We start from the raw sequence: 50,047 nt of genomic DNA on the forward strand, positions 1-50,047 counted from the left end.
TGACTCCCTGAAAGGGCTCCCGTGCGGGAGCCCTTTTTTCGTGGCGCGGGTTTGTCACAATCGGCCGGGACATTTGCAGACCCGACCGCGCCATGACGCCCACTTCCACCGCCCCGCCCCAGGACGTTTTCCAGATCGGCGCCACGTCGTTCTCGTTCTCCGCAGACTCCAGGGTGGTATTCGAAGACGGCGGCATGCGCTTCGATTTCAAGGCCGAACACGCGCCCGAGCAGGGCAACCCTGCACCGCATCTGTGGTCCAGCGGCCTGTTCCATTTCGACGACCGCGCGGGGGAACCGCACCGGGTGTTCTCCTACCCGCACACCGACCCGGACTCCCCATTCCATCTCTACGTCCAGGGCGTGGCGTACGGTCTGCGCTTTTTCGGCCAGGTCGACCTGGCCCCTGACCGAATCGCCCTGCATGGCGTGCTGCGCCAGGAGCACCATGACGACAGCCAGGGCACGCCCCTGCACCTGGTGCGCCACTTTCCCCGTGGCCAGGTGCGCCCCAAGCCCCGCGACTTCCACAGCCTGCAAGCAGCACAGGCCGTGCCCGCCGACACGGTGCGCCACCTGAGCTTGCGCCAGCAATGGCGGCCGGACACCCCCAGGACGGACCGGTTCCCCGAAGAAGTGCTGGCGTTCACCGCCATCGAGTCGCTGATCCTGGACTATGCCTCCACGGGCCATGCCCGCTTCACGGAACTGCCCGAAGAGATCGGCACGCTGCAGCAACTGACCCGGCTGGACCTGTCAAACACCAGCGTGCAGCACCTGCCCGATGCCATAGGCCAGCTCGGGCAACTGCGCCACCTGGCCATGTCCCACGGAATGCTCACCAGCGTTTCCGAGCAGATCGCCCAGCTGCCCCACCTCGAACGGCTGGACCTGTCCTACAACCGCCTCACCTCGCTGCCCGAGGCCATAGGCCACATGCCGTCGCTCAAGGCATTGAACCTGAGCGGCAATGCCTTCACCTCCCTGCCCGCCTCGATCGATCGCATCGAGAACCTGCAGGTGGACGTGCGCTACCTGCCGCTGTTCCGCGACATGCGCTACCGCCCTGAGATCGACGTGGCCACGAGCGCCGAGCCATTTCTGGCGAGCAGCAGCCCCGCGCATGCCGCCCTGCTGCATGCCGGCCTGGCCCGGCACGGATTGCTGGCCCACGAGCCTGCCCTGCTGCGCCACGCCCGCCAGGCCCTGCGCTGGCGCACCACCCAGCCCGATGCGCCGCCGGTGCGCGGCGGCACCCGCTTTGGCGGCGCGCCGGACCTGCCGCCCGGCCTGCCCTACCCCACCACCGACGGCAAGCCCTGGCACTTCTATGCGCAGCTGGACCTGGACGCCATCGCCGGTCTGCAAAGCTGGCTGCCGCGCACCGGGCGGCTGTACTTCTTTGCCCAGAGCCAGGACCCGTCCGACGGCGTGCGCGTGCTGCACGACACCTCGCCGCGCAGTTCCCTCGTGCCCCACATCTGGGGGACAGAGGTCGATTCGGTGGACGACATCGACGTGTCCCGGGCCTACAGGGGCTACCGGGCCGTGGTGGACGCCACCGTGTCCCTGCCCATCCTCTACAACGCCCATGGGCGCTACACGGGGGACGACGCAGGGCTCATGGATATCCACGGGGACGACGCGCTGAGCGAGGTCTACAACACCCTGGCCGAGGAGCTGTCGTTCAGCCCGGACAACCAGCACGGCGTGCACCTGCAGAACGCCTTTGTCTTCACCCAGCACGACAGCCCCGAGGAGCAATCCGTGGCGCTGCAGCGCGGCAACCCCGGCGAGTGGGTGAACCTGCTGCGCCTGGGCTCCGACCGGCACCCGGGCTTCGAGTTCTGGGACGCCGGCACCCTGACCTTCACCATCCACCGCAAGGACCTGGCCCTCTGCGATTTCTCGCGCGTGCTGGGTTTTATCGAGAGTTCCTGATCGACCGAGAGAGCGTTGCGGTCCGCTCAGGTCGTGGTCTGCACGTGCAGGCGGCTGGACTTGCAGCGGTGCAAGGCGTTGTAGTACTCCAGGCGCCGGCCATTGGCGCCATAGGCGATCGACTCGATGCGCAGCAGCGGCTCGGGGTGTTCCAGCTGCAGCAGCGTGCAGGTCTCGGCGTCGGGCAGCACGGCATCGATCCAGCGCTCGGCGCGCACCAGGCGCACACCGTACTGGCGGCGCAGCACGTCGTACAGCGAGCGGTCATCGAGGCGCATGCGGTGCAGGCCGGGCGCCAGGTCGGCGGGAACCACGGTTTCCACCAGCAGGCGCAACTCGCCGTCCACGCTGCGCAGCCGCTTGAGCGCCACCACCTGGGTATCGTCGGTGAGGCCCAGTGCGCTGATCTCCTGCGGCGTGGGGTCGCGCAGCTGCTGCGACAGGATCTGGGTGCGCACCGAGCGGCCCTTGCGCTCCATTTCGTCGGAGAAGCCGAGCACGGTGGAGACGAAGTCCTCGTCGCGCTCGCGCGCCGCGACAAACGCGCCGCGGCCCTTGATCTTGTAGATCAGGTTGTTGCGCACCAGGTCGGCCAGCGCCTCGCGCACCACGATGCGCGAGATGCCGAACTGCTCGCCGAGCTCGGCCTCGGAGGGCAGCTTGGCGCCGATGGCCAGTTCGCCCTGCAGTATCTGCAGGCGCAGGGCATCGCGGAACTGCGCCCACAGGGGCGATTCGGAGTTGCGGTCGAGCAGGGGCTGGAGTTCGGTCGGTGAATTCACGTCAGGACGGGCTCAGGGCCGGATGGATGGTCAATGATGCATGGAAAGCCGGCGCCGCATCGGAATCGGGGACTGCGGGGGCCAGGCGCACGCCATGGCGCTCGCGCAGTGCGGTGGTGCAATTGTGCAGTTCCTGCCGTTCGCGCTCCGCATTCCAGCCCAGCGCCTGTGCGGCGATGCCCGCCATTTCGGCCAGCGCCGCATCCGTGACGAGGCCGCGGATGGCCAGCAGCGTGCGCCGGATCACCAGGTCGTCGAGGTGGATCACGCCGGTTTCGGTGCACAGCCAGGCCACCTCAGCCGCCGAGTAGTCGGGTGCATGCTGCAGCGGCACGTCGCCTGCCACTTTGAAATGCTGGGCCATGCGCAAGGCCTGGGAGCCGTAGCGGCGCAGCAGTGCCTGGGCGCGGACACGGCCCAGGCCGGAATCCTGGGCGATGCGGTCGATGAAACGCTCGGTCGCCTGCCCGCCCTGCGGCATGTCGGTGCCGCCGCCAATGGGCAGTTGCCGGGTCGAGGCCGTGCGCCCGCGCCCCAGCAGGCGCAGCACCTCGTCGGTGGCCTCCTCGGCCAGCGCGCGGAAGGTGGTCCACTTGCCGCCCACCAGGCCCACGACCGGGATATCGCGCGATGGCGAGGGAGGGTCGATCACCACCGAATGGTCGCGCGAGATCTGTCCCGGCTTGTCGGCGTCCGAGCGCGCCAGCGGCCGCACGCCCACATAGGTGTAGACCACGTCGCGGCGGCCGAAGGCCAGGTTGGGGAACACCTCGCCCAGCACCTCGAGCAGGTAGTCCACTTCGGCCGGTTCGGTGGCGATCTGGTCGGGGTCGTCCACCGGGATGTCGGTGGAGCCCACCAGCACCCGGTCCAGGAAGGGGTAGACGATGCACACGCGCCCGTCCAACGCCTCGAAATAGGCCATGCGCCCGCCCAGTGCGTCGCGCAGCAGGGGGTGGTCGAGCACCAGGTGCGAGCCCTTGGTGCCCATCACGCGCGGCCCCGCGCCGCCCAGCAGTTCAGTGCTGCGGTCCAGCCAGGCGCCGCTGGCATTGACCACCGTGTCGGCCGTCACCTGCACCACCTCGCCCGTGACTTCGTCGCGCAGCGTGAGGGTCTTGCCCGCGCAGCCCATCACGCGGCAGTGGTTGCTGGCCGCCGAGCGCGGCTGGTCGCGGCAGGCGTCGCGCACCAGCTCCAGCACCAGCCATTCGGGGTGGCTGATCCAGGCGTCGAAGAAGGTCGCCGTCCAGCGCACGGCCGCGCGAAACAGCAGGCGGTCGGCCGGCTGCACACGGCTGATGCGGTGGTTGGGCATCACGCGCTGGCGCCGGCCCAAGAGGTCGTACAGGCGCAGCCCCGTGGCCACGGCCAGCAGGCCGCGCGTGCGCTGGGGCGGGGTGCGGCCCAGGAACTTGAGCGCGCTGCTCATGAGCCCGCCGAAGAAGCTCGACAGCGGCACCACGGTCTTGAGCGGCTGCACCAGGTGCGGCGCGTTGCGCAAGAGCAGGTTGCGCTCGCGCGTGGCCTCGGCCACCAGCGAGAAGCTGCCGCTTTCCAGGTAGCGCAGGCCGCCGTGGATCATGCGCGAAGGCGCGCTGCTGGCTCCGGCGCTGAAGTCGCCTTTGTCGACGATGAGGCAGTCCACGCCCTGCAGCGAGAGGTCGCGGAACACGCCCACGCCGTTGATGCCGGCGCCCACGATCACGGTGGAGAAATGGCGACCCGCCACGGCGGCCGGGCGCACGAATGGCAGGGGGGTGGAGGCGCTCATGGCAAGGCCTCCACGCGCTGCGGCGGGACGGGGGCCGCCGTCGCCGCGGGGGGCTGTGGCGCTCGCTCGGGCGCGTGGCCGGCCAGATGGCCGAAGACAGGGGACATGGTGGCGATCAGTTCGTTGAAGGAGGCGTTGAAATCCGCGTGGGCACGCGCCTGGCTGGCATCGGGCTCGACCGTGTCGCAGTTCGCATGCAAGGGATGGGGGTCGATGCCCTGGGACCGGGCGGCATAGATCGCCGCGCCACGGGCACCGGTTTCGTCGTCTGCACAGCGCTCCACCGGGTGCCCCAGCAGGCCCGCCAGCAGGCGCACCAGGCGGGTATCGCTGGCGCCGCCGCCCAGCACGGTGGAAGCCGAGACCGGCAAGCCCCCAGCCGCCAGCCGCGCCGTGTGGCGTGCATGCAGGGCCGCCACCGCATCGACCACGGCACGCGCCATGTCGCCGCGAGTGTGGTGGCTCTTGAGGCCCACGAAGCCCGCCGTGACGCCACCTCCGCCGTTCACGAAGGGCAGGAAGCGCAATCCGCCGGCCCCCAGGGGCACGGACATCGCCAGGTCGACCACCGCACGCGCATCGGGCAAGCCCAGCACGCCGGCCAGCCAGGCGATGTTGGCCATCGACGAGGGGCTGTTCTCCATGTACAGGCGCCGGTCGCGGGGACCGAAGTTCACGGTGGAGGCCACGTCGGGCAGAGGTTCGAGCACCGGCCCGATCACGGCATTCACGCACCAGGTGCCCAGCACCGACACCGCACGGCCCCGCTCTTCGGCTCGCACGGCCGTCATCGCGGCCAGCAGGTCGATGGCGCCCATGGCCACGGGAATGCCCACGGGCAGGCCATGCGCGGATGCCGCCGATGGCTGCAACGTGCCGATCACCTCGCCACTGCGCACCAGTGGCCCGAAAGCCTGCGGCCCCAGACCGGCGATGCCCGGGGCGGAAAAGGCCAGCGGCGACCAGTCGCCGCTGGCCACGGACAGCAGGCCTGCCGTGCTGGCGTCGCTGGCGTCGGTGGCGATCTGGCCGGTGAGCAGAAAGCCCACATAGTCCTTGGCGAACATCAGGCGCTGCAGCGCGCCGCTGCGCACGGCATCGCTGCCCAGCAGCTCGGCGGCGATCACGGTGGGCTGGCCGGGCCAGGGCTGGCAGCCGACGTCTGCCAGCAGCTGCGGCCCGTGGCTGGCGGCCAGGGACTGGGCGCGTGCGCCGGCGCGCTGGTCGGTCGAGGCCACGGCGCGCCCGCCTGCGAGTTCACAGCGCGCATCCAGCGCGTACAGGCCTGCGCCATGCCCCGTGCAGCCGATGGCGCGCACGTCGGCCACGCGGCGGCCCAGTTGGTGGGCCACATCGCGCAGCACGGCGGACAGGGCCGAACGGAGCATGGGCTCGCCCACTTCGCAGCCACCGCCTGGCAGGCGGTCGTGCTGCAGGGGCATGCGGGACAGGGCGACGGTGCGGCCGCTCGCGGCCTCCAGGGCCAGGGCTTTGAGGCTGCTCGACCCGAGGTCGATGCCGATCAGTAGTTGGGTCTTCATGTCATAACAGCTTCCGCCGAACCAGCGGGTATATCCAGTAGTGTTTCCCCTAACTATCTGGAGATTCGATCCACGCTTACATTCTACCTGTCATAACAACTGTCGTGACACCAAGCACCCCATCGCAGCCCTGGAGAAAGCAGCATCCCATGCTGCACCGTTCAACAAGAGGAGACAAAAAATGAGGCGTAATTTCCTGAAGTCCGCAGCCGCCGCCGGTATCGGCCTGGCCGGCACCAGCGCATTCGCGCAGCAGCCGGCAGCGGCCCCCGCCGCAGCGGGCGGCCTGCGCGGCAACCCCAGCGACGTCTACGTGATGAACGTGATGGTCTCGGGCGTGGAGTACTGGTTCCCGGTCTACGAAATGATGAAGCAGCTGGGCCGCACCCTGGGCGTGCGCACCCGCTATACCGGCACGCCGGAATACGACGTGAACAAGCAGCTGGCGTCGTTCGAGCAGGAGCTGGCCCGCAAGCCCGCCGGCATCCTGCTGCACCCCATGAACCCCGACCCGTTCATCGAACCCATCAACCGCGCCGCGGCGATGGGGATTCCGGTGGTCACCTTCGCAGCCGACTCGCCCAACTCCAAGCGCACGTCCTTCATCACTTCGGACAACGAGCGTGAAGGCGCGCAGGCGGCCGACGCGATCGCGGCATCCCTGAACGGCAAGGGCGAGTTCGCCGTGCTGGAAAACCCCGGCCAGGACAACCACGACCGCCGCATCGCCGCCTTCATCAACCGCATGAAGACCAAGCACCCCGGCATGAAGCTGGTGGGCCGCGCCGCGAGCAACCAGGACCCGAACAAGGCCTACCAGGCCGTGCAGAGCCTGGCGCAGGCCAACCCCAACCTGGGCGCTCTGTTCATGCCCGAGGCCAACTCGGCCCTGGGTGCGGCACAGGCCAAGGTGGAGACCAAGAAGAACATCAAGGTGATGTGCTGCGACGTGAACGCCAAGATCCTGGACATGATCAAGTCCGGCGACGTGTTCGGCGCCATCAACCCCAACCAGGGCATGCAGGGCTACATGGGCATGATGATGCTGTTCCTGGCCAAGAACCCCGGCCTCATCGACCCGATGAACGACGCCAAGCGCAACGGCACCAACCCCATGGCCGTGCCCTTCCTGGACAACGGCCTGGCCGTGGTCAGCAAGGCCAACGCCGACGACTTCTACTGGGACAAGTACCTCGCCCGCCGCGGCACCAAGGGCATCAGCGAGTGAGCACCACCACCATGGGCGCTCCCCTGCTCGCGCTGCGTGGCATCTGCAAGCGCTTCGGCGCTTCGCATGCGCTCTCGGGCGTGGACTTCTCGCTGCAGGCGGGCGAGATCCACGCCCTGTGCGGCGAGAACGGCGCGGGCAAGTCCACGCTGATGAACATCATCGATGGCATCCACCAGCCGGACGCGGGCGAGATCCTGCTCGACGGCCGCGTGGTGACCATCGATGGTCCGGCCCAGGCCATGCGCCTGGGTATCGGCCTGGTGCACCAGGAGATCGCCCTGTGCGCCGACGCCACCGTGGCCGAGAACATCTTCATGCCCGAGATCAATGCCGGCGGGCAGGCCTGGATGGACTACGCCGGCCTCAACGCACGTGCCACCCAGGTGCTCAGGCGCCTGGGCCAGGACATCGACCCCGCCGCCTGCGCGGGGGACCTGCCCATCTCCAGCCAGCAGCTGATCGAGATCGCCAAGGCGCTCACGCTCGACTGCAAGGTGCTGATCCTCGACGAGCCGACCGCCGCCCTCACCGACAACGAGTCGGCCGCCCTCTTCCGGGTGCTGCACGACCTCAAGGACCAGGGCATAGCCATCATCTACATTAGCCACCGCATGGCCGAGATCTTTGCGCACTGCACGCGCGTGACCGTGCTGCGCGATGGCCGCAACGTGCATTCGGGGCCGCTGGCCGAGCTCGATGCCGACGGCCTGGTGCGCCGCATGGTCGGGCGCGACCTGGGCAACTACTACCCGCCCAAGCAGCAGGACGCAGACCGCGGCGAGCATGTGCTCGAAGTGGGCGACCTGGCCGACGGCGAGCGCGTGCATGGCGTCTCGTTCACCGTGCAGCGCGGCGAGATCCTGGGCGTCGCCGGGCTCATGGGCGCCGGGCGCAGCGAGCTGGCGCAGACGCTGTGCGGCCTGCGCCCCGCCACCGGCGGCAGCGTGCGCCTCAACGGCAAGCAGCTCGCCATCCGCAAATACAGCGACGCGCTGCGCGACGGCATTGCCTACCTCAGCGAGGACCGCAAGGCTGCAGGCGTCTACCTGGACCTGCCGATCGCGCAGAACATCGCCTCCATGGCGCTGGCGCGCGTGAGCTCGCGCTTCGGCCTGCTGCAGCGTGCGGCCGAGCACCGGCTGGCGCAGGAGCTGGGCGCGCGGCTGAAGCTCAAGTCCGACGGCGTGCAGATCGAGGTGGCCAGCCTTTCGGGCGGCAACCAGCAGAAGGTGGCGATTGCCAAGCTGCTGGCGACCAACCCCGCGGTGCTGCTGATGGACGAGCCCACGCGCGGCGTGGACGTGGGTGCCAAGTCGGAGATCCACCACATCCTGCGCGACCTGGCCTGCCAGGGCGTGGGCGTGGTGGTGATCTCCTCGGAGCTGCCCGAGATCATCGGGCTGTGCGACCGGGCCCTGGTGATCCGCGATGGCCGCGTCGCGGGCGAGGTGCAAGGCAAGGACATGACGGAAGAGGCCCTGCTGCGGCTGGCTTCGGGACTGGAACGACAACAAGAGGAGATGGCATGAATCACCCCGCACAACTGGATGCCGGCAGCGTGGCCGGCCTGCAGCCCCTGCGCGAGAAACCCCAGGGAGGGCCCGGCAAGCCGGGCGGAACCAGGCTGACCAGCATGCGCGAGATGGGCCTTCTGGTCATCATCCTGGTGCTGTGCATCGGCATGAGCTTCGCCTCGCCCTACTTCCTGACCTGGGACAACATCCGCGCCATGCTGCTCTCGTTTTCCATCGAGGGCATCGTGGTCGTGGGCATGACCATCCTGCTCATCGTGGGCGGCATCGACCTGTCGGTGGGTTCGGTGGTGTGCTTTGCGATGGTGGTCACGGGCAAGCTGTTCCTGATGGGGTTCGACCCCTGGACGGCCGGGCTCATCGCGATCGCTGCCAGCGCCCTCATCGGGGCCATGATCGGCGGCTGCGTGGTGCGCATCGGGCTCAACCACTTCATCGCCTCGCTGGCCTTCATGGTCATCGTGCGCGGCCTGTGCCTGGCGCTCACCCAGGGCACGCCGCAGTCGCTGTTCTCGCTGCCGGCCTCGTTCAAGTTCATCGGTCAGGGCACGTTGTTCGGCATTCCGGCGGTGATCCTGATCTTCCTTTTCATTGTGGTGGTCAGCGACTTCGTGCTGCGCCGCGCCAGCCTGCTGCGCCGCGTGTTCTACACCGGCAGCAACGAGAAGGCGGCGCTGTACTCGGGCATCCGCGTGGGCCACGTGAAGTTCTGGGTCACGGTGCTGTGCGCGGCCTCGGCCGGCCTGGCCGGGGTGATCTACACCGCGCGTTTCGGCGCAGCCACGCCGACCTTCGGCGTGGGCATGGAGCTCAACGTGATTGCCGCAGCCGTGATCGGCGGCGCCAGCCTCAAGGGCGGCTCGGGCACGGTGCTCGGTGCCGTGCTGGGCCTGGCCCTGCTCTCGGTGGTGACCAGCTCGCTGATCCTGCTGGACGTGTCGCCGTACTGGCAGGACGTGATCAAGGGCCTGATCCTGCTGGCCGCCGTGACCATCGACCACCTCATGAACACCCGAAAGACCAAGCGATGAATGCCGTGATGATGAACGCAGCGATGAAGACCACCACCCTGGGCCCTTCGGGCATCCAGTGCTCGGCCATCGGCCTCGGTACCTGGGCCATGGGCGGCTGGATGTGGGGCGGCCAGGACAGTGCCGCCGCCACCGAAGCCATTGCCGCCTCGCTCGATGCCGGGGTGACGCTGATCGACACCGCACCAGCCTATGGCCTGGGCGCCTCCGAGCAGCTCGTCGGCGCGGCGCTCAAGGGCCGCCGCCACGAGGCCGTGATCGCCACCAAGTGCGGCCTGGTCTGGCATACGCAGCAGGGCACGCACTTCTTCGACGAGGATGGCCACCCCGTGCACCGGCACCTGGGCCGCGCATCGATCTTCCACGAGGCCGAGGAGAGCCTGAAACGCCTGCAGACCGACTACATCGACCTGTACATCACCCATTGGCAGGACAGCACCACGACGGTCGAAGAGACCATGGACGCCCTGCTCGATCTCAAGAAGCAGGGCAAGATCCGCGCCATCGGCGTGAGCAACGTGGATGCACCGACCCTGGCCGAGTACCTGCGCCATGGCCCCGTGGATGCCGCGCAGGAGCGCTACAGCCTGATCGACCGCGAGATCGAGCAGACCCTGCTGCCGCTGTGCGGCCGCAACAACGTCGCCATCTTGGGCTATTCCTCGCTGGCACTGGGCCTGCTGGCCGGCCCCATCGATCCGGCGCGCCAGTTCACGGGCGATGACCAGCGCGCCAGCAATCCGCGCTTCAGCGCGGCCAACCGCGCCCGGCTCAAGGCCTTCTTCGACGAGCTGGGGCCCCTGCGCCGGCAATTCGGCTGTTCCTTCGGCCAGTTGATGATTGCCTGGACGCTGGCCAGCGGCAGCGTGTCGGTGGCGCTGTGCGGTGCGCGCACGCGGGCGCAGGCCACCGAGAACGCGACCGCCGGCGCGCTGGAACTGCCCGAGGAGGCCGTGCAGCGCATCGACGACGCCGCAAGCGCCCACCTGAAGGCCCTGGCCTGACCCGTATCCATCCCCCAACCCAAGGACTTCTTCGTATGTCGAAAGACAAGACCGCACGCCTGAACCGCCTGCTCACCAACGGCCGCTGCCTGGACATCGCGCTCGACCATGGCGTGTGCAACGAGCCCAGCTTCCTCAACGGCCTGGAAGACATGCCCCAGGTGATGGACAAGCTCGTGGCCGCCGCGCCCGATGCCATCCAGCTCAACTACGGCCAGGCCGACCTGCTGCAGGACCGCCCGGGCCGCAACAAGCCGGCGCTGGTGATGCGCATCGACATGGGCAACCCCTACAACGCCACCGCCCACCGCGTGATGTGGGCCCTGCTGCAGAACGAGCACGACCCGGTGCTGCCGGCCGTGCAGCGCGATGCAGCCTGCGTGGTGGTCAACCTGTTCATGCTGCCCAATGAACCCGACCTGTTCCGCCAGTGCGTGCAGAACATCGCGCGCGTGCGCGCCGACTGCGACCGCTACGGCATGCCGCTGATGATCGAGCCACTGGTGATGCGCCCGCACAGCGACCAGGGCGGCTACATGGTCGATGGCGACGCCGAGAAGATCGTCACCCTGGTGCGCCTGGCGCGCGAGATGGGTGCCGATATCGTCAAGGCCGACCCGACCACCGACCCCGCCGAATTCCACCGCGTGGTGCAGGCCGCGCGCTGCCCGGTGCTGGTGCGCGGCGGCGGCCGCGAAGACCTGCAGCAGGTGTTCGCACGCTCGCGCGTGCTGCTGGACCAGGGGGCCGTGGGCATGGTCTACGGCCGCAACGTGTACCAGCACGCCAAGCCCTCGGCCGTGGTCGATGCGCTGATGGCCATGATCCACCGCGGCGCCAGCGCGGCAGCCGCCTGGGACATCTACAGCACGGGAACACACGCATCCTGACGCAGCGAAAACACCGCGCGCGCAAGGCCGCGCACTGAAGAGCACAGAAAAAAGAAAAGAAGAGAGGGAGCCCAGGAGAAAGAGCCCTGCGGCCGGTGGCGGTGATGCCACCGGCCGGCGTGCCTGCGCGCGCCTTCGAAAGGCTGTCGGAAAGATCGAGGAAGAAGGTTCACCAAGAACCACACACACAGGAGACGACGATGAAAATCCGGTATTACCTGATGGCACTGCTGTTGCCGTTCGCCACCTTGCTCACGCATGCGGCGATCACGGGGGTCAACCCCATGACCACCCTTACCACCATGGCGGCTGCGGTCACGCAGGCCGCCGAGGTTCCGCTGCCGCTGCAGGGGCCGGGCCTGGGCAATCTCACCTACACCTCGGCCGAGCTGTTCAAGCCGGTCTCCATGATCACACGCGCCTCGGGCGACGTGCCGGCCACCTACCCCGGCCGCAAGGACTATGGGCTCAACGTGGGCATCATGCTCAACGGCTATTTTCTGACCTCCTTCGCGCCCGACAGCGGCCTGGGCCCCGGCGGCTTTCTGCTGTACGACGTGTCCAACCCGCGCGCCATCGTGCTCGCCAAGAAGATCTACGAGCCCGAGGGCCGCACCAAGGAGTTCCGCGAGGCCCATGCCTTCGGCACCGCGAAGATCGGCGGCAAGCAGTACGTGGTGGTGCCCAGCATCAAGGGCATCGAGTTCTGGGACTTCAGCGACATCAACAACATCCAGCAGGTCAAGAAACTGGCACTGCCCACCGTCAACGGCGGCGACTACACCAACGTGGCCTGGCAGCTGTGGTGGCAGGCGCCCTACGTGTACGTGGCCTCGGCCAACGACGGCGTCTACATCGTGGATGCCAGCGACCCGGCCAACGCCGTGATCGCCAACCGCGGCGCGGGCAAGCCCAACCCCGTGCCCACCGGCGAGCTCGGTGGCTTTCGCGTCGGGCCCATCTTCACCATGGGCAACCACATGGTGCTGACCTCGATGGACAACACCGATGGTTTTGCGAGCCTCGATATCTCCGACCCGCTCAACCCCAAGGTGCTGGACACCGTGGGCTCCAACCCCAACTACTACGCCACCTGCTTCGACGGCAAGAATCTGCACGCCTCGGCCCGCGGTGGCGGCGCCAGGATGTACAGCTACGACCTGTCCGACCGCACGCAGTTCGTGGTGGAGGACAACCGCCTCGTCATCGACGAGCAGCTGTACTGCGGCATGCAGGACCACTACGTGTTCCAGGGCGCGCAGTTCAAGGTGCACAAGGTGGACGTGAGCAACCCGCTCAACCACGTCGAAGTGGGCCAGGGCAGCCTGTTCGCCACCAACGACCCCGAGTACTCGCACTCCGACCATGGCCAGGTGGCGCCCATGGGCAACCTGCTGTTCATCGGCAACGACCACGGCTCGGGCAGCGGCTTCATCGTGCACCAGACGGCGCGCGACACCACGCCGCCCGCGGTCAAGCAGACCTCGCCCACCAACGGCGCCAAGCAGCAGGCGCTGACCTCGCGAATCGGCGTGGGCCTGACGGACAGCATCCTGCCCGAGAGCGTGCACGCCGGCACCTTCATCGTGCGCCCGGTCAACGGCAACGCCCTGGCCGGCACCTACAGCGTGCAACTGGGCATCATCAACTTCCACCCCACGCAGCCCCTGGCGGCCGGCACCAGCTATGAGATCGTGCTCACGGCTGGCGGGGTGAAAGACTATGCGGGCAACGGCATCGCGGCCGAGTACAAGGCCGTGTTCCACACCGGCAACGCCACCGACATCAGCCTCATGAACCACTGGCCGCTGTCGAGCACCCTGACCGACGAGATCGGTGCCAACAACGGCACGGCCTCGGCGGCCGACCAGTTCAGCAGCATCGGCCTGAACTTCGCGCAGCGCACGGGCGGCGTGCCGCTCAAGAACGAAGGCGTGGCCACCGCCCTGGGCGGCACAGCCTCGCTGGCCTTCTACATGAAGACCACGCAGAACGGTTCGGCCAACGCCTGGACGGCGCCCGGGCTCTTCGGGCGCGACCAGTCGGGCGGCGCCGATGACGTGTTCTGGGGCTGGATCGACAACACCGGCCGGCTCAACCTCTCGGTGGGCAACGTGGCGGGCAACAACCCCGGCACCCGCTCCACCGCGGCCGTGAACGATGGCAACTGGCACCATGTGGTGATGACGCGCGACGCGGCCTCGGGCGCGCAGACGCTGTACATCGACGGCGCCAAGACCAGCTCCACCGGGCTCACGGGCACCAAGGGCCTGTCCAACAAGTTCGCGCTGCTCGGGCAGATCCAGGGCAACGCCGACTTCTTCCGCGGCAGCCTGGCCGACGTGCGGGTCTACGGGCGCGTGCTCAGCGATGCCGATGTCACGCAGCTGCGCTCGCAGGCCATCATCGGCGATGCCGGTGTGAGCGGCGGTCCACAGTTGGTGAACGGGCAACTGAGTTTCGACCCGACCCGGCTGGGCGGTGGCACGGGCGTCACCTACCGCTGGAACTTCGGCAACGGCACGCAGACCGCCTTCTCGTCCCAGGCCAACACCACCTACAGCTACAACCGCCCCGGCCACTACACGGTGACCCTGACGGTGCGCAACGCGGCGGGCCAGGACACCTTCTACACCTACAACGTGACCGTGATCTTCCCGACCACGGCCACGGCGCCCACGCACTCGAGCAACATCGTCGGCGATGCCAACAGCGTCTATGCGGTGAACCCCGACAGCGGCACGGTGGCGGCCATCGATGCGCTGGCCCTGACCAAGCGCTGGGAGACGCGCGTGGGCGACGAACCCAAGACCCTGGCGCGTGCACCGGACGGCCGCATCTGGGTCACCGTGCAGGGCGAGGACAAGCTCGTGGCGCTGAACCCGGCCGATGGCAGCATCGCGGCCACGGTGAACCTGCCCTACGGCAGCGGCCCCTATGGCGTGACCTTCACACCCAATGGCAGCAAGGGCCTGCTGACGCTGGAGAGCAAATCCACGCTGGTCGCCTTCGACCCGGCCAACGGCAACACCACGGGCACCCTGGCGCTGGAGGGCGACCTGCGCGGCATCGCGGTGGCGGCCGATTCGCAGACGGTCTACGTCACGCGCTTCAAGTCGAAGATGACGGGCGGGCAATTGCACAAGGTGGGCCTGAGCACCATGGGCCTGCTGTCCACCATCGCCCTGCCGGTGGACACGACCACGATCGACACCGAGAACAGTTCGCGCGGCGTGGCCAACTACCTGAGCCAGGTGGTGATCTCGCCCGATGGCTCGCGCGCCGTGCTGCCCGGCAAGAAGGACAACATCGTGCGCGGGCGCTTCCGCGACGGTGGCGACCTGCTGCACGACCAGACGGTGCGCTCCATCCTCTCGCAGGTCGACCTGGCGCAGGCCACGCACCTGCTGCCCGAGCAGATCGACTTCGACGACCGGGCGCCAGCACGCGCCGCCCTCTTCTCCCCTGCGGGCGACTACCTGTTCGTAGCACAGATGGAAGGCAACAACATCGCCATCGTCGATGCCTACACCCGCGCCGTGCGCGGAGAGATCAACGCCAGCAGCGCGCCCCACGGCCTGTACCTGGACACTGCGCGCAAGCGGCTGTTCGTGAACAATTTCCTCGCGCGTTCGGTCACCGTGCACGACGTGGCCGACGTGCTGGCCTCGCGCAGCGCGGCGGCGGTGTTCCTGCAGAACGTGGCCACGGTGGCGCAGGAGCCCCTGGCGGCAGCGGCGCTGCGCGGCAAGCTGGTGTTCTACAACGCGGCCGACCGGCGCATGAGCAAGGACAACTACATGTCCTGCGCGAGCTGCCACGCAGACGGCGGTGACGACGGCATGGTCTGGGACTTCACCCAGCGCGGCGAGGGCCTGCGCCGCACCATCAGCCTGCAGGGCCGGCGCGGCACTGGCCACGGCAAGCTGCACTGGAGCGCCAACTTCGACGAGGTGCAGGACTTCGAGAACGACATGCGCAGCGCCTTCGGCGGCACGGGCTTCCTGAGCGACGCGGACTTTGCTGCCACCAGCGACCCGCTGGGCACGCCCAAGGCGGGCCGCAACACGCAGCTCGACGACCTGGCGGCCTACCTGGCCTCGCTCAACAAGTACATGCGCAGCCCGGTGCGCGCGGCCGATGGCAGCCTCACGGTGGAGGCAGCGCGTGGGCAGACCCTGTTCGCCAACGCCAACTGCGCCAGCTGCCATGCGGGCGGCACCTTCCAGGACGGCCTCAGGCACGATGTGGGCAGCATCCAGGCCTCCTCGGGCAAGGGCGCCAACCAGCCGCTGGCCGGGGTGGGCTTCGACACGCCCACGCTGATTGGCAGCTGGGCCGCCAGGTCCTACCTGCACAACGGCCAGAAGGCCAGCGTGCTCGACGTGATCGCCGGCGGCCACGGCAACGTGGCCGGCCTGCCCGCGGCCGACCGGCAGGCGCTGGCCGACTACGTGCGCTCGCTGGACACCGCGTCGGAGTTCACCACGCGCCTGCGCTCCAGCCAGAGCACGCTGTGCGTCAACATCCGCGGGGCTTCGGCCGCCAGCGGCGCGGTTGCCATCCAATGGCCCTGCGGCACGGCGAACAACGAGACCTTCACGGTGCGCAACCTGGCGGGCGGCTATGTGCAGCTGGTGGCCAAGCACAGCAACCTGTGCCTGGCGCAGGACAGCGCAGCCACCAGCGGCGCGGGGGTCGTGCAACTGGCCTGCACGGTGGGCAACACGGCGCAGTGGACGCTGTCGGGATCGACCGTGCGCAACCGCGCATCGGGCGCCTGCCTGGACGTGCCCAACAACTCCACGGCGCAGGACACTCCCCTGCTCACCTGGACCTGCAACGGCGGCAACAACCAAAACTGGAACCAGCTGCCCTGAGCCCCCGGGCCGGTATTTCTTGAGCCCGCGGCTGCCATGCAGCCGCGGGCTTTTTTCATGCCGGCGTGCTCGCGCAACTGTTTTCAAAACTGGAACAGTCAGTTCGCGACTGGATGGTTTTTCCGTGGACACCCAAGGCGTACAGTTCATCCATCGATGAGCCGAACCCGCAATGCGACTCACCGAACCCGGTTCAGGAATGGTTTCTGTGCCGGTTTTTCGAGACGCTTTTTGATCCCAAGGATGCCATCATGAACACCACCGCACGTTTTCTCTCCATCGCCGCTGTTGCCGCTTTCGCATCGTTCGGCGCCCAGGCCGACGAGGCCGACGGCTCGCAATTCGCCCTGAAGTTCGAGACCAACCGCACCCGCGCCGAAGTGATCGCCGAAGCCGCTGTGGAAGCCCGCACGCACAGCATGGAGCCCGCCGGCTCCCGCGTGCTGAGCTACCAATCGACGGCCGACCGTGCCACCGTGCGCGCCCAGGCTGCCGAGGCCCTGCGCACCGGCCAGATCTCGTCGGGCGAAGCCGGCTACCTGTAATCCGTACCGCCCCGCAGCAAGCCCCCTACCCCATTTGATCGGAGAATCACCATGAACAAGACCGCACGTTTCCTGTCCATCGCCGCCGTCGCCGCTTTCGCTTCCTTCGGTGCCCACGCTGACGAAGCCGACAGCTCGCAGTTCGCCCTGAAGTTCGACACGAACCGCACCCGCGCCGAAGTGGCTGCCGAAGCCGCCGTGGAGGCCCGCACGCACAGCATGGAACCTGCCGGCTCCCGCGTGGTGACCTACCAGTCGAAGGCCGACCGCGCCGCCGTGCGCGCCGCTGCCGCCGAAGCCGTGCGCACCGGCCAGATCCCTTCGGGCGAGATCGGCGCTCTTTAATCCGCACCAGTGCAAGGCTGCAGACCGCAGCTGCAGCCCGCATGCAAAAAAGGCCGGTACCCCTCGCGGGGCCCCGGCCTTTTTGGTGTGGCCCAGGGGGCCACGGCATGTGCCCTGCCTTATTGCAGCACGGTCACGCCGGTCTTGGCCTGCAGGGCCTCGAACGTCACGCCAGGGGCCAGCTCGATGAGCTTGAGGCCTTCGGGCGTCACGTCCAGCACGGCCAGGTCGGTGATGATGCGGTCGACCACGCCCACGCCCGTCAGGGGCAGCGTGCACTGGGGCAGGATCTTGAGGTCCTCGGTGCCGTCCTTCTTCTTCGCCACATGCTCCATGAGCACGATCACGCGCTTGACGCCAGCCACCAGGTCCATGGCGCCGCCCATGCCCTTGACCATCTTGCCCGGGATCATCCAGTTGGCCAGGTCGCCCTTTTCGCTGACCTGCATGGCGCCCAGGATGGACAGGTTGATCTTGCCGCCGCGGATCATGGCGAAGGATTGGTCGCTGCCGAAGATCGACGAGCCCTTGATAGTGGTCACGGTCTGCTTGCCGGCGTTGATCAGGTCGGCGTCCACCGCGTCTTCGGTCGGGAAGGGGCCGATGCCCAGCATGCCGTTCTCGGACTGCAGCCACACTTCCTTGTCACCCGTGAAATTGGCCACCAGCGTAGGGATGCCGATGCCCAGGTTCACGTAGAAACCGTCTTCGAGTTCTTGCGCCGCACGGGCGGCCATCTGGTCTTGGGTCCACGGCATGGTCAGGCTCCTGCTTTCTCGGTGATGGTGCGTTTTTCGATGCGTTTCTCGGGGTGGGCGTTGTGCACGATGCGGTGCACGTAGATGCCGGGCAGGTGGACCTGGTCGGGCTCGATGGCGCCGGTCTCCACGATTTCTTCCACTTCGACGACACAGACCTTGCCGGCCGTGGCGGCCGCAGGGTTGAAGTTGCGCGCCGTAAGGCGGAACTGCAGGTTGCCGGACTTGTCGGCACGCCAGGCCTTGACCAGCGAGACGTCGGGCACCAGCGAGCGCTCCATCACATAGGTCTCGCCGTCGAACTCACGCAGTTCCTTGCCCTCGGCCACGATGGTACCCACGCCGGTCTTGGTGAAGAAGGCCGGGATGCCCGCGCCACCGGCACGCAGCTTCTCGGCCAGCGTGCCCTGGGGCGTGAATTCGAGCTCCAGCTCGCCCGCCAGGTACTGGCGCTCGAACTCCTTGTTCTCGCCCACGTAGGAGGAGATCATCTTCTTGATCTGGCGCGTCTCGAGCAGCTTGCCCAGGCCGAAGCCGTCGACGCCCGCATTGTTGGAGATCACGGTGAGGTTCTTCGCACCGGAGTCACGCAGCGCGTCGATCAATGCCTCGGGAATGCCACACAGACCGAAACCGCCGACGGCCAGCAACTGGCCATCTGCAACCACGCCTTCCAGCGCCTTGGCTGCGGAGGGAAAAATCTTGTTCACCACGATCTCCTTGCGAATGTTGGATGCGCTACGATACTACGTATCCGAATAAGTAGTACCCCGTAAAGACTTGCACTATGGACGTAGATTACCGGCTGGCGTTTGACATGGCCCCCGTGGGCCTGGTGCTGTCGCGCAACCGCGCCATGGTGGACTGCAACCGGCAGGTCTGCGAGATGTTCGGCGCCTCGCGCGAGCTACTGATCGGGCAGTCATTCCAGATCCTGTACCCCAGCGCAGACGAGTACGAGCGCCTGGGCGCGCACATGGAGCCCATCCTCAACGCCAAGGGCCACTACGCCGACAACCGCATCATGAAGCGCGCCAATGGCGAAGTATTCTGGTGCCATGTGTCAGGACGTGCATTGAACCGCGAAGACCCCCATGCCTCGGGCATCTGGAGCTTCGAGGACCTGAGCTCGCAGCGCCCCGTGAAGGCCGAACTGACCGGGCGCGAGCGCGAGGTGGCCGCGCGCCTGCTCGAGGGCCTGACCTCCAAGGAAATCGGGCGCACGCTCGACATCAGCCACCGCACGGTGGAGATCTACCGCGCGCGGCTCATGCGCAAGTACAACGCGTCGACAGCCGCCGACCTGGTGCACAAGCTGCTCGCAGGGTAGCCTTACTTCTTCGGCCCGTCGACCACCTCGGCGGCCGTGCGAAAGGCGTCCACCGCGGCAGGCAGGCCGCAGTAGATGCTGGCGTGCAGCAGCACTTCCTGGATCTCGGCCGCCGTGGCGCCGTTGTTGAGCGCGCCGCGCACATGGCCCTTGAGCTCATGCTGCTTGCCCAGAGCGGTGAGGAAGGCCACGGTGATCAGGCTGCGGGTCTTCAGGTCCAGCCCCGGGCGCTGCCAGACGTCGCCCCAGGCATTGCGGGTGATGAACTCCTGGATCGGCTGGGTGAACTGCGTGGCATTGCCGAAGGCATTGGCCACGAAATCCTCGCCCATGACCTGCTTGCGCGTGGCCAGGCCCTTGTCGAAGTCCTTGTTGGATGGGGGTTGCGTCATGCGGGCTCTCCGGTTGGTTTGAGGCCGCGATGGTAGCCGTAGGGTTGCACACAGGAAAAAATGCGCCCCCCTGCAGGGGGCGCATTCAAACCGCTCAGGCCTTGGCTGCCGCCAGATCAAAGCGGTCCAGGTTCATGACCTTGGTCCAGGCCTTCACGAAGTCCTGCACGAACACGGCCTGGGCGTCGCTGCTGCCGTAGACCTCGGCCAGCGCACGCAGTTGCGAGTTGGAGCCGAACACCAGGTCGGCCACGGTGCCCTTCCACTTCGCGGCGCCCGTAGCACGGTCCACCCCTTCCAGCACGCCGGCATCCGAGGCCGACTTCTGCCACCGAGTGCGCATGTCCAGCAGGTTCACGAAGAAGTCGTTCGTGAGGGCCCCGGGCGTCTTGGTGAAGACACCATGGCCGCCCTGCCCTGCGTTGGCGCCCAGGGCACGCAGGCCGCCCACCAGCACCGTCATCTCGGGGCCGGTCAACGTGAGCTGGTTGGCGCGGTCGATCAGCAGCTCGGCCACGGCGCCTTCGAGGCCGGGGCGCACGTAGTTGCGAAAGCCATCGGCCAGCGGCTCCATGACCTCGAACGAAGGCACGTCGGTCTGCTCCTGCGAAGCGTCCATGCGGCCCGGAGTGAAGGGCACGCTCACTTCCTGGCCGGCGCTGCGGGCGGCCGACTCGATGGCCGCCGCACCACCGAGCACGATGAGGTCGGCGATGGAGACCTTTTTGCCGCCCGCCTGCGTTGCATTGAAGTCCTGCTGGATCGCTTCAAGCTTGCCCAGCACCTTGGCCAGTTGCGCAGGCTGGTTCACCTCCCAGTCCTTCTGCGGCGCCAGGCGGATACGGGCACCGTTAGCGCCGCCGCGCTTGTCGCCACCGCGGTAGGTGGAAGCCGAGGCCCAGGCGGTGGACACCAGCTCGGGCACCGTGAGACCCGACGCCAGGATCTTCGCCTTGAGCACCGTCACGTCCTGGTCGTCCACCAGCGCATGGTCCACTTCGGGAATCGGGTCCTGCCAGATCAGCACTTCGGCCGGTACCTCAGGGCCCAGGTAGCGCACGCGGGGGCCCATGTCACGGTGCGTGAGCTTGAACCAGGCGCGGGCAAACGCATCGGCGAACTGCTCGGGGTGTGCGAGGAAGCGGCGCGAGATGGCCTCGTAGGCCGGGTCCTGGCGCAGCGACAGGTCGGTGGTGAGCATGGTGGGCACGCGCTTCTTCGAAGCATCGTGCGCATCGGGGATGGTCGCCTCGGCGCCCTTGGCGGTCCATTGGTGGGCGCCGGCCGGGCTCTTGGTGAGTTCCCACTCGAAGCCGAACAGGTTCTCGAAGAAGTTGTTGCTCCACTTCGTGGGCGTGGTGGTCCAGGTGACTTCCAGGCCGCTGGTAATGGCATCGCCGCCAAAGCCGCTACCGTGCTTGCTGATCCAGCCGAAGCCCTGGTCCTCGATGCCGCCGCCTTCGGGCTCCAGGCCCACCAGGGCCGCGTCGCCTGCGCCGTGGGTCTTGCCGAAGGTGTGGCCGCCGGCGATCAGCGCCACGGTCTCTTCGTCGTCCATGGCCATGCGGGCAAAGGTGTCGCGGATGTCGCGCGCCGCGGCGATGGGGTCGGGGTTGCCGTTGGGGCCCTCGGGGTTCACGTAGATCAGGCCCATCTGCACGGCGGCCAGGGGCTTGGCCAGGTCGCGCTCGCCGCTGTAGCGCTTGTCGCCGCCCAGCCAGGTGGTCTCTGCGCCCCAGTAGACGTTTTCATCGGGTTCCCACACGTCGGGGCGGCCGCCGCCGAAGCCGAAGGTCTTGAAGCCCATGGATTCGAGCGCCACGTTGCCGGTGAGGATCATCAGGTCGGCCCAGGAAATCTTGCGGCCGTATTTCTGCTTGATGGGCCAGAGCAGGCGCCGCGCCTTGTCCAGGTTGGCATTGTCGGGCCAGCTGTTGAGCGGAGCAAAGCGCTGCTGCCCGGCCCCCGCGCCACCGCGTCCGTCCGCCAGACGGTAGGTGCCGGCGCTGTGCCAGGCCATGCGGATGAACAACGGGCCGTAGTGGCCGAAGTCGGCCGGCCACCAGTCCTGCGAGTCGGTCATCAGCGCGTGCAGGTCGGCCTTCACGGCCGCGAGGTCCAGGCTCTTGAATTCCTCGGCGTAGTTGAAGCCGTCGCCCATGGGGTCGACAAGCGGAGAGCTCTGGTTGAGCGGGCGCAGGTTGAGCTGGTTGGGCCACCAGTCGGCGTTGCCACGGCCCTTGGGGGCGGCTGCCTTGGTGTGGTCGAACGGGCATTTGGCTTCTGTCGTCATGGGGTCTCTCCTTGTGTAAGCGGTTCAAGCACTTGGCGAGGCCCATCTTAGGAAGCAATCCACGGCGCATCAATTGAATCGATTGAATTCCCTCAATAGTCAATATTTATCGAAATTGCAAAGCCATTGTCACTCAGGGTGTTAGCGGGACGCGGCCAGTCCCCGCGCCAGCGGCAGGCCAGGCGCATCCAGGTGCGCCCGCAGGATCTGGCCATGGGTTGAGTCGGTCACGAACACCGTCCGTCCACCCTCCCCGCCGAACGCCAGGTTGGTGGTGGAGGCGCCGGCCGGACCGCGCAGCACCAGTTCCGGCTCGGCGCGGTGGTTGAGCACCCAGACATAGCCCAGGCCCGGGTTGGCCACCAGCAGCCGGCCGTTGGCGTCCACGGCCAGTCCGTCCGGCCCACTCGGGCCGTAGGAGGTGAAGAACTGCCCCACCTTGGCCACGCTGCCATCGGGCAGCAGCGGCACGCGCCAGACGCAGTTGCCGCGCGTCACGGCCAGGTAGAGCACGCGCCCGTCGGGCGACAGGGCCACGCCGTTGGGGCTGGGCACGTTGGCCAGCAGCAGGTCGAGCTGGCCGTTGGGGCGCAGGCGGTACAGGCGCCCGCTCGAGTCGTGCAGGCCGCTCTGGCCCTGGTCGGTGAAGTACAGGTTGCCCTCGGCATCGAACACCAGGTCGTTCACGCCCTTGAAGCGCTCGCTATTGCGGCGCTCCAGGTACGGGGACACCTTGCCGCTCGCCACATCCAGCCGCACAAAGCCGTTCTTGTAGTCGGCGATCAGCAGCGTGCCGGCGTCGAGGAACTTCATGCCATTGGGCTCGCCGTCGTACTCGGCCACCAGGGTCCAGTTGCCCGCTGGATCGATGCGCAGGATGCGGCCCCAGGGGATGTCGGTCACATACAGGTTGCCGGCACCGTCGAACACCGGGCCTTCGAGGAAGGAGTCGGTGATGGCGCCCGCGCGGTTGGCATCGGCCCAGGCGCTGCGCTCGCGCCGGCGCAGTGCCTCGGGCATGGCGGTGAAGGGTTCAAGGTCACGTACTTGCGGGGCTTGCAGCAGAAACATGGGGTGATGGCTTTCGTTGGTTCTGGTCTTCACGCCGGAAGAAATCCGTACAGCCGCGCAGGGTTGTCCACCAGGATGCGGTCCATCAGGGCATCCGTGCCGGCCCAGGCCTGCAGCAGGTCCACCAGGTCGGCGTCGTTCACGGTGCCGGGCGGCTCGGTGGTGTGCGGCCAGTCGCTGCCCCAGACCAGGCGCTCGGGAGCGGCCTGCACCAGCGCACGGCCCAGGGGCAGCGTATCGGCGTAGCCCGGGCCCTGCACCGTGGAGCGCATGTAGGCGCCGGAGAGCTTGACCCAGGCGTTGCCCTGATCGAGCAGGCGGCGCAGCGTGCCCCAGGCCTTGGTCGACAGGCCTTGTGCCGGGTCGATTTGGCCCATGTGGTCGATCACCAGCGGCACGGGCGAGGCCTGCAGCACGGGTTCGAGCGCCACGATCTGCTCCGGTTGCGCGAACACCTGGATGTGCCAGCCACCGCAGTCCGCATGGCACGCCAGCTTGTGCGCCAGCGTGGAAAGCATCTCCGCGGTGGTCGTGCCCCAGGACTGGGGCGAGACGAAGTTCACACGCAACCCGCGCACGCGCCGTGCGGCCAGGCGAGCCAGTTCGGCGCCATCCACCGCTGCATCCACCACCGCCACGCCGCACGCGCTGTCGCCCAGCTGGTCCAGCGCATCGAGGGTGCAGGCGTTGTCGGTGCCGTAGGTCGATGGCGTGACCACGACCGTTCGCGCGGTGCCCAGGCGCTGCTGCAGTTGCCGGTAGGCGGCCACGGGCGCCTCGGGCGGTGTGCGCGGCCAGTGCGGCGACGGCGCAAAGCGCGCGTCGAAGACGTGCATGTGGCTGTCGCACGCCAGGGCGGACAGCGCGCGCAACGGGCGATTCAGGCCCACCGAGTGCGGCACGGGTTCCGGAAGGGGTGGCAGGCCCACGGGCTATCAATCGAGCTTGATATGGCCCTTGCGCACCACCTCGCCCCACTTGGCGTCTTCCTTCTTCAGGAAGGCGGCAAACTCGGCGGGCGTGGAGCCCACCGGCTGGGCGCCGATGTCGGCCAGGCGCTGCTTGACCTCGTCTTCCTGCATCACGTCCTGCACGGCCTGGCGCAGCCTGGCGGCAATGGGCTCGGGCGTGCCCGCGGGCAGGAACATGCCGTTCCACTCGTAGGCCTCGTAGCCGGGGACCACCGTCTCGGCCACCGTGGGCACTTCGGGCAGGCGCTTGGAGCGCTCGGGCGCCGACACGGCCAGGGCACGCAGCTTGCCGCCCGACACATGGGGATAGGTGGCGGCCACGGTGCCGAACATGAAGTCCACCTGGCCCGCCATCACATCGGTGATGGCCGGGCCACCGCTCTTGTAGGGCACATGCACCATGTCCAGGCCGAGCTGCTGGCGCATCAGCTCCGCAGCCAGGCGCTGCACCGTGCCGCTGCCGCCCGAGGCGAAGTTGAGCTTGCCCGGCGTGGCCTTGGCGCGGGCGACCAGGTCGTTGATGTTCTTGATCGGCGAGTCCGCCTTCACGATCAGCACGTTGGGTGCCAGCAGCACCAGCGACAGCGGCTGCAGCGCGTTGGCGGCATACGGCATCTTGGGGAACAGGTGCGGGTTGATGGAGTAAGGCGTGGCTTCGTACAGCAGGGTGTAGCCATCCGCATTGGCCTTGGCCACGTAGCTAGCGCCGATGGTGCCGCTGGCACCGGCCTTGTTGTCCACGATCACGCTGGCGCCCAGCCTGGCGCCCAGGCGCGTGGCCAGCACGCGCGCCACGGCGTCGGCTGCGCCGCCTGGCGCATAGGGCACGACGATGGTGATCGGGCGGTCGGGGTAGGCGGCGTGGGCCAGGCCGGCGGCCAGGGCGCAGGCGGCGATCAGGGGTTTGAAAAAACGCAACATGTCATGTCTCCAATCCATCATCAATTCATTCAGCCTTCAGGTCCAGATCCTTGGCGATCTGGGTGTAGGTGGCGACTTCTCGCTCGACCTGCGTGGCAAAGGCCTTGCCGCAGGTGGAATCCGCATCCAGCCCCAGGCCGCGCAGCTTCTCGGCCGCTGCGGCGCTTTTCGCAAACTCCGTCGCCACGCGCTCCAGCGTCCGGGCCACGGCGTCGGGTACGCCGGCCGGCGCCAGCACGCCATACCAGGCATCGGCCGAGTAGTTGCCGCCACCGGCTTCGGCAAAGGTGGCCACCTCGGGCAGCAGTGGCGAGCGCCTGGACGATGCCACGGCCAGGGCCGTGAGCTTGCCGCTGCGGACCTGCGACAGCACCGAGCCCAGCGTGGCAAACGAGCTTTCGAGCTGGCCACCCATCAGGTCCGTCACCACCGGCGCGGCCCCCTTGTAGGGCACATGGTTGAGCTGCAGGCCGTTGGCCCTGGCGAACACCTCGGTGGCGAAATGGCCCGAGCTGCCCACGCCCGCTGTGCCGGCCGTGGTGCGGCCCGGCTCCTTGCGTGCACGGGCCAGGTAGTCGGCCAGCGACTTCACGGGCAGGCCCGGCCCCACCACCAGCACCGTGGGGCTGGTGGCCACCGTGCACAGCGGCCTGAACGACTTCACCGCGTCGAACTTCACCCGGTTGCTGTACAGCCCCGGGATCATCGTGTGGTTGGTGGCACCGAACAGCAGTGTGTAGCCGTCGGCCGGTGCGCTGGCCACGGCCTGTGCGGCCAGGATGGTGTTGGCGCCGGGCTTGTTGTCGACGACGAAGGGCTGGCCCAGCGCCTGGCTGGCGTGGTCGGCAAAGGCGCGCGCCACCACGTCGGTGGGGCCGCCGGCGGCAAAGCCCACCACCAGCTTCACGGGCTTGTTCGGATAGCCGGCGGCCTGGGCGAAGCAGGTGGCGGATGCCAAGGTCAAGGTGGCCAGCAACGCCGTTCTTGCGAGCGCTGGAAATCGTTCTTGCCTGTTCATTGTTGGTGTCTCCTTTGTTCGATTCTCTGGAAGGCCCCCACGCGTGGGGCAAGGCGCGCGCCCTGCCCCGCCCGTTCCCTTACGCTGCCGCGGCCGTGCTGCGCGCCAGCACTGCGAGCAGGTTTTTGGCCGCACCGACGCCCATGTTCACGTAGGCATCGCTGGTCACGCCGCCGATGTGCGGGGAGAGGATGACATTCGCCTCGCCCTGGAAGGGGTGGCCGGCCACCATGGGCTCCACGGCGAAGCTGTCCAGCCCCGCCGCCATTACCTGGCCGTTGCGCACGGCAGCGAGCAAGGCCGGCTCGTCGATCAGGCCGCCGCGCGCGGTGTTCACGACCACCACGCCGCGCCTGCACTGCGCCAGGGTGGCGGCATTGAGCATGCCGCGGTTCTCCTCGGTCAGTGGGCAGTGCAGCGAGATCGCGTCGGACTCGCGCCAGATGGTCGCCAGGTCCACGCTCTCGATGTACGCCGGCAGGCTCTTCGCGAAGGGGTCGAAGCCGAGCACGCGCATGCCCAGCGCATCGGCCATCTTCGCAAAGCGCAGGCCGATGGCGCCCAGGCCGACCACGCCCACGGTGCGGCCGTAGAGTTCCAGGCTCTTGTGCGTGGCCTTGTCCCAGTGGCCGGCGTGCATGCGCGCGTCGAGTGCCACGACCGACTTGGCGCAGGCCAGCAGCAGGGCCAGGGCCTGCTCGGCCACGGCCGCGGCATTGGCGCCCACGGCGGCCACCACCTCGATGCCGCGCGCCTTGGCAGCCACCTTGTCGATGGTGTCGGTGCCGCTGCCATGCTTGGAGATGACCTTGAGCGAGGGCGCCGCGTCCATCACGGCCGCGCCGACCTTGCCATAGCGCACGATGATGGCCACGGGGTCATGGGTGCGGCACAGGGCCACCAGGTCGTCCTCGGTGAGGGTCTTGCCGGCGTAGACGATCTCGAAATCCTGAAGCAGGGCCAGGGCCTGGGCCGCCAGGTCGGCGCCCGTCACGATGAGGGCCGGGCGGCTCACAGCGATTCCCCTTCCTTGAGCACGCCGGCGGCGCGCAGGGCCCCGGGCAGCCACTTGGATGCCGTGTCGCCGCGGGCGATGGCCTCGATGCGGGCGGCCTCGTCGGCCACCTTCTTGTCGGCCAGGGCCATCATCGCTGGGGCCTTGGCGCGCTCGATCACCACCACGCCATCGGCATCGCCGACGACCAGGTCACCGGGGTTCACCATGGTGCCGCCGGCCGAGATGGGGTGGTTGATGCGGCCGGGCACGTACTTCGTTGGCCCGGCGGGGTTGAAACCCGCGCTGAAGACCGGGAAGCCCAGTTCCAGCAGTTCGAGCTTGTCGCGGATCGCACCGTCGACGATCACGCCCGCCAGGCCCAGCTTCTTGCAGGCGCTGAGCATCAGCGTGCCCATCAGGGCCGCCGTCTGGTCGCCCTTGCCATCGATCACCAGCACGTCGCCGGGCTTGGCCAGCGCGATGGCGGCGTGGATCATGAGGTTGTCGCCAGGGCGCACTTCGACGGTGAAGGCCGGGCCTGCGACCTGCATGTCCTGGTGGACCGGGGCCACACGGGCGTGCATGGTGCCGCGGCGACCCGCCACGTCGGCGAGGATGGCGGCCTGGAAGGTGGCGGCTTTCTGGACGACCTCGGCGCTGACGCGTTCGATGTCACGGATGATTTCGGGAAGCTGGCTCATGGTGCGGTCCTTGTTGGGTTTTGGTATGTGAAGAAAGAGAAGTGCGGCGGCTTACTCGGCGGTGATGTTTCCGTCCTTGATGACCTTGGCCCACTTGGCGGAGTCGGCCTTCTGCAAATCGCCGAGCTGACGCGGCGTGCCGCCCACCAGGGTCACGCCGAGCTTGTCGGCCAGGGCAAGGACGGCGGGGTCCTTCAAGGCCTTGCCGATCTCGTCGTTCAGACGCTGCACGACAGGTGCAGGTGTCTTGGCGGGCGCGAACACGGCCTGCCACTGCTCGACCACGAAGTCCCTGAGCCCGGCCTCGCCCATGGTGGGCACGGCGGGCAGGGCCTTGAGGCGCTGGGCCGAAGTGACCGCCAGTGCGCGCAGCTTGCCGGACTGCACGTGGGGCAGCGCGGCGGCGGCCGGCGCGAACATGAACTGCACCTGCTCGGCCAGCGTGTCCTGCAGCGCCGGGGTGTCGCCCTTGTAGGGCACGTGGATGAAGCGCACGCCGCTTTGCTGCTGCAGCAGCTCGCCCTGCATTTGCAAAATGGTGCCGTTGCCGCCCGAGGCGAAGGCCAGCTTGCCCGGCTGGGCGCGGGCCGCGGCCAGCAGGTCGGCCACCGACTGGAAGGGTTGCTTGGCACCCACCACCAGGATGTGCGGAATGGTGCCGATGGTGATCACCGGCTCGAAGCCCGCGATGGGGTCGTAGGGCAGCTTGCCCATGAGGTGCGGCGCGATCGCTTGCGGGCCGATGGAGGTGCCCAGCAGGGTGTAGCCATCGGGTGCGGCCTTGGCCACGAAGGCGGCGCCGATGGTGCCGGTGGCGCCGGCCTTGTTGTCGACGATGACGTTGGTGCCCAGGGAGGACGCCACGCGCAGCGCCAGGTTGCGGCCCAGCACGTCGGTGCTGCCGCCCGGTGGGTAGGGCACGACCCAGGTGATGAGCTTGCCGGCGGGCCAGTCGCCCTGCGCAAAGGCCGGGCCGCCGGCCAGCGACGCAGCCAGGGAGCCGAGCACGCTGCGGCGCGTCAAGGAAAGAGGGGGCGACAGGGTCATGGCATGGGCTCCTGGTATCAATGGAAGGAATCGGGAAATTCGGTCTGCGCGAAGCCGTAGAGGGCACGCGGGTTGTCCACCAGCACGCCGTGCAGGGTGGCTGCGCCCTGCCCTGCACCATCGATCCACTGCGCCAGGCGGTCGAGCTGGCGCGCGTCATCGGGCAGGGGCTGCACGCCGGCCGTGGCGGTGGCATGGGGCCAGTCGCTGCCCCAGAGCACGCGGTCGGGCGCACTGCGCAGGTAGCTGTGCGCCAAGGCATCGAGGGCCGGGTCTTCCACCGTGTGCAGCGGGCTCACGATGTAGCCGCCGGACAGCTTGACCCAGGCCTTGCCCGCCGCCAGCAGCTCCAGCAGCAGCGCATGGGCGGCATGCGCGCCGGCCTGTGCGGGTGCGATGCGCCCGAAGTGGTCGAACACCAGGTCCACCGGCAGGCGGCGCAGCACGGGCGCCAGCGAGGCCAGCAGGTCGGGTGCCATCAGCAGCTGCAGGTGCCAGCCCAGCGGCGCGATGCGCGCGGCCAGCGGCTCCAGCAGCTCGGCCGTGCCCGACACGCCGAGCGAGAGGTTCAGTCGCACGCCGCGCACGCCCAGGGCATGCAGGCGCTGCAGTTCGCCATCGCTTTCGCTGCCGTCGATCACCGCGACACCCCGTGCCTGTTCACCCAGCGCGGCCAGCCCTTCGAGCATGCAGCGGTTGTCGCTGCCATAGGTCGACGGCGTGACCAGCACGGTGCGCGTGGTGCCGATGCGCCGCTGCAGTTGCCCATAGTCGCCGGCCGAGGCATCGGGCGGCAGCAGGCGGGCACCGGGGGCCGGGGCAAAGCGGCTGTCGTACACATGCACATGGCAGTCGCAGGCACCGGCGGGCACGGCCACCGCAGGCCTTTCGGTGCCCACCGAGAAAGCTACGGGCGTGGCAAGGCAATCGCGGGTCATGGCGATGGTCCGGTGGGCGTGGGCTCAGCAGAAGGTCGGCAGGCTCAGTCAGTCGAGGCTTGCGCCCGAGTCCTTGACGATCTTTCCCCAGCGCGGCACTTCAGTGCGCAGCAGCTGGGTGAACTGCTCGGGCGTGCCGCCCATCACGTCGCCGCCTTCGCTGCGCAGCCTCTCGGCCACTTCGGCGTGCTGCAGCGCCTGGTTGATGGCCTTGTTGAGCTGGGCCACGATGGGCGCAGGCGTGCCGGCCGGCGCGAGGATGCCGAACCAGGTCACGGCCTCAAAGCCCTTGTAGCCCGATTCCGCCAGGGTGGGCACGTCGGGCAACTGGGACGAGCGTTTTGCCGAGGTGATGGCCAGCACCTTGAGCTTGCCATTGCGCACCTGGCCCAGCAGCGTGGGCACGGAAGACATGTACAGGTCGATCTGCCCGCCCACCAGGTCGGTCATGGCCTGGGCCGCGCCCTTGTAGGGGATGTGGCGCAGCTGGATGCCGGCAGCGTTCTCGGCCAGCTCGCCGGCCAGGTGGGCCACCGTGCCGTTGCCCGAGTAGCCCAGGGTGAGCGCATCGGGCTTGCCCTTGGCAGCAGCCACCACGTCGGGAAAGGTCTTGTAGGGCGAGTTGACGGGCGCGGCCATCACGATGGGCGAGGACGACACCAGTGCCACGGGCACCAGGTCCTTGAGCGGGTCGTAGGGCAGCTTGGGGTAGAGCGTGGGGTTGATGGCCAGGTTGCTGGTCTGGCCCATGACCAGGGTGTAGCCGTCGGGTGCGGACTTGGCCGCGGCGTCCACGCCCAGGTTGCCGCCCGCGCCGGGGCGGTTGTCGACGATCACGTTCCACTTGTTCTGGTCCGTGAGCTTTTGCGCCACGGTGCGCGCGATCATGTCCGTGCCGCCGCCGGGCGGGAACGGCACGATGAGGCGGATCGGCTTGCTGGGGTAGGCGGCTTGCGCCCATGCCGCGCCACCGGGCACGGCGGCGGCAGCCAGGCCCAGGAAGGCGGCGCACAGGGAACGCGAAAGCGAAGGGAAGGCTGGCATGGTTTTGTCTCCGTTGTGGTGGTTCGTCACGCCGGCCTGCAGGGCCCGGCGCCGTGGGTGCGACTTTACGCAGACGTTTCAACCCATACAATGCAGTTGCACACCATGAAACGAATTGCACCATGAGCAACCTTCCTCCCAAGCCCCCTCTTCCGGCCGCGCCACCGGCACCCGGCACCGCCGGCGATGCCAGCGGTGGCGTTATTGCCGTCACGCGCGCGCTGCAGGTGCTGGAGGCGTTTGCGCTGGGCGAATCGAGCCTGTCGCTGGCCGAACTGAGCCGGCGCTGCGGCCTGCACAAGACCACGGTGCTGCGCCTGGCGCGCACGCTGGCGCAGTCGGGCTTCATGGTCCAGCGCGAGGATGGCGACTGGCGCCTGGGCCCGGCTGCAGGCTGGCTGGGCGCGCGTTACCAGGCGGGCTTCGACGTGCAGAACGTGCTGGAACCTGCGCTGCGCGAGCTGACCCATGCCACGGGCGAGAGCGCCGCCTTCTACGTGCGCGAAGGCCAGGTGCGTACCTGCCTGGTGCGTGTGGAGGGACCCCAGGCGCTGCGCCACCATGCGCGCATGGGCGAGGGCCTGCCGCTGGACAAGGGCTCGCCGGGCCGCGTGATCCTGGCCTTCTCGGGCGAGCCGGGCAAGGCCTACGAGGAGATCCGCCAGAAGGGCTACCACTGGTCCATCGGCGAGCGCGAACAGGGCGTGGCCACGGTGTCGGCACCGGTGTTCGGCATGCACTGGCGGCTCATGGGCTCGGTGTGCATCTCGGGCCCCGCCTCGCGCCTGCCCGCCGAAAAGCTCGAAGCACTCGCGCAGACCGTGATGGCCGCCGCCACGCAGCTGTCGTATGCGCTGGCGGGCAACACGGCGGCGCCCTCGCACAGCCCGGTACGCGCCACGCACTGGCATCCCTGATACTGGCGCATCCATAACAACACCAGGAGACCGACTTTGAACCGCTACCCGTTCCCCTCACTCGAAAGCCTGCCCGAGGACATCCGCGCTCGCATCCTCGAAGTGCAGGAGAAGGCCGGCTTCGTGCCCAATGTGTTCCTGGCCTTCGCGCGGCGCCCGACCGAGTGGCGCGCCTTTTTCGCCTACCACGATGCGCTGATGCTCAAGGAGGAAGGCAGCCTGACCAAGGGCGAGCGCGAGATGATCGTCACCACCACCAGCGCGGCCAACCAATGCCTGTACTGCGTGGTGGCGCATGGCGCCATCCTGCGCATCTACGAGAAGAAGCCGCTGGTGGCCGACCAGGTGGCGGTGAACTACCGCAAGGCCGAGATCAGCCCGCGCCAGCGCGCCATGCTCGACTTCGCCATGAAGGTCTGCGAGCGCTCGCACGAGATCGAGGATGCCGACTTCGCTGTGCTGCACGCGCATGGCTTCGACGACGAGGACATCTGGGACATCGCGGCCATCACCGCCTTCTTCGGGCTGAGCAACCGCATGGCCAGCTTTGCCGGCATGCAGCCCAACCCCGAGTTCTACCTGATGGGCCGCGTGCCCAAGGCCCAACCGCCCGCCTGAGGCGCCCCATGCAGCCATCCTGCCTCCTGGCTGCCGGGCTGTACGCAGCCAGCGTCTTCGCGGCCTGCGGCGCCCACGCCGCCGCCAGCGGCTTTGCACCGGGCAGCGGCACGCTGGACGTATATCCCCTGCCGGTGCAGGTGCCGGCCGGCGCACTCTCGCCCCTGTCGAGCACCCTGCCGCCCCTGCTGCTGCGCAAGGGTGCCGTCGAGCCCGTGTACTACCTGGCGGCGGGCCTGGGCGTGCCGCGCTACGGCATTGCCGACCTGCCCGGTGCCGGTGCCTGGCGCGTGGTGCCCGATGCCAACTGCGCCAGCCTGGTGCCGGTGGCGCTCGACGAAGTCAAGCAGCCTTTCGTGCAGGTCGTCACGGTGCAGCAGAACCCCCTGCCCATGGCCTGTGCCGCCGCCTTCGAAGGCAGCTGCACCAGCCGTGACCAGCGCCTGCGCATCGGCACCGCCTTCCAGGGCACGCGGCGCACGGCACGCACCGGTGGCGGCTTCTTCGGCACCGAAGGAAAGATCACCACCACCTTCCACACCGGTGTGCGCACGCTGACCATCGAGCACCTGCCCTCGGGCCGCCAGTGGCGCATGGACGAGGCGCTGCAGGACTCCGCCGCCTACAGCGCACCGCAGACGGCCATCCGCTACCTGCCGGAGTGGCAGCGGGTGCTGCTGCTCGGTGTCAGCACTGGAACCGAGGGCGCGCAGGGCCGCTGCATCGCGCTGCCGCCAAGCTGATTCAGGCCATGTCGCCCTGCGGCTGGGTGGCGGCGAGCAGCGCCGTCGCGGCCTCCACGGACATCGGGCGGGCATACAGGTAGCCCTGCAATTCGTCGCAGCCGTGGTCCTTGAGGAAGTCGCGCTGCTCGGCGGTTTCCACGCCTTCGGCGATCACGCGCAGCTTCAGGCTCTTGGCCATGGCGATGACGGCCGAGGCGATGGCCTCGGCCTCCTCGTTGCCGTGCTTGCCCAGGTCGAGGATGAAGGAGCGGTCGATCTTGAGCTTGCTCACCGGGAAACGGCGCAGATAGCTCAGGCTGGAGTAACCCGTGCCGAAGTCGTCGATGGCGATCTGGATGCCCTTGCCCACCAGCTGGTGCAGGGTCTCCACGGCGGCATCCGTATTGGCCATCAACGTGCCCTCGGTGAGCTCCATCTCGAGCGCGCCCGCGGGCAGGTCGAACTCCGAGAGGACACGGCCCACCTCGTGCAGGAAATCGGGTGCCTGGAACTGCACTGCCGAGAGGTTCACGGCAATGGGCAGCGGCACCAGCCCCTCGCTGCGCCAGCGGGACCAGATGCGCGCCGCCTCGCGCAGCACCCAGTTGCCGATTTCCGCGATCATCCCCGAAGACTCGGCAATGGGAATGAACCGCGCCGGGGACACCGGGCCCCGCGTCTTGTGCGTCCAGCGCAGCAGGGCCTCCATGCCCACGGGCTGGCCATGCGCCAGGGTGAACTGGGGCTGCAGGTGCAACTCGAGTTCGCCGACGTCGATGGCCTGGCGCAGGTCCACCGCCAGCAGCATGTCGTCGTAGGCCGAGGCATTCATCTCGGGCGCATACAGGCGCCAGGTGTTGCGCCCGTGGGCCTTGGCGATGCGCATCGCGGCTTCGACGTTGTGCAACAGGTCCTCCGCCGTGTGCGCATGCTCGGGATAGCTGGCGATGCCGATGCTGGCGGTGGGAGAGACCGGGTGCTCCTGCGGCCCCAGGCGGATGGGCGGGGCCAGCAGTGCGCGCACCTGGCTGATCAACAGGGCATGGGTGACGGGGTTGCCCGCGAGAACGAGCATGAATTCGTCACCGCCATAGCGGTACAGGCCCTTGAGGTCGGCACTCAGCCCCTGCAGGCGCCTGGCGGTCTCGACCAGCAGCACATCGCCCTGGGCATAGCCGAACGACTCGTTGACGCCCTTGAAGCGGTCCAGGTTGACCAGCGCCAGCGACAGGCTGTTGTGCGGGGATACGGCCTGGGCATCGACGCTGGCAATGTACTGCGACAGCTCCTGCTCCAGCCGGGCGCGGTTGGGCAGCCCCGTGACCGGGTCGTGGATGGCCAGGTACTGCGCCTGGCTCTCGGCCTGCTTGAGGCGCGTCAGGTCCGTGAACAGGTCCACATGCTGCTCCACCTGGCCGTCGGCGCCACGGTGCGCGCAGACCAGCAGACGCGCCGGGAAGACCGTGCCGTCCTTGCGGCGGATGTGCACCTCGCCCTCCCAGAAGTCTTCGGTCTGGAGGATGGCGCGCGCACGCTCGACCCCTGCGGGGTCGAGCCCCGCATTGAGGATCACCGTGGGCTGCCCCTGCAGGTCCTCGAGCGTGTAGCCGGTGATCTTGGTGAGGTGGGCATTGATCGAGACGATGCGCTTGTCACGGTCGCCGACCACGATGGCGGCGGCGGAGCGGTCGAAGAAGCTCGCGGCCACGCGCAACTGCGTCTCCACCTCGGCCTGGCGCGTGATGTCGCGGCCTATGCCCACGAAATAGCGCTGACCGTCCGACTCGAAGCAGCCGACGGTGCCTTCCAGCAGGAAGGTGCTGCCGTCGGCGCGCAGCCGGGGGATGCGAACGTGGCGCGACTCGCCGGGCTGCATGGCCTCCAGGATGGCCGCCTGCGCCGCGGCGTTGTCCGGTGGCCGCAGGCGCTGTGCGTTCATGCCGATGAGCTGCTCGCGGGGGTAGCCATAGACGTCGACGGTCGCCTGGCTCACGTCGAGGATGGTGCCGTCGTTGTCGGTCAGGAAGAAGATGTCGGTCGAGCCCCGCATCACATGCTCGTAGTGCCGGCGCAGCCCGGCCTCGCGCGCGGCGTGGCGGTGGTGGTCGCCGCGGCGCCAGGCAGCATAGAGCAGCGAGCCCAGCAGGATGAGCACCGTGGCCCCGAGGACCAGGAGGCGGCTGCGGTCCTGCACCGCCGCATACACCGCTGTCTCGGGCATCAGGCTCAGCACCATCCACGACGGCAGCAGGATGTTCTCGCGCCGGGCCATCACCGCCACGCCATGCCGGTTGCGCCCCTGCGCCGCGGCAACACCGGGCTCGGTCAACAGCGACTCCACCACGGGCCCCTCCCCTTGAAGCGCCTGCAGCCCGGGGCCGCTGGCCGGGGCCAGGACCTGCAGGCCACGTGCATCGCGGTGCACCAGAATGGTCTCTCCACCCCAGTTGGGCAGCCTGGCCTTGGCCAGGGTGTCCACCAGCCACTGCAGGTCCATCTCCATGTACAGCACATGGCCCGTCCCCGGGGCGAGCCCGGCAATGCTGCGCACCAGGGCCAGGCGCAGCCCGGCTCCGTTCTCGGCAGGCAGTTCGATCCACCGCGGATAGGCACCTGTTCCCGCCTGCACCACGCGGCCGAGCTGCTGCGCGTCCAGTGCGGCGCCACTGCTGAACACCGCCTTGGCCGTGTCGGCATCGATGACCTCGATGCTCCGGTAGCCGTAGACGCGGCGTATGCCTTCGAGATGCCGATGGATGACAGGAGCGTATTCGGCGCGTTGCGCATCGCCCTGCCCCCACTGCCCGAGTGCCTTGACCAGCAGGGGGTTGGAGCCGATGGCCTCGGCGTCGCCAGAGCGCTCCGTGAGCCAGGTGTCCAGGGAATGGGCCGACAGTTCGGAAGTGACCCGCAGAGTCTCGGACGCCGTCTGTTCGGCAGCCCGCTTGCCCTGGAAGTGCAAGGCGATCCCGAGCGCGATCACGCCCGCGACAAAGACGGCAAAGGCCAATGGATTTGCCCAGCCGGGCAGGCGGGCGTCGGATTGCGCATCGCTGCGCCCAGGGCTGCTGTCTGTGGCCATGGCCGAAACCCCCGTGACAGGCAAGCGGCGTGGCCAGGAGTTCGCACGCTCGCCCATTGCAACAATGAACCTGCACAACCCCCATCAGCTGTGCGCTGCACGCCATGGCAGACCGTGCCGATGGTTTGGATTTAGTCCGATTCGGGCGGGGGTGTCAAGGCGCCCCCGCCGTCATCCGTTGACGATGGCCAGCATCCACTCCGGCAGCGCGACCGCCTTCTTCTGGGGGAAGTCCACCCAGATCGTCGTGGCGCCGCCCGCTGCGTAGACCACACCCGGCCGGTCCACCCGCTCCAGGGTGCCCCAGGTCTCGAAGGTGGTGCGGCCCGGGTCGCTCACGTAGAACTTGAGCAGCACGTCGGCCGGGTATTCGAGCTGTTGGTAGAAATTGCAGAAGGCATTGACGATGACCGGCCCCTGGCCCGTGGGGTCGGGGTTGCAGCCCACCGATACCATCCAGTCGATGCGCGCCGTCTCCAGGTAGCGAAAATACACCGTGTTGTTCACGTGCCCCATGGCATCCATGTCGCCCCAGCGCACGGGAAAGCGCATCTCGTGCACCAGTTTCTTTTTCTCGGGGATTTCAATCTTCATCGGTGTGCCTTGATGGAAGCGAGGATGCCCAATGTAAACAACACGGCGGCGGCCCACTGCGCCAGCGTCGGCCAGCGGCCATCCCACGCAAAGGAATAGACGAGCGCGAACAGCGTCTCGCTCACGATCAACTGCCCGCACAGGCTGGCGGACAGGCGCTGGCTGGCGATATTCCACAGGATGGTCGCCAGCCAGCTCGAACCAAAGCCGAGCGCCAGGCACACGGCCACGAAGGTGCCGAAGCCCGGCTGCGCGGCCAGCGCGGGCAGGCTGGAGCCGCCCGCCAGCCACAGCAGCAGGCCGCCCAATCCGGTGGCCACGCCCAGCCAGTTGGCCCAGTCGGTGGCGCGCACCTCGGGGTGGCGCTTGAGCCAGGCGGAGTTGAAGATGGCGAAGGCGGTCCAGAACACCAGGGCCACCAGGGCGATGCCGATGCCGCGCCAGTAGCTGCCGGCGCCGGGGGTTGCAGGATCGCCATGCGGAACGCCGGCCATCAGCGCCAGGCCGGCCACGGTGAGCACCAGCCCGGGCGCCAGGGCCGCCCAGCGCAGGCCCTGCGGCTTGCCCAGCAGCATGACCCAGACCGGGATGGTACCGATGATCAGTGCCGGCATCTCGGCACCCGCATCGCGGATGGCCCAGACCAGCAGCAGGTAGTAGCCCGTGAAGCCCAGCACCGACAGCCACAGCGCAGCCCAGGCCTGTGCCAGGGTGGGTCGGCGCGAACTGCCGCGCAAACCCCACAGCAGCATGGAGAGGGCCACAGCGCCATAGGCCACAAAGCGGCCCGAGGTCAGGTCCACCGAAGCGAACGAACCGGCCATGCGCGGCGCGACGAATACCAGGCCCCAGAGCGCGCCTGCGGCGAGCCCGGCAAGGATGCCGGTCAGCATCGGGGCGTCAAACGGCGCTCAGACGGCAAAGCCGTCGTCCGCCGCGATCACGGCACCGTTGATGAAATGGCTCTGGTCGCTGGCCAGCATGATGATCAGCGCATCGAGGTCCTCGGGGCTGCCCACGCGCTTGCGCGGCAGCATCTCGATGAGCTTCTTGCCCTGCTCGGTCTGCCAGTGGCGGTGGTTGATCTCGGTGTCGATGTAGCCCGGGCAGATGGCATTCGTGTTGATGCCGAAACGGCCCCATTCCATGGCCATGGCACGGGTCATCTGCACCACGGCGGCCTTGCTCATGCAGTAGGCGCCGATCTGCGGCAGCACCTTGAGCCCGGCCATCGAAGCGATGTTGATGATGCGCCCGCCCGTGAAGCTGCCGGGAGCCGCCCCGCGCGAGCGCGCCAGCATGCGCTTGCCCACCTCCTGCGCGACGAAGAAGGCGCCCTTGACGTTGGTGTCGAAGATGAAGTCGTAGTCCTCGGGCGTCACGTCCTGCAGGCGCTGGGTGGTGCTCACGCCCGAGTTGTTGACCAGGATGTCGATGGAGCCCATCTCGGTCTCGGCATGGGCCACGGCGGACTTGATGGAGGCGTGGTCGGTCACGTCGAGTTCGAGCACGTGGGCATCGCCGCCCTCGCCCTCGATGCGGGCGCGCAGCTCCTTGAGCTTTTCGATGCGGCGGCTGGCCAGCACCACCCCGGCCCCGGCGCGCGCCAGCGTGCGCGCGAACTGGGCCCCCAGGCCGCTGGAGGCACCGGTGATGAAGGCCACCCGGCCGGAAAGATCGATGCTGTATGCCATTTAGAGAGCCTCCACTGCAGAAAAAAGAACGATCGTTCGATTATTCAAATTTGGTGAATACAATCAGTCTCCAGACAGACAGAATCCTGGCCTCTGTCCGAAGACAATCACTCGATTATCAAACGCACGACGAAAAACCCATGACGAACGAAGAAATCCTCGCCCAGTATGGTCCCCGTGAAGCAATGGAATACGACGTGGTCGTCGTGGGCGGCGGCCCCGGCGGCCTGGCCACCGCGATCCGGCTCAAGCAGCTCGCGGCAGAAAAAGGCCAGGACATCTCGGTCGTGGTGCTCGAAAAAGGCTCCGAGCCCGGCGCACACATCCTGTCGGGCGCCATCATGGACCCCAAGGCCCTGACCGAGCTGATCCCCGACTGGAAGGCCAAGGGCGCCCCGCTGAACCAGCCCGTGACCGACGACGCGATGATCTTCCTGGGCGAGAAGTCGTCCTTTCGCGTACCCAATGTGTTCCTGCCGCACAACTTCCAGAACCACGGCAACTACGTGGTGCGCCTGGGCAATGTGGTCAAGTGGCTGGGCGAGCAGGCCGAAGCCCTGGGCGTGGAGATCTTCCCCGGCTTTCCGGCCGCCGAGGTGCTCTACAACGAGAACGGCTCCGTCAAGGGCGTGGCCACCGGCAACATGGGCATCGGCAAGGAAGGCGAGCCCACGGGCGACTTCCAGCTGGGCATGGAACTGCATGCCAAGTACACGATCTTCGCCGAAGGTTCGCGCGGCCACCTGGGCAAGCAGCTGATCTCGCGCTTCAAGCTCGACGCGCATTCCGACCCGCAAAGCTACGCCATCGGCATCAAGGAGCTGTGGGAGATCGACCCGCAGCGCCACCAGCCCGGCTTCGTGATGCACACCGCCGGCTGGCCCATGGAGAACGACACCTACGGTGGCGCCTTCCTGTACCACCTGGACGACAACAAGGTGACCCTGGGCTTCATCACCGGCCTGGGCTACTCCAACCCCTACCTGAGCCCGTTCGAGGAATTCCAGCGCTGGAAGACGCACGCCAACATCCGCTGGTACCTGGAAGGCGACGAATCCAAGGGCATCAAGCCGGCCAAGCGCATCAGCTACGGCGCGCGCGCCATCACGGCCGGCGGCCTGCTGAGCCTGCCCAAGACCATCTTCCCGGGCGGCGCGCTGATCGGCTGCGACGCGGGCTACCTGAACGTGGGCCGCATCAAGGGCAGCCATGCCGCCATCAAGTCCGGCATGCTTGCCGCCGAGGCCGCCTACGACGCCGTGGTGGCCGGGCGCCAGCACGATGAGCTCAGCGCCTACCCCGAGGCTTTCGAGAAGAGCTGGCTGCACACCGAACTCAACAAGGACCGCAACTTCAAGAACTGGTTCAAGAAGGGCCTGGTCACCGCGACGATCATGAACGGCCTGGAGCAGTTCGTGCTCAAGGGCAACATCCCCTGGACACTGCACCGTGACAAGCCCGACCACGTGCACCTCAAGCCCGCGTCCGAGTGCAAGCCCATCATCTACCCCAAGCCCGATGGCAAGCTGACCTTCGACCGGCTCTCCAGCGTGTTCATCAGCAACACCAACCACGCCGAGAACCAGCCGGCCCACCTGACGCTCAAGGATGCGAGCGTGCCGGTGAACATCAACCTGTCCAAGTACGCCGGCCCCGAGGCCCGCTACTGCCCGGCCGGTGTCTACGAGTTCGTGCCCGACGTGGCCAAGGGCGGCGACGCCCAGCGCCTGCAGATCAACGCGCAGAACTGCGTGCACTGCAAGACCTGCGACATCAAGGACCCGACGCAGAACATCGTCTGGGTGACACCCGAAGGCGGCGGCGGCCCGAACTACTCGGGCATGTAAGCCAAGACAAAGGGCCTGCGATGCAGGCCCTTTTCATTGGTGTCCCAGGATGCGGGGGTCAGCGCAGCTGCAGTTCGTCCGCGCCGTAGACGACCTTGATCGGCTCGATCACAACCTGCTTGGGCCCCTCTTCCACATAACCCGCGACCAGCGCCGGGACGCCGAGGCCTTGCGCCACCTCGACCACGCGAGGCGCGTCCTTGGCCGCCACGAACAGGGCGAAACCCGCCCCCATGTTGAGCGTGCCATAGGCCTCGTGGTCGTCGAGCTGGCACTCCTTCTGCATGAACGCCAGCACCGGGCTCACCGGCGGCACCTGCTGGATGCGGTAGGTCAGCGGCTTGGGGTGGCGCAGCAGCTTGCGCCAGCCGTGGCCGGTGATGTTGGCGCAGTAATGGGGGTAGATGCCGTCGGCCGCCAGGGCTTCCATCACCGGCGAATACAGCACAGTGGGCGCCAGCAGCGCCTCGCCAAAGGTCTGCCCGTTGCCGATGTCCGTGAGATAGCCCTGCGGCAGCCGCTCGGCCAGCTTGCGGGCCAACGACACGCCGTTGGCATGGATGCCGCTGGAGGCGAGCAGCACGATGGCATCGCCCGCGCCGAGCTGGTCACCGACCGACAGCCGTGCCTTGGGGCTGATGATGCCGGTGCACGAGGCTGCCAGGTCCACCCGGCCGTCGGCCACCACCCCGGCAAGGGCCGGTGTTTCGCCGCCCCCCCAGGCCACCTTGCAGGTGTCGCAGGCGCGCTTCCAGCCCGCGACGAGGGCCTCCGAGCGCTGCGCATCGCCAAACCAGTCGGAGCCCCCCGCGGCCCAGTAGGCCTGCACGACCAGCGGGGTCGCGCCCACGGTGATCAGGTCGTTGACCGCCATGGCAATCGTGTCCTGGGCAATGCCGTCGTAGAAGCTCCTGCCCAGGAGCTTGGCCATGTCATCGGCCAGCAGGGCCTTGGTGCCCAGGCATTCGACGATGCTGGCCAAGTACATGGGGCCGACATCGACCACATAAGCCGACTCCCCGCGCGAAGCAGCCACTTCTCTGAAGCCGTGGCTGGCCATGTGCGCCCCGGTCTGGGCCGCTGCGCGCTGTGCCGCAACCTTCAAGGGGTCGATCTGTTCGTAGTTGACGCCCGTCTGGTCATAGGTCAAGGGGGCGGGAGCAGGTGCAGCGGTCATGGCGTTCTCGGCGGAGTCAGGGCCGCCATTATCGCTAAGCCGCCGCGCCCCCAGCCAGCTGGAACTGCCCCATCGCCCCCGCCAGCCGGTTGGCCTGGTCCTTGAGGCTCTGGGCCGCCGCGGCGCCCTCTTCCACCAGCGCGGCGTTCTGCTGCGTCATGTGGTCGAGCTGGTCCACGGCCTGGCTGACCTGGCCGATCTGGCTGCTTTGCTCGCTGCTGGCGGCATTGATCTCGGACATCAGCGTGGTCACCTGCTGCACGCTGGTGACGATGTCCTGCATGGTGGATCCGGCGGTGACCACCAGGCGCGCACCATCGCCCACCCTGTCCACGCTGGTGGCGATCAGGGCCTTGATCTCCTTGGCGGCGTTGGCGCTGCGGCCCGCGAGGTTGCGCACCTCGCTGGCCACCACGGCAAAGCCCCGGCCCTGCTCGCCGGCCCGAGCCGCTTCCACCGCCGCATTGAGCGCCAGGATGTTGGTCTGGAAGGCGATGGAGTCGATGATGCCCACGATGTCGGCGATCTTCTTGCTGCTGGCGTTGATCTCGTCCATGGTCTTGACCACCTCGTCGACCACGTCGCCGCCCTTCTTCGCCACCTGGGCGGCACTGTGGGCCAGGGTGTTGGCCTGGCGCGTGCTGTCGGCATTGGCGGCCACGGTCTGCGCCAGCTGCGCGATGCTGGCCGCCGTCTGCTGCAGGCTGCTGGCGGCGTGCTCGGTGCGCGCGCTCAGGTCGGTGTTGCCGGCCGCCACCTCGGAGCTGGCGACGTGGATGGACTCGCCCGAGTCGCGCACCTCGGTCACCACGTAGTGCAGGGATTCGACCATGCGGTTGAGCGCGGTGAGCAGCTCGCCGATCTCGTCGGTGCGGTCGGTGGCCATGCGCACCGTGAGGTCGCCTTGCGCCACCAGGGCCGCCGCGTCCGACGCCTGGCGCAGCGGCAGCACGATGGAGCGGCGCAGCAGCCAGCCGAACAAGGCCGACAGCGCCACCACGAAGGCCACCGCCAGCGCACTGACCCACTGGGCGCGCGAAGCATCGGCAATCATCGCGTCGGCCGCCGCCACCGAGGACTTCTCGGATTCGGCCAGCAGCTGGTCGATGGTTTTCAGGTACTGGGCCAGCGCTGCGGCGTGCTCCTGCAGTTCCTTCTGGCTGATGACCTTGGATTCGAGCGCGTTCTGCACCAGGGTGTCGCGCAGGGCCGCGTACTGCTGGCGCTGCGCCTGGGTCTGCTTCCACGCAGGCACGGTGCTCGCGGCCGCGGCCGAGGCGGCCAGCGCCTCGTCGATGCGCTTGCGCATGCCGTCCTCGGCGGCCAGCTGCGTGCGCATCTCGGCCACCAGGGGAAACACGTCGGTCGAGCTGGTGGCGCGCAGGGCGATCTGGCCGATGTGCACGGACTGGGTCTTCCACTCGCGCACCGAGCGCTCGATAGGCAACTGCTCCGCCGTGAGCAGCGTGGCCTGGCGCGTCGTGCCCTGGCCCGTGAGCCAGGTGGTGGAACCGAGCAGCGCCACCGCCACGCCCAGCAGGCCGAAGGCCGCGGCCAGCCTCTGGCCCACGGTCAGGGTGCGCCTGGCACGCGGGGCCTGCGCGGCAGATGACCGGGGTTCCGCCAGGGGCGCAGCCGCCGGGGATGCCGTGACGGCGTGGGTGCTTGTGGCACCGGCCGTGGCGGGAAGGTAGTTCATGGCTCTCTCCGTGGTGTTGCGTGTCGCTCTCGTCCACCCCATCGGACGATGGGGTGGTATCCCCTGGCAATGCAAGCCCTGTGCCATGAGGCACAGGCCGCGCTCCATCAGTCAACGGCGGCCATGCATTCGCCAAAGCCCCCGCCGCCGGGCGTGGAGATCTCGAACACGTCGCCGGGCTCCATGAGCGCCGCGCCGATGTGCGCCAGGTCTTCGACCTGGCCGTTGGCGCGCAGTACGCGGTTCAGGCCGGTGAGGCCGGCCTGCCCGCCGGCCATGCCGAAGGCCGGCTTGACGCGGCCGTTGGACAGGATGCTGGCCGTCATCTGCTCCAGGAAGCGCACGCGGCGCACGCCGCCGTTGCCACCCGCCCAGCGGCCGCGGCCGCCCGAGCCCTCGCGGATCTCATAGCTGTCGAGCACCACGGGGAAGCGGAACTCCAGGATCTCGGGGTCCGTGAGGCGCGAGTTGGTCATGTGCGTCTGCACCACGCTCGTGCCTTCGAAGCCGCGCACCACCCGGCCCTCCCCATCGAGCACCGCGCCCGCACCACTGCCGCCCGCGATGGTCTCGTAGTACTGGTACTGCGCATTGCCGAAGGTGAAATTGTTCATGGTGGGCTGGCTGCCGGCCATGACGCCGAGCGCACCGAACAGCGCATTCGTGATGCAGGTGGAAGTCTCCACATTGCCCGCCACCACCGAGGCCGGCGGGTTGGGGTTGAGCATGGAGCCCTGCGGAATGAGGACCTGCAGGGGCTTGAGGCAACCGGCGTTGAGCGGGATGTCGTCGTCCACCAGGGTGCGGAAGACGTAGAGCACCGCCGCCATGCACACCGCGCGCGGGGCGTTGAAGTTGTTGACCTGCTGCGCGCTGGTGCCGGCAAAGTCGATCACCGCGCTGCGCTCGGCGACGTTGACCCTGACCGAGACGCTGATCTGCGCGCCGTTGTCCAGCGGCAGCGTGAACTGCCCGTCCTTGAGGTGGGTGATCACGCGGCGCACCGACTCCTCGGCGTTGTCCTGCACGTGGCGCATGTAGGCCTGCACGACGTCCAGGCCGAACTGGTCCACCATCTTCGACAGCTCCTGCACCCCTTTCTCGTTGGCGGCGATCTGGGCGCGCAGGTCGGCCAGGTTCTGGTGCGGGTTGCGGCTCGGGTACGGCGTGGTGCCGCCACCCGTGGCCAGCAGGTGGCGCACGGACTCTTCCTGGAAGACGCCCTGGTCCACCAGCTTCACGTTGTTGATCTGCACGCCCTCTTCCTCGATGCGCGTGGAAAACGGAGGCATCGACCCTGGCGTGGTGCCGCCGATATCGGCATGGTGGCCGCGCGAGCCCACGTAGAAGGTGGGCTCCTTGCCGCCGGCCACGTACACGGGCGTGATCACGGTGACGTCGGGCAGGTGGGTGCCGCCGTGGTAGGGGTCGTTGAGCATGTAGACGTCGCCCGGCTGCATGCTGCCCGTGTTCTCGCGGATCACGGTCTTGATGCTCTCGCCCATGGAGCCCAGGTGCACGGGCATGTGCGGCGCATTGGCGATCAGGTTGCCGGTGGCGTCGAACAGTGCGCAGCTGAAGTCCAGGCGCTCCTTGATGTTCACCGAGTAGGCCGTGTTCTGCAGTTGCAGGCCCATCTGCTCGGCGATGTTCATGAACAGGTTGTTGAACACTTCGAGCAGCACCGGGTCCACCGTGGTGCCGGCGGCGTACTGCACCGTGCGCGCGGTCACGCGGTCGAGCACCAGGTGGTCGAGGTCGGTGAGCCGGGCCAGCCAGCCGGGCTCGACCACCGTGGTGGTGTTCTTCTCGGCAATGATGGCAGGGCCGGGGATCGTGTCGCCGGGCTGCAGGTCCTCGCGCACCACCAGGGCGGCGTCATGCCACTGGCTGCCCGAGTACATGCGCACGGTTTCGCGCCGCGGGTGCACGCGCTCGGCATGCAGGGGCAGGCGCGGCTCGGCCGGCGCATCGCCGGGGATCACGGCCTCCACCGATACCGCCTCCACCACCAGCGACTTGCCCACCATGAGGAAGGCGAAGCGCTGGCGGTAGGCCGCCTCGAAGCCGGCCTGCACCGTGGCGATGTCGCCGAACGGAACCACCAGCGCCGAGTCGGTGCCTTCGTAGCGCACATGCACGTTGTGGCGCACCTGCACCGGGTGCTGGCTGACCTGCTGGCGCGTGAGCTCGGCCTGGGCGGCTGCGCCCAGCACCTCCAGGCGCTCGGCGATCAGCGGCAGCGAGGCCGCGGCCAGCGGCAGCTCCACGGCCTGCTCACGGATCACCGTCTGGTCCGCTAGGCCCATGCCATAGGCGCTGAGCACGCCCGCCAGCGGATGCACGAAGACGCGCGTCATTCCCAACGCGTCGGCCACCAGGCAGGCATGCTGGCCGCCCGCGCCGCCAAAGCACTGCAGCGTGTAGCGCGTCACGTCGTAGCCGCGCGCCACCGAGATTTTCTTGATGGCATTGGCCATCTGCTGCACGGCGATCTGGATGAAGCCCTCGGCCACCTCCTCGGGCTGGCGCTGCGTCTGCGCGGCCAGCTCGGCGAAGCGCGCGCGCACGGCCTGCGCATCCAGCGTCTCGTTGGCCGCCGGGCCGAAAACGCTGGGGAAGTAGCTCGGCTGCACCTTGCCGACCATCACGTTGGCATCGGTCACGGCCAGCGGGCCGCCACGGCGATAGCTCACCGGGCCGGGATTGGCGCCGGCACTCTCAGGGCCGACGCGAAAGCGCGCACCGTCGTAGCTCAGCACCGAGCCGCCACCCGCGGCCACGGTGTGGATGCTCATCATCGGCGCACGCATGCGCACCCCGGCCACATGGGTCTCGAACTCGCGCTCGAACGCACCGGCGTAGTGGCTCACATCGGTGGAGGTACCGCCCATGTCGAAGCCGATCACGCGCTCCTGCCCAGCCAGGCCGGCCGTGCGCGCCATGCCCACGATGCCGCCGGCCGGGCCGGACAGGATGGCGTCCTTGCCCTGGAAGGTGGTCGCGTCGGTCAGGCCGCCCGAGGACTGCATGAAGAACAGCTTGACCCCTGGCATCTCGCTGGCCACCTGCTCCACGTAGCGGCGCAGGATGGGCGAGAGATAGGCATCGACCACCGTGGTATCGCCCCGGCTCACGAACTTCATCATCGGGCTGGTCTCGTGCGAGGTGCTGATCTGAGTGAAGCCCACCTCCTTCGCGATGCGGCGGGCCATCTGCTCGTGCTCCGTGTAGCGGTAGCCATGCATGAAGACGATGGCCACGCTGCGCAGGCCGCGGCACCAGGCGGCCAGCAGGTCGCCGCGCAGGCTGGCTTCGTCGAGCGGCTGCATCACCTTGCCGTGCGCTCCGACGCGTTCGCGCGCCTCGACCACCTCTGTGTAGAGCAGTTCGGGCAGCAGGATGTGGCGGTCGAACAGGCGTGGCCGGTTCTGGTAGGCAATGCGCAGCGCATCACGGAAACCGCGCGTGGTGACCAGCAGCGTGGGCTCGCCCTTGCGTTCGAGCAGTGCATTGGTGGCCACCGTGGTGCCCATCTTCACGCATTCCACCAGGGCCGGCGTCACGGCCTCGCCGGGCGCCAGGCCCAGCAGATGGCGGATGCCGGCCACGGCCGCATCCTTGTACTGTTCGGGGTTCTCCGACAGCAGTTTGTGCGTGACCAGCGTGCCGTCGGGGCGCTTGCCGACGATGTCGGTGAAGGTGCCGCCCCGGTCGATCCAGAACTGCCAGCGGGGAATCTGTACTTGGGGTGTATTGGTGGTCATGGTGGTTCCGATGGAAGAAGAAAAAATGGGGAGTGGCACGGATCAAGCCGCGGCCGCGCAGTCCGGCGCGGGCGGGTCGGCCAGGCAGAAGGTGTAGACGTTCTCGAAGCTGCGGTTGAAATTGCGCACCAGGGTCTCGGCAATGGCCTCGCGCCCCTGGGCCGAGGGCGGGAAGACCATGCCGCCCTGGCGCAGCTCCATCTGCAGCAGCGCACCGCCGGCAAAGGCCTGGGCGATCAGGTGCGGCCTGTTGCCGTCCTTGGCGCGCAGGTAGGTCTCGACGGAATCCTGGGGGGTGTGCATGGTGCTTCTCCTGAGGCGGGTGGGAGGAATTTCAGCGCTGCGTGTAGTAGGGAATGAAGATCTGGTTGGCCTCGCCGCCCACCGAGCGCACCCACTCGCGCGAGAAACGCTCGCCCAGGCGCTTGAGGTCGGCATTGAGCTCGGCGCTCGCGCGCTCGACCTTGATGCCCTTGCGCTGCAGCTCGGCCACGGACTCCTGCGCGATGGACTCGCTCATGGCCCAGCCTCGTGTTTCGGCCTCCGATGCCGCCCGGGTGACGGCCTGGCGCACCGGCGCAGGCAGCGCGTCGAAGGCCTGCAGGTTCACGAAGACGACGTTCTTGGGAAACCAGGCATCGATGCCGTAGTACTGCCGGACCTGGCCCCAGACCTGGTTCTCCACCCCGGTCAGGGCCGAGGTGATCATGGAGTCGAGCTGGCCGGCCGCCAGCGCCTTGTTGACCTCGACCATGGGCACGTCCACGGAGGCGGCGCCCAGCATCTCGGCGATGCGCACCGTGGCCGGGTTGTAGGTGCGCATGCGCGTGCCCTTGAAGTCGGCGGACGACTTCACGGGGGTGATGGAGAACAGGCCCTGGGGCGGCCAGGGCACCGCGTACAGCACTTTGAGCCCCTTGCGGGTGAAGTGCCCTTCGATGAGCGGGCGCTGCAGGTCCCACAGCCGGCGCGCATCGGCATAGCTGCGCACCACGAAGGGCACGGCGTCGGCCCCGGCGATCGGCATGTCCGCCACCAGGCTGGTCATGATGGTCTCGCCCGCCTGGGCCTTGCCGCCCTGCACCGCCTGGGGAATGTCGGCCAGTTTGGCCAGGGTGTTGTTGGCATGCACCTCGATGCGCAGGGCGCCCGAGGAGGCCGCTTCCACCTGCTGCGCAAACTGCACCAGGTTGCGCGTGTGGAAGGTCTCCGCACGGTAGCCGGTGGCCAGTTTCCACTGTGCCTGGGCGTGCACCATCGGGACCGCGGCGAGCGCGGCCAACCAGACCATGTGCTTCATGGCAAGCTCCTGAAGGGGGACAAAGGGCCGGTGCGGCAGCGCGCGCCGGCAGACACAGAGGAAGGCCGGCGGCCTACTTGGACGCGCCCATGACGAGGTCCGGGACGATGGTGACGATCTGCGGGAAGACCGTGATCAGGCCGATGCACACCACCAGGCAGAAGAAGAACGGGATGGCGGCCTTGGCGATCAGGTTGCTGTCCTTGCCCGTCATGTTCTGCAGCACGAAGAGGTTGAAGCCCACGGGCGGCGTGACCTCGGCGATCTCGACCAGCAGGATCACGAAGATGCCGAACCAGATCAGGTCGAAGCCGGCCTTCTCGATCATCGGCATCACCACCGCGGCGGTGAGCACGATCATGCTGATGCCGTCGAGCGCCGTGCCCAGCACCAGGTAGACCCCCACCAGGCAGGCGATCAGCGCATAGGGCGACAGGTGCATGGAGTCGACCCAGGCAGCCAGCTCGCGCGGGATGCCGGTGAAGGCCATGGTCTTGGTCAGGAAGGCAGCCCCCGCCAGGATGAACATGATCATGCAGCTGGTGCGGGCCGAGCCGGCCAGGCCTTCCTTGAAGTTCTGCCAGGTCAGTGCCTTGCACCAGGCGGCCAGTGCCAGGGCACCCACCACGCCATAGGCGGCACATTCGGTCGCCGTGGCCCAGCCGGCCACCAGGGACCAGCAGATGAACACGATGAGCAGCGCGCAGGGAATCAGGTTGCGCGACAGGTGCAGCTTCTCGCGGAAGCTCAGCGCCGGCTCGTCGGGCGGCATGCGATCCTTGTTGCGCACCGACCACCAGGCGATGTAGCCCGAGAACAGCAGCATCAGCAGCAGGCCGGGCAGAAAGCCCGCCAGGAAGATGCGGATGATGGAGGCATCGGCCGCGACCGCGTACACCACCATGGTGATGGACGGCGGGATCAGGATGCCCAGGGTGCCTGCCGTGGCCAGCGAGCCGATGGCGATGCTTTCGTCGTAGCCGCGCTTCTTGAGCGCCGGCAGCGAGACCTTGGCGATGGTGGCGCAGGTGGCCGCCGACGAGCCCGAGACCGAGCCGAAGATGCCGCAGCCCAGGATGGTGGTGTGGAACAGCCGCCCGGGCACCTTGCCGAGCCAGGGCGCCAGGCCGCTGAACATGTCCTCGCTGAGGCGGGTGCGGAACAGGATCTCGCCCATCCAGATGAACAGCGGCAAGGCCGCCAGCTCCCAGCTCGCATTGCTCTCCCAGAAGGCAGAGAACAAGTTCAGGCCGGCATGGCTGTTGGTGAAGAAGGCCTGGCCGACCCAGCCGCAGATGGCCAGCGTCATGGCGATCCAGACACCGCCGGAGAGCATGAGCAGCATGATCACCAGCAGGAAGGCGCCGATGGAAAGAATGTCCATGGTCTTGCTCCTTAGAGGTCCGAAGAGAAGTCGCCCTTGGCGTGGCGCTCTTCCACCAGGCGCACGAAGGTGGGAACCCCGCCGCGCGCCACGATCCACCATTCGTCGACCACTGCCACGAGGAACAGGATGGAGCCGATGGCGAAGCTCATCTGGGGGATCCAGACCGGCACCGCCCACAGGCCCTGCGCCACTTCGTTGAACTTCCAGCTCTCGTAGGTGAAGGCGCAGGCCCACCAGGTGAGGTAGCCGATGGGCAGCCCGGCG

Annotated in this window: 40 protein-coding genes and 1 pseudogene; 14 read left to right on the top strand and 27 right to left on the bottom strand. The window is 68.1% G+C overall.

Features of this window, described 5'->3' with window-relative positions:
• The first annotated feature begins 92 nt into the window (after positions 1-92).
• The gene (locus tag PMI14_RS11595) at positions 93-1,940 is read left to right on the top strand and encodes a DUF1963 domain-containing protein (RefSeq protein ID WP_007854368.1); all 1,848 of its coding nucleotides are present in this window, start codon (positions 93-95) and stop codon (positions 1,938-1,940) included.
• A 26-nt stretch (positions 1,941-1,966) separates the two neighbouring features.
• Here the strand turns inward: PMI14_RS11595 and PMI14_RS11600 are convergent, their stop codons facing one another.
• Genes PMI14_RS11600 through PMI14_RS11610 form a run of 3 tightly spaced genes read right to left on the bottom strand, consistent with a single transcriptional unit; the run spans position 1,967 to position 6,037 of the window.
• Positions 1,967-2,722, bottom strand: coding sequence for a GntR family transcriptional regulator (locus PMI14_RS11600; protein WP_007854371.1), 756 nt, complete (start codon positions 2,720-2,722; stop codon positions 1,967-1,969).
• A 1-nt stretch (position 2,723) separates the two neighbouring features.
• On the bottom strand, positions 2,724-4,496 hold the full coding sequence (locus PMI14_RS11605) for a glycerol-3-phosphate dehydrogenase/oxidase (protein ID WP_007854375.1): 1,773 nt from the start codon (positions 4,494-4,496) through the stop codon (positions 2,724-2,726).
• Positions 4,493-6,037 (bottom strand): FGGY family carbohydrate kinase, encoded by a 1,545-nt coding sequence (locus PMI14_RS11610; RefSeq protein WP_007854377.1) that lies wholly within the window; start codon positions 6,035-6,037, stop codon positions 4,493-4,495. Before PMI14_RS11610 ends, PMI14_RS11605 begins: the two co-directional genes overlap by 4 nt.
• Positions 6,038-6,218: 181 nt before the next feature.
• Between PMI14_RS11610 and PMI14_RS11615 the strand changes: the two genes are divergently transcribed.
• From PMI14_RS11615 to PMI14_RS11650, 8 genes are all read left to right on the top strand, one after another.
• Complete coding sequence (locus PMI14_RS11615) at positions 6,219-7,265, top strand: substrate-binding domain-containing protein (protein WP_007854385.1); 1,047 nt, start codon at positions 6,219-6,221, stop codon at positions 7,263-7,265.
• An 11-nt stretch (positions 7,266-7,276) separates the two neighbouring features.
• The gene (locus PMI14_RS11620) at positions 7,277-8,797 is read left to right on the top strand and encodes a sugar ABC transporter ATP-binding protein (RefSeq protein WP_007854388.1); all 1,521 of its coding nucleotides are present in this window, start codon (positions 7,277-7,279) and stop codon (positions 8,795-8,797) included.
• Positions 8,794-9,831 carry an ABC transporter permease gene (locus PMI14_RS11625; RefSeq protein ID WP_007854392.1) on the top strand — a complete coding sequence of 346 codons (1,038 nt, stop codon included), beginning with the start codon at positions 8,794-8,796 and terminating at the stop codon, positions 9,829-9,831. Before PMI14_RS11620 ends, PMI14_RS11625 begins: the two co-directional genes overlap by 4 nt.
• The gene (locus PMI14_RS11630; RefSeq protein ID WP_007854394.1) at positions 9,828-10,835 is read left to right on the top strand and encodes an aldo/keto reductase; all 1,008 of its coding nucleotides are present in this window, start codon (positions 9,828-9,830) and stop codon (positions 10,833-10,835) included. The genes PMI14_RS11625 and PMI14_RS11630 overlap by 4 nt, the downstream gene beginning before the upstream one ends.
• A gap of 35 nt (positions 10,836-10,870) precedes the next feature.
• The gene (locus PMI14_RS11635) at positions 10,871-11,725 is read left to right on the top strand and encodes a class I fructose-bisphosphate aldolase (RefSeq protein ID WP_007854399.1); all 855 of its coding nucleotides are present in this window, start codon (positions 10,871-10,873) and stop codon (positions 11,723-11,725) included.
• A gap of 200 nt (positions 11,726-11,925) precedes the next feature.
• Positions 11,926-16,605 carry a LamG-like jellyroll fold domain-containing protein gene (locus PMI14_RS11640; RefSeq protein WP_007854400.1) on the top strand — a complete coding sequence of 1,560 codons (4,680 nt, stop codon included), beginning with the start codon at positions 11,926-11,928 and terminating at the stop codon, positions 16,603-16,605.
• A gap of 251 nt (positions 16,606-16,856) precedes the next feature.
• A complete protein-coding gene (locus PMI14_RS11645) occupies positions 16,857-17,150 on the top strand; it encodes a hypothetical protein (RefSeq protein WP_007854401.1) in 294 nt (97 codons plus the stop codon).
• 51 nt (positions 17,151-17,201) lie between these two features.
• Positions 17,202-17,495, top strand: coding sequence for a hypothetical protein (locus PMI14_RS11650; RefSeq protein ID WP_007854403.1), 294 nt, complete (start codon positions 17,202-17,204; stop codon positions 17,493-17,495).
• Positions 17,496-17,614: 119 nt separating this feature from the next.
• On the opposite strand, the gene PMI14_RS11655 is transcribed toward PMI14_RS11650, so the two are convergent.
• Positions 17,615-18,253, bottom strand: coding sequence for a 3-oxoacid CoA-transferase subunit B (locus tag PMI14_RS11655; RefSeq protein WP_007854410.1), 639 nt, complete (start codon positions 18,251-18,253; stop codon positions 17,615-17,617).
• Between the two features lie 2 nt (positions 18,254-18,255).
• Complete coding sequence (locus PMI14_RS11660; RefSeq protein ID WP_007854411.1) at positions 18,256-18,963, bottom strand: CoA transferase subunit A; 708 nt, start codon at positions 18,961-18,963, stop codon at positions 18,256-18,258.
• A gap of 77 nt (positions 18,964-19,040) precedes the next feature.
• On the opposite strand from PMI14_RS11660, the gene PMI14_RS11665 reads away from it, so the two are divergent.
• Positions 19,041-19,583, top strand: a complete 543-nt coding sequence (locus PMI14_RS11665; protein ID WP_007854419.1) for a PAS and helix-turn-helix domain-containing protein — start codon at positions 19,041-19,043, stop codon at positions 19,581-19,583.
• A 2-nt stretch (positions 19,584-19,585) separates the two neighbouring features.
• Here PMI14_RS11665 and PMI14_RS11670 read toward each other — a convergent pair whose 3' ends face one another.
• The 11 genes from PMI14_RS11670 to PMI14_RS11720 all read right to left on the bottom strand — a co-directional run bounded on the left by PMI14_RS11670 (position 19,586) and on the right by PMI14_RS11720 (position 30,976).
• On the bottom strand, positions 19,586-19,975 hold the full coding sequence (locus PMI14_RS11670; RefSeq protein ID WP_007854422.1) for a carboxymuconolactone decarboxylase family protein: 390 nt from the start codon (positions 19,973-19,975) through the stop codon (positions 19,586-19,588).
• A gap of 94 nt (positions 19,976-20,069) precedes the next feature.
• Entirely contained in the window at positions 20,070-22,268 is a 2,199-nt protein-coding gene (katG, locus tag PMI14_RS11675) for a catalase/peroxidase HPI (RefSeq protein ID WP_007854424.1), read from the bottom strand.
• 141 nt (positions 22,269-22,409) lie between these two features.
• A complete protein-coding gene (locus PMI14_RS11680; protein ID WP_007854426.1) occupies positions 22,410-23,339 on the bottom strand; it encodes an SMP-30/gluconolactonase/LRE family protein in 930 nt (309 codons plus the stop codon).
• Positions 23,340-23,368: 29 nt separating this feature from the next.
• On the bottom strand, positions 23,369-24,268 hold the full coding sequence (locus PMI14_RS11685; protein WP_007854428.1) for an amidohydrolase: 900 nt from the start codon (positions 24,266-24,268) through the stop codon (positions 23,369-23,371).
• 6 nt (positions 24,269-24,274) lie between these two features.
• Complete coding sequence (locus PMI14_RS11690; protein ID WP_007854429.1) at positions 24,275-25,231, bottom strand: tripartite tricarboxylate transporter substrate binding protein; 957 nt, start codon at positions 25,229-25,231, stop codon at positions 24,275-24,277.
• Between the two features lie 25 nt (positions 25,232-25,256).
• Positions 25,257-26,249 (bottom strand): tripartite tricarboxylate transporter substrate binding protein, encoded by a 993-nt coding sequence (locus PMI14_RS11695; RefSeq protein WP_007854430.1) that lies wholly within the window; start codon positions 26,247-26,249, stop codon positions 25,257-25,259.
• Between the two features lie 79 nt (positions 26,250-26,328).
• The gene (locus PMI14_RS11700; RefSeq protein WP_007854432.1) at positions 26,329-27,264 is read right to left on the bottom strand and encodes an NAD(P)-dependent oxidoreductase; all 936 of its coding nucleotides are present in this window, start codon (positions 27,262-27,264) and stop codon (positions 26,329-26,331) included.
• Positions 27,261-27,947, bottom strand: coding sequence for a diguanylate cyclase (locus tag PMI14_RS11705; protein ID WP_007854435.1), 687 nt, complete (start codon positions 27,945-27,947; stop codon positions 27,261-27,263). The genes PMI14_RS11700 and PMI14_RS11705 overlap by 4 nt, the downstream gene beginning before the upstream one ends.
• 51 nt (positions 27,948-27,998) lie before the next feature.
• Positions 27,999-28,994, bottom strand: coding sequence for a tripartite tricarboxylate transporter substrate binding protein (locus PMI14_RS11710; RefSeq protein WP_007854437.1), 996 nt, complete (start codon positions 28,992-28,994; stop codon positions 27,999-28,001).
• Positions 28,995-29,011: 17 nt separating this feature from the next.
• The gene (locus tag PMI14_RS11715) at positions 29,012-29,932 is read right to left on the bottom strand and encodes an amidohydrolase (protein ID WP_007854439.1); all 921 of its coding nucleotides are present in this window, start codon (positions 29,930-29,932) and stop codon (positions 29,012-29,014) included.
• Between the two features lie 48 nt (positions 29,933-29,980).
• Positions 29,981-30,976, bottom strand: coding sequence for a tripartite tricarboxylate transporter substrate binding protein (locus PMI14_RS11720; RefSeq protein WP_007854441.1), 996 nt, complete (start codon positions 30,974-30,976; stop codon positions 29,981-29,983).
• A 122-nt stretch (positions 30,977-31,098) separates the two neighbouring features.
• On the opposite strand from PMI14_RS11720, the gene PMI14_RS11725 reads away from it, so the two are divergent.
• From PMI14_RS11725 to PMI14_RS11735, 3 genes are read left to right on the top strand one after another with little or no spacing between them, the layout of a single operon-like run.
• Positions 31,099-31,893 (top strand): IclR family transcriptional regulator, encoded by a 795-nt coding sequence (locus tag PMI14_RS11725; RefSeq protein WP_007854443.1) that lies wholly within the window; start codon positions 31,099-31,101, stop codon positions 31,891-31,893.
• A 36-nt stretch (positions 31,894-31,929) separates the two neighbouring features.
• A complete protein-coding gene (locus tag PMI14_RS11730) occupies positions 31,930-32,511 on the top strand; it encodes a peroxidase-related enzyme (RefSeq protein WP_007854445.1) in 582 nt (193 codons plus the stop codon).
• 8 nt (positions 32,512-32,519) lie between these two features.
• Positions 32,520-33,254 carry a hypothetical protein gene (locus PMI14_RS11735; RefSeq protein ID WP_007854447.1) on the top strand — a complete coding sequence of 245 codons (735 nt, stop codon included), beginning with the start codon at positions 32,520-32,522 and terminating at the stop codon, positions 33,252-33,254.
• A gap of 1 nt (position 33,255) precedes the next feature.
• Here the strand turns inward: PMI14_RS11735 and PMI14_RS33500 are convergent, their stop codons facing one another.
• From PMI14_RS33500 to PMI14_RS11755, 4 genes are all read right to left on the bottom strand, one after another.
• Positions 33,256-36,318, bottom strand: a complete 3,063-nt coding sequence (locus tag PMI14_RS33500; RefSeq protein ID WP_007854449.1) for an EAL domain-containing protein — start codon at positions 36,316-36,318, stop codon at positions 33,256-33,258.
• 171 nt (positions 36,319-36,489) lie between these two features.
• A complete protein-coding gene (locus PMI14_RS11745) occupies positions 36,490-36,912 on the bottom strand; it encodes a thioesterase family protein (protein WP_007854452.1) in 423 nt (140 codons plus the stop codon).
• Positions 36,909-37,805, bottom strand: coding sequence for a DMT family transporter (locus tag PMI14_RS11750; protein ID WP_007854455.1), 897 nt, complete (start codon positions 37,803-37,805; stop codon positions 36,909-36,911). The genes PMI14_RS11745 and PMI14_RS11750 overlap by 4 nt, the downstream gene beginning before the upstream one ends.
• Positions 37,806-37,823: 18 nt before the next feature.
• Positions 37,824-38,606 carry an SDR family oxidoreductase gene (locus PMI14_RS11755; protein WP_007854458.1) on the bottom strand — a complete coding sequence of 261 codons (783 nt, stop codon included), beginning with the start codon at positions 38,604-38,606 and terminating at the stop codon, positions 37,824-37,826.
• Positions 38,607-38,746: 140 nt separating this feature from the next.
• Here PMI14_RS11755 and PMI14_RS11760 point away from each other — a divergent pair, with 140 nt between their 5' ends.
• On the top strand, positions 38,747-40,453 hold the full coding sequence (locus PMI14_RS11760) for an electron transfer flavoprotein-ubiquinone oxidoreductase (protein ID WP_007854461.1): 1,707 nt from the start codon (positions 38,747-38,749) through the stop codon (positions 40,451-40,453).
• A 58-nt stretch (positions 40,454-40,511) separates the two neighbouring features.
• On the opposite strand, the gene PMI14_RS11765 is transcribed toward PMI14_RS11760, so the two are convergent.
• From PMI14_RS11765 to PMI14_RS11795, 7 genes and pseudogenes are all read right to left on the bottom strand, one after another.
• Positions 40,512-41,630: an AIR synthase-related protein gene (locus tag PMI14_RS11765; protein WP_007854464.1), complete on the bottom strand. Its 1,119-nt coding sequence runs from the start codon at positions 41,628-41,630 to the stop codon at positions 40,512-40,514.
• Positions 41,631-41,664: 34 nt separating this feature from the next.
• Positions 41,665-43,329, bottom strand: a complete 1,665-nt coding sequence (locus PMI14_RS11770; RefSeq protein WP_007854467.1) for a methyl-accepting chemotaxis protein — start codon at positions 43,327-43,329, stop codon at positions 41,665-41,667.
• A gap of 107 nt (positions 43,330-43,436) precedes the next feature.
• A complete protein-coding gene (locus PMI14_RS11775) occupies positions 43,437-47,096 on the bottom strand; it encodes a hydantoinase B/oxoprolinase family protein (protein ID WP_007854470.1) in 3,660 nt (1,219 codons plus the stop codon).
• 42 nt (positions 47,097-47,138) lie between these two features.
• The gene (locus PMI14_RS11780) at positions 47,139-47,399 is read right to left on the bottom strand and encodes a hypothetical protein (RefSeq protein WP_007854472.1); all 261 of its coding nucleotides are present in this window, start codon (positions 47,397-47,399) and stop codon (positions 47,139-47,141) included.
• 31 nt (positions 47,400-47,430) lie between these two features.
• Positions 47,431-48,396 carry a TRAP transporter substrate-binding protein gene (locus tag PMI14_RS11785; protein WP_007854476.1) on the bottom strand — a complete coding sequence of 322 codons (966 nt, stop codon included), beginning with the start codon at positions 48,394-48,396 and terminating at the stop codon, positions 47,431-47,433.
• A 73-nt stretch (positions 48,397-48,469) separates the two neighbouring features.
• Complete coding sequence (locus PMI14_RS11790) at positions 48,470-49,780, bottom strand: TRAP transporter large permease (protein ID WP_007854479.1); 1,311 nt, start codon at positions 49,778-49,780, stop codon at positions 48,470-48,472.
• Positions 49,781-49,791: 11 nt separating this feature from the next.
• A pseudogene (locus PMI14_RS11795) lies at positions 49,792-50,047 on the bottom strand (TRAP transporter small permease); the annotation flags it as partial.

Source organism: Acidovorax sp. CF316 (assembly GCF_000276605.1).
Lineage (GTDB): Bacteria > Pseudomonadota > Gammaproteobacteria > Burkholderiales > Burkholderiaceae_C > Acidovorax.

Coding starts and splice junctions, on each gene's coding strand:
- PMI14_RS11595 (WP_007854368.1), top strand. CDS start 93: ATGACGCCCACTTCCACCGCCCCGCCCCAGGACGTTTTCCAGATCGGC.
- PMI14_RS11605 (WP_007854375.1), bottom strand. CDS start 4,496: ATGAGCGCCTCCACCCCCCTGCCATTCGTGCGCCCGGCCGCCGTGGCG.
- PMI14_RS11610 (WP_007854377.1), bottom strand. CDS start 6,037: ATGAAGACCCAACTACTGATCGGCATCGACCTCGGGTCGAGCAGCCTC.
- PMI14_RS11615 (WP_007854385.1), top strand. CDS start 6,219: ATGAGGCGTAATTTCCTGAAGTCCGCAGCCGCCGCCGGTATCGGCCTG.
- PMI14_RS11620 (WP_007854388.1), top strand. CDS start 7,277: ATGGGCGCTCCCCTGCTCGCGCTGCGTGGCATCTGCAAGCGCTTCGGC.
- PMI14_RS11625 (WP_007854392.1), top strand. CDS start 8,794: ATGAATCACCCCGCACAACTGGATGCCGGCAGCGTGGCCGGCCTGCAG.
- PMI14_RS11630 (WP_007854394.1), top strand. CDS start 9,828: ATGAATGCCGTGATGATGAACGCAGCGATGAAGACCACCACCCTGGGC.
- PMI14_RS11635 (WP_007854399.1), top strand. CDS start 10,871: ATGTCGAAAGACAAGACCGCACGCCTGAACCGCCTGCTCACCAACGGC.
- PMI14_RS11640 (WP_007854400.1), top strand. CDS start 11,926: ATGAAAATCCGGTATTACCTGATGGCACTGCTGTTGCCGTTCGCCACC.
- PMI14_RS11645 (WP_007854401.1), top strand. CDS start 16,857: ATGAACACCACCGCACGTTTTCTCTCCATCGCCGCTGTTGCCGCTTTC.
- PMI14_RS11650 (WP_007854403.1), top strand. CDS start 17,202: ATGAACAAGACCGCACGTTTCCTGTCCATCGCCGCCGTCGCCGCTTTC.
- PMI14_RS11655 (WP_007854410.1), bottom strand. CDS start 18,253: ATGCCGTGGACCCAAGACCAGATGGCCGCCCGTGCGGCGCAAGAACTC.
- PMI14_RS11665 (WP_007854419.1), top strand. CDS start 19,041: ATGGACGTAGATTACCGGCTGGCGTTTGACATGGCCCCCGTGGGCCTG.
- PMI14_RS11670 (WP_007854422.1), bottom strand. CDS start 19,975: ATGACGCAACCCCCATCCAACAAGGACTTCGACAAGGGCCTGGCCACG.
- katG (WP_007854424.1), bottom strand. CDS start 22,268: ATGACGACAGAAGCCAAATGCCCGTTCGACCACACCAAGGCAGCCGCC.
- PMI14_RS11680 (WP_007854426.1), bottom strand. CDS start 23,339: ATGTTTCTGCTGCAAGCCCCGCAAGTACGTGACCTTGAACCCTTCACC.
- PMI14_RS11690 (WP_007854429.1), bottom strand. CDS start 25,231: ATGTTGCGTTTTTTCAAACCCCTGATCGCCGCCTGCGCCCTGGCCGCC.
- PMI14_RS11695 (WP_007854430.1), bottom strand. CDS start 26,249: ATGAACAGGCAAGAACGATTTCCAGCGCTCGCAAGAACGGCGTTGCTG.
- PMI14_RS11705 (WP_007854435.1), bottom strand. CDS start 27,947: ATGAGCCAGCTTCCCGAAATCATCCGTGACATCGAACGCGTCAGCGCC.
- PMI14_RS11710 (WP_007854437.1), bottom strand. CDS start 28,994: ATGACCCTGTCGCCCCCTCTTTCCTTGACGCGCCGCAGCGTGCTCGGC.
- PMI14_RS11715 (WP_007854439.1), bottom strand. CDS start 29,932: ATGACCCGCGATTGCCTTGCCACGCCCGTAGCTTTCTCGGTGGGCACC.
- PMI14_RS11720 (WP_007854441.1), bottom strand. CDS start 30,976: ATGCCAGCCTTCCCTTCGCTTTCGCGTTCCCTGTGCGCCGCCTTCCTG.
- PMI14_RS11725 (WP_007854443.1), top strand. CDS start 31,099: ATGAGCAACCTTCCTCCCAAGCCCCCTCTTCCGGCCGCGCCACCGGCA.
- PMI14_RS11735 (WP_007854447.1), top strand. CDS start 32,520: ATGCAGCCATCCTGCCTCCTGGCTGCCGGGCTGTACGCAGCCAGCGTC.
- PMI14_RS33500 (WP_007854449.1), bottom strand. CDS start 36,318: ATGGCCACAGACAGCAGCCCTGGGCGCAGCGATGCGCAATCCGACGCC.
- PMI14_RS11745 (WP_007854452.1), bottom strand. CDS start 36,912: ATGAAGATTGAAATCCCCGAGAAAAAGAAACTGGTGCACGAGATGCGC.
- PMI14_RS11750 (WP_007854455.1), bottom strand. CDS start 37,805: ATGCTGACCGGCATCCTTGCCGGGCTCGCCGCAGGCGCGCTCTGGGGC.
- PMI14_RS11755 (WP_007854458.1), bottom strand. CDS start 38,606: ATGGCATACAGCATCGATCTTTCCGGCCGGGTGGCCTTCATCACCGGT.
- PMI14_RS11760 (WP_007854461.1), top strand. CDS start 38,747: ATGACGAACGAAGAAATCCTCGCCCAGTATGGTCCCCGTGAAGCAATG.
- PMI14_RS11765 (WP_007854464.1), bottom strand. CDS start 41,630: ATGACCGCTGCACCTGCTCCCGCCCCCTTGACCTATGACCAGACGGGC.
- PMI14_RS11770 (WP_007854467.1), bottom strand. CDS start 43,329: ATGAACTACCTTCCCGCCACGGCCGGTGCCACAAGCACCCACGCCGTC.
- PMI14_RS11775 (WP_007854470.1), bottom strand. CDS start 47,096: ATGACCACCAATACACCCCAAGTACAGATTCCCCGCTGGCAGTTCTGG.
- PMI14_RS11780 (WP_007854472.1), bottom strand. CDS start 47,399: ATGCACACCCCCCAGGATTCCGTCGAGACCTACCTGCGCGCCAAGGAC.
- PMI14_RS11785 (WP_007854476.1), bottom strand. CDS start 48,396: ATGAAGCACATGGTCTGGTTGGCCGCGCTCGCCGCGGTCCCGATGGTG.
- PMI14_RS11790 (WP_007854479.1), bottom strand. CDS start 49,780: ATGGACATTCTTTCCATCGGCGCCTTCCTGCTGGTGATCATGCTGCTC.